General features: G+C 69.0%; 53 protein-coding genes and 1 riboswitch (1 of these 54 cut by a window edge). Of the genes, 22 read left to right on the top strand and 31 right to left on the bottom strand.

Annotated elements, in window-relative coordinates:
• Window positions 1-1,542: the 3' portion of a B12-binding domain-containing radical SAM protein gene (locus tag AC07PA_RS02030; RefSeq protein ID WP_494603564.1), read on the top strand. Its footprint begins 372 nt before the window's first position; 1,542 of the gene's 1,914 nt are visible here — the last part of the coding sequence; its start codon lies off the left edge, out of view; its stop codon occupies window positions 1,540-1,542.
• Between the two features lie 10 nt (window positions 1,543-1,552).
• Here the strand turns inward: AC07PA_RS02030 and AC07PA_RS02035 are convergent, their stop codons facing one another.
• Window positions 1,553-2,632: an ankyrin repeat domain-containing protein gene (locus AC07PA_RS02035; protein WP_494603563.1), complete on the bottom strand. Its 1,080-nt coding sequence runs from the start codon at window positions 2,630-2,632 to the stop codon at window positions 1,553-1,555.
• A gap of 40 nt (window positions 2,633-2,672) precedes the next feature.
• On the opposite strand from AC07PA_RS02035, the gene AC07PA_RS02040 reads away from it, so the two are divergent.
• A complete protein-coding gene (locus AC07PA_RS02040; RefSeq protein WP_494603562.1) occupies window positions 2,673-3,359 on the top strand; it encodes an HAD family hydrolase in 687 nt (228 codons plus the stop codon).
• A gap of 6 nt (window positions 3,360-3,365) precedes the next feature.
• On the opposite strand, the gene AC07PA_RS02045 is transcribed toward AC07PA_RS02040, so the two are convergent.
• From AC07PA_RS02045 to AC07PA_RS02065, 5 genes are all read right to left on the bottom strand, one after another.
• Window positions 3,366-3,728 carry a hypothetical protein gene (locus tag AC07PA_RS02045; protein WP_007861766.1) on the bottom strand — a complete coding sequence of 121 codons (363 nt, stop codon included), beginning with the start codon at window positions 3,726-3,728 and terminating at the stop codon, window positions 3,366-3,368.
• 55 nt (window positions 3,729-3,783) lie between these two features.
• Window positions 3,784-4,242 carry a roadblock/LC7 domain-containing protein gene (locus AC07PA_RS02050; protein WP_494603560.1) on the bottom strand — a complete coding sequence of 153 codons (459 nt, stop codon included), beginning with the start codon at window positions 4,240-4,242 and terminating at the stop codon, window positions 3,784-3,786.
• Complete coding sequence (locus tag AC07PA_RS02055) at window positions 4,235-4,822, bottom strand: GTP-binding protein (protein WP_007861768.1); 588 nt, start codon at window positions 4,820-4,822, stop codon at window positions 4,235-4,237. Before AC07PA_RS02055 ends, AC07PA_RS02050 begins: the two co-directional genes overlap by 8 nt.
• The gene (locus tag AC07PA_RS02060) at window positions 4,816-5,778 is read right to left on the bottom strand and encodes a hypothetical protein (RefSeq protein WP_494603558.1); all 963 of its coding nucleotides are present in this window, start codon (window positions 5,776-5,778) and stop codon (window positions 4,816-4,818) included. Before AC07PA_RS02060 ends, AC07PA_RS02055 begins: the two co-directional genes overlap by 7 nt.
• Before the next feature lie 189 nt (window positions 5,779-5,967).
• Window positions 5,968-6,068: riboswitch (cyclic di-GMP riboswitch) on the bottom strand.
• 133 nt (window positions 6,069-6,201) lie between these two features.
• Window positions 6,202-6,474 (bottom strand): hypothetical protein, encoded by a 273-nt coding sequence (locus AC07PA_RS02065; RefSeq protein ID WP_145694116.1) that lies wholly within the window; start codon window positions 6,472-6,474, stop codon window positions 6,202-6,204.
• 155 nt (window positions 6,475-6,629) lie between these two features.
• Between AC07PA_RS02065 and dinG the strand changes: the two genes are divergently transcribed.
• The 9 genes from dinG to AC07PA_RS02110 all read left to right on the top strand — a co-directional run bounded on the left by dinG (window position 6,630) and on the right by AC07PA_RS02110 (window position 14,106).
• The gene (gene dinG, locus AC07PA_RS02070) at window positions 6,630-8,792 is read left to right on the top strand and encodes an ATP-dependent DNA helicase DinG (protein WP_494603556.1); all 2,163 of its coding nucleotides are present in this window, start codon (window positions 6,630-6,632) and stop codon (window positions 8,790-8,792) included.
• A 110-nt stretch (window positions 8,793-8,902) separates the two neighbouring features.
• Window positions 8,903-9,406 carry a pyridoxamine 5'-phosphate oxidase family protein gene (locus AC07PA_RS02075; protein ID WP_494603554.1) on the top strand — a complete coding sequence of 168 codons (504 nt, stop codon included), beginning with the start codon at window positions 8,903-8,905 and terminating at the stop codon, window positions 9,404-9,406.
• Between the two features lie 65 nt (window positions 9,407-9,471).
• Window positions 9,472-9,705, top strand: a complete 234-nt coding sequence (locus AC07PA_RS02080) for a hypothetical protein (protein ID WP_494603552.1) — start codon at window positions 9,472-9,474, stop codon at window positions 9,703-9,705.
• Between the two features lie 132 nt (window positions 9,706-9,837).
• On the top strand, window positions 9,838-10,266 hold the full coding sequence (locus AC07PA_RS02085) for a CopG family transcriptional regulator (RefSeq protein ID WP_494603550.1): 429 nt from the start codon (window positions 9,838-9,840) through the stop codon (window positions 10,264-10,266).
• A gap of 181 nt (window positions 10,267-10,447) precedes the next feature.
• Window positions 10,448-11,680, top strand: coding sequence for an extracellular catalytic domain type 1 short-chain-length polyhydroxyalkanoate depolymerase (locus AC07PA_RS02090; RefSeq protein WP_494603548.1), 1,233 nt, complete (start codon window positions 10,448-10,450; stop codon window positions 11,678-11,680).
• A gap of 97 nt (window positions 11,681-11,777) precedes the next feature.
• A complete protein-coding gene (locus AC07PA_RS02095) occupies window positions 11,778-12,548 on the top strand; it encodes a hypothetical protein (RefSeq protein WP_494603546.1) in 771 nt (256 codons plus the stop codon).
• A gap of 71 nt (window positions 12,549-12,619) precedes the next feature.
• Entirely contained in the window at window positions 12,620-13,249 is a 630-nt protein-coding gene (locus AC07PA_RS02100) for a 3'-5' exonuclease (RefSeq protein ID WP_494603544.1), read from the top strand.
• A 100-nt stretch (window positions 13,250-13,349) separates the two neighbouring features.
• Window positions 13,350-13,607 (top strand): DUF3297 family protein, encoded by a 258-nt coding sequence (locus AC07PA_RS02105; RefSeq protein WP_007861785.1) that lies wholly within the window; start codon window positions 13,350-13,352, stop codon window positions 13,605-13,607.
• A 19-nt stretch (window positions 13,608-13,626) separates the two neighbouring features.
• Window positions 13,627-14,106 (top strand): ribonuclease HI family protein, encoded by a 480-nt coding sequence (locus AC07PA_RS02110; RefSeq protein ID WP_494603542.1) that lies wholly within the window; start codon window positions 13,627-13,629, stop codon window positions 14,104-14,106.
• 16 nt (window positions 14,107-14,122) lie between these two features.
• Here the strand turns inward: AC07PA_RS02110 and AC07PA_RS02115 are convergent, their stop codons facing one another.
• From AC07PA_RS02115 to AC07PA_RS02140, 6 genes are all read right to left on the bottom strand, one after another.
• Window positions 14,123-14,653 (bottom strand): GFA family protein, encoded by a 531-nt coding sequence (locus AC07PA_RS02115; RefSeq protein WP_494603540.1) that lies wholly within the window; start codon window positions 14,651-14,653, stop codon window positions 14,123-14,125.
• Window positions 14,654-14,716: 63 nt separating this feature from the next.
• Complete coding sequence (locus tag AC07PA_RS02120) at window positions 14,717-16,009, bottom strand: RNA polymerase sigma factor (RefSeq protein ID WP_494603538.1); 1,293 nt, start codon at window positions 16,007-16,009, stop codon at window positions 14,717-14,719.
• A gap of 5 nt (window positions 16,010-16,014) precedes the next feature.
• A complete protein-coding gene (locus AC07PA_RS02125; RefSeq protein WP_494603536.1) occupies window positions 16,015-16,425 on the bottom strand; it encodes a VOC family protein in 411 nt (136 codons plus the stop codon).
• A 77-nt stretch (window positions 16,426-16,502) separates the two neighbouring features.
• A complete protein-coding gene (locus AC07PA_RS02130) occupies window positions 16,503-17,030 on the bottom strand; it encodes an SRPBCC family protein (protein WP_494603534.1) in 528 nt (175 codons plus the stop codon).
• 33 nt (window positions 17,031-17,063) lie between these two features.
• Entirely contained in the window at window positions 17,064-17,480 is a 417-nt protein-coding gene (locus tag AC07PA_RS02135) for a YciI family protein (RefSeq protein ID WP_494603532.1), read from the bottom strand.
• Window positions 17,481-17,678: 198 nt separating this feature from the next.
• Entirely contained in the window at window positions 17,679-19,004 is a 1,326-nt protein-coding gene (locus AC07PA_RS02140; RefSeq protein WP_494603530.1) for a M20 metallopeptidase family protein, read from the bottom strand.
• Window positions 19,005-19,124: 120 nt separating this feature from the next.
• Here AC07PA_RS02140 and AC07PA_RS02145 point away from each other — a divergent pair, with 120 nt between their 5' ends.
• Window positions 19,125-20,009: a LysR family transcriptional regulator gene (locus AC07PA_RS02145; RefSeq protein WP_494603529.1), complete on the top strand. Its 885-nt coding sequence runs from the start codon at window positions 19,125-19,127 to the stop codon at window positions 20,007-20,009.
• Between the two features lie 168 nt (window positions 20,010-20,177).
• Window positions 20,178-24,107, top strand: a complete 3,930-nt coding sequence (locus AC07PA_RS02150) for a WG repeat-containing protein (RefSeq protein ID WP_494603527.1) — start codon at window positions 20,178-20,180, stop codon at window positions 24,105-24,107.
• Window positions 24,108-24,291: 184 nt separating this feature from the next.
• Here AC07PA_RS02150 and AC07PA_RS02155 read toward each other — a convergent pair whose 3' ends face one another.
• Window positions 24,292-24,657: a YciI family protein gene (locus tag AC07PA_RS02155; RefSeq protein WP_007859881.1), complete on the bottom strand. Its 366-nt coding sequence runs from the start codon at window positions 24,655-24,657 to the stop codon at window positions 24,292-24,294.
• Window positions 24,658-24,732: 75 nt separating this feature from the next.
• Window positions 24,733-26,043, bottom strand: a complete 1,311-nt coding sequence (locus tag AC07PA_RS02160; RefSeq protein ID WP_007859879.1) for an aminotransferase class I/II-fold pyridoxal phosphate-dependent enzyme — start codon at window positions 26,041-26,043, stop codon at window positions 24,733-24,735.
• 41 nt (window positions 26,044-26,084) lie between these two features.
• Here AC07PA_RS02160 and AC07PA_RS02165 point away from each other — a divergent pair, with 41 nt between their 5' ends.
• The 4 genes from AC07PA_RS02165 (at window position 26,085) to AC07PA_RS02180 (ending at window position 30,079) form a co-directional block, all read left to right on the top strand.
• On the top strand, window positions 26,085-26,795 hold the full coding sequence (locus tag AC07PA_RS02165) for a glutamine amidotransferase (protein WP_494603524.1): 711 nt from the start codon (window positions 26,085-26,087) through the stop codon (window positions 26,793-26,795).
• A complete protein-coding gene (locus AC07PA_RS02170) occupies window positions 26,792-27,490 on the top strand; it encodes an MOSC domain-containing protein (RefSeq protein ID WP_494603522.1) in 699 nt (232 codons plus the stop codon). Before AC07PA_RS02165 ends, AC07PA_RS02170 begins: the two co-directional genes overlap by 4 nt.
• Before the next feature lie 294 nt (window positions 27,491-27,784).
• On the top strand, window positions 27,785-29,467 hold the full coding sequence (gene leuA, locus AC07PA_RS02175) for a 2-isopropylmalate synthase (protein WP_494603520.1): 1,683 nt from the start codon (window positions 27,785-27,787) through the stop codon (window positions 29,465-29,467).
• 105 nt (window positions 29,468-29,572) lie between these two features.
• Complete coding sequence (locus AC07PA_RS02180; RefSeq protein ID WP_007862273.1) at window positions 29,573-30,079, top strand: C40 family peptidase; 507 nt, start codon at window positions 29,573-29,575, stop codon at window positions 30,077-30,079.
• On the opposite strand, the gene AC07PA_RS02185 is transcribed toward AC07PA_RS02180, so the two are convergent.
• A complete protein-coding gene (locus AC07PA_RS02185; RefSeq protein WP_494603518.1) occupies window positions 30,080-30,439 on the bottom strand; it encodes a VOC family protein in 360 nt (119 codons plus the stop codon).
• 376 nt (window positions 30,440-30,815) lie between these two features.
• Between AC07PA_RS02185 and AC07PA_RS02190 the strand changes: the two genes are divergently transcribed.
• Complete coding sequence (locus tag AC07PA_RS02190; RefSeq protein WP_007861552.1) at window positions 30,816-31,937, top strand: 3-deoxy-7-phosphoheptulonate synthase; 1,122 nt, start codon at window positions 30,816-30,818, stop codon at window positions 31,935-31,937.
• A 1-nt stretch (window position 31,938) separates the two neighbouring features.
• Here AC07PA_RS02190 and AC07PA_RS02195 read toward each other — a convergent pair whose 3' ends face one another.
• Complete coding sequence (locus AC07PA_RS02195; RefSeq protein ID WP_494603516.1) at window positions 31,939-32,394, bottom strand: PaaI family thioesterase; 456 nt, start codon at window positions 32,392-32,394, stop codon at window positions 31,939-31,941.
• Entirely contained in the window at window positions 32,391-32,846 is a 456-nt protein-coding gene (locus AC07PA_RS02200) for a MerR family DNA-binding transcriptional regulator (protein WP_494603514.1), read from the bottom strand. The genes AC07PA_RS02195 and AC07PA_RS02200 overlap by 4 nt, the downstream gene beginning before the upstream one ends.
• A gap of 337 nt (window positions 32,847-33,183) precedes the next feature.
• On the opposite strand from AC07PA_RS02200, the gene AC07PA_RS02205 reads away from it, so the two are divergent.
• On the top strand, window positions 33,184-38,058 hold the full coding sequence (locus tag AC07PA_RS02205) for an EAL domain-containing protein (RefSeq protein WP_494604124.1): 4,875 nt from the start codon (window positions 33,184-33,186) through the stop codon (window positions 38,056-38,058).
• 1,060 nt (window positions 38,059-39,118) lie between these two features.
• Here the strand turns inward: AC07PA_RS02205 and AC07PA_RS02210 are convergent.
• Together AC07PA_RS02210 and AC07PA_RS02215 are read right to left on the bottom strand one after the other, a co-directional pair.
• Entirely contained in the window at window positions 39,119-39,694 is a 576-nt protein-coding gene (locus AC07PA_RS02210) for an acyloxyacyl hydrolase (RefSeq protein WP_007861548.1), read from the bottom strand.
• A gap of 154 nt (window positions 39,695-39,848) precedes the next feature.
• Window positions 39,849-40,403 carry a Spy/CpxP family protein refolding chaperone gene (locus AC07PA_RS02215; RefSeq protein ID WP_007861547.1) on the bottom strand — a complete coding sequence of 185 codons (555 nt, stop codon included), beginning with the start codon at window positions 40,401-40,403 and terminating at the stop codon, window positions 39,849-39,851.
• A gap of 311 nt (window positions 40,404-40,714) precedes the next feature.
• On the opposite strand from AC07PA_RS02215, the gene AC07PA_RS02220 reads away from it, so the two are divergent.
• Together AC07PA_RS02220 and AC07PA_RS02225 are read left to right on the top strand one after the other, a co-directional pair.
• Complete coding sequence (locus tag AC07PA_RS02220) at window positions 40,715-41,773, top strand: recombination-associated protein RdgC (RefSeq protein ID WP_494603511.1); 1,059 nt, start codon at window positions 40,715-40,717, stop codon at window positions 41,771-41,773.
• A 46-nt stretch (window positions 41,774-41,819) separates the two neighbouring features.
• On the top strand, window positions 41,820-42,719 hold the full coding sequence (locus AC07PA_RS02225; RefSeq protein ID WP_494603509.1) for a LysR substrate-binding domain-containing protein: 900 nt from the start codon (window positions 41,820-41,822) through the stop codon (window positions 42,717-42,719).
• On the opposite strand, the gene AC07PA_RS02230 is transcribed toward AC07PA_RS02225, so the two are convergent.
• The 9 genes from AC07PA_RS02230 to AC07PA_RS02270 form a co-directional block, all read right to left on the bottom strand.
• Window positions 42,703-43,602, bottom strand: coding sequence for an EamA family transporter (locus AC07PA_RS02230; protein WP_494603507.1), 900 nt, complete (start codon window positions 43,600-43,602; stop codon window positions 42,703-42,705). The genes AC07PA_RS02225 and AC07PA_RS02230 overlap by 17 nt on opposite strands.
• 178 nt (window positions 43,603-43,780) lie before the next feature.
• The gene (locus AC07PA_RS02235) at window positions 43,781-44,968 is read right to left on the bottom strand and encodes an acetyl-CoA C-acyltransferase family protein (protein WP_494603505.1); all 1,188 of its coding nucleotides are present in this window, start codon (window positions 44,966-44,968) and stop codon (window positions 43,781-43,783) included.
• 30 nt (window positions 44,969-44,998) lie between these two features.
• Entirely contained in the window at window positions 44,999-45,796 is a 798-nt protein-coding gene (locus AC07PA_RS02240; RefSeq protein ID WP_494603503.1) for an enoyl-CoA hydratase/isomerase family protein, read from the bottom strand.
• Between the two features lie 12 nt (window positions 45,797-45,808).
• Window positions 45,809-47,608, bottom strand: a complete 1,800-nt coding sequence (locus AC07PA_RS02245; RefSeq protein ID WP_494603501.1) for an AMP-dependent synthetase/ligase — start codon at window positions 47,606-47,608, stop codon at window positions 45,809-45,811.
• The gene (locus AC07PA_RS02250) at window positions 47,605-48,420 is read right to left on the bottom strand and encodes an ABC transporter ATP-binding protein (RefSeq protein WP_494603500.1); all 816 of its coding nucleotides are present in this window, start codon (window positions 48,418-48,420) and stop codon (window positions 47,605-47,607) included. Before AC07PA_RS02250 ends, AC07PA_RS02245 begins: the two co-directional genes overlap by 4 nt.
• Window positions 48,421-48,586: 166 nt before the next feature.
• The gene (locus AC07PA_RS02255) at window positions 48,587-49,777 is read right to left on the bottom strand and encodes an ABC transporter substrate-binding protein (protein WP_494603499.1); all 1,191 of its coding nucleotides are present in this window, start codon (window positions 49,775-49,777) and stop codon (window positions 48,587-48,589) included.
• Between the two features lie 43 nt (window positions 49,778-49,820).
• A complete protein-coding gene (locus AC07PA_RS02260) occupies window positions 49,821-50,858 on the bottom strand; it encodes a branched-chain amino acid ABC transporter permease (protein WP_494603498.1) in 1,038 nt (345 codons plus the stop codon).
• On the bottom strand, window positions 50,858-51,739 hold the full coding sequence (locus tag AC07PA_RS02265) for a branched-chain amino acid ABC transporter permease (protein WP_494603497.1): 882 nt from the start codon (window positions 51,737-51,739) through the stop codon (window positions 50,858-50,860). Before AC07PA_RS02265 ends, AC07PA_RS02260 begins: the two co-directional genes overlap by 1 nt.
• Window positions 51,736-52,605 carry an ABC transporter ATP-binding protein gene (locus AC07PA_RS02270; RefSeq protein ID WP_494603496.1) on the bottom strand — a complete coding sequence of 290 codons (870 nt, stop codon included), beginning with the start codon at window positions 52,603-52,605 and terminating at the stop codon, window positions 51,736-51,738. Before AC07PA_RS02270 ends, AC07PA_RS02265 begins: the two co-directional genes overlap by 4 nt.
• 150 nt (window positions 52,606-52,755) lie before the next feature.
• Between AC07PA_RS02270 and AC07PA_RS02275 the strand changes: the two genes are divergently transcribed.
• Window positions 52,756-53,490 (top strand): TetR/AcrR family transcriptional regulator, encoded by a 735-nt coding sequence (locus tag AC07PA_RS02275; protein WP_007861535.1) that lies wholly within the window; start codon window positions 52,756-52,758, stop codon window positions 53,488-53,490.
• Here the strand turns inward: AC07PA_RS02275 and cueR are convergent.
• From cueR to AC07PA_RS02290, 3 genes are all read right to left on the bottom strand, one after another.
• Entirely contained in the window at window positions 53,487-53,915 is a 429-nt protein-coding gene (gene cueR, locus AC07PA_RS02280; RefSeq protein WP_494603495.1) for a Cu(I)-responsive transcriptional regulator, read from the bottom strand. The genes AC07PA_RS02275 and cueR overlap by 4 nt on opposite strands.
• Complete coding sequence (locus AC07PA_RS02285; RefSeq protein WP_494603494.1) at window positions 53,912-54,130, bottom strand: heavy-metal-associated domain-containing protein; 219 nt, start codon at window positions 54,128-54,130, stop codon at window positions 53,912-53,914. The genes cueR and AC07PA_RS02285 overlap by 4 nt, the downstream gene beginning before the upstream one ends.
• 109 nt (window positions 54,131-54,239) lie before the next feature.
• Window positions 54,240-55,328, bottom strand: a complete 1,089-nt coding sequence (locus tag AC07PA_RS02290; protein WP_494603493.1) for a flavodoxin family protein — start codon at window positions 55,326-55,328, stop codon at window positions 54,240-54,242.
• Window positions 55,329-55,331: the final 3 nt, after the last annotated feature.

The following is a 55,331-nucleotide window of genomic DNA, read 5'->3' on the forward strand; positions in this document are numbered from 1 at the left end:
GACGTCTACGTGGACGACGAGGGCGGCGACCCGCTGGGCTGGGCCTTCGGCGCCCTGGGCCTGCACGACCGCGCCAAGCACCTGGCCACGCTGTACCTCAACGACCTGGCCGACGTGCTGCGCGACGCGGTGGACAAGCGCTTCGAGTTCGTGCGCTACGCCGAGTCGCTGGCCGGCAGCCAACCCACCTTCGACCCGCTGGCCGCGGCGCTGGCCGAGCCCCTGAACCTGGTGGACGAGACCTTGCGCACGCTGGCCCTGGCCGCGGTGGAGCGCCATGCGCCCACGGTGGTGCTGCTGTCCGTGCCCTTCCCCGGGGCGGTGTACGCGGCCTTTCGCATCGCGCAGGCGATCAAGGCGGCGCACCCGCACATCGTCACCGTGCTGGGCGGCGGCTTCGTGAACACCGAGCTGCGCGACCTGACCGAGCCGCGCGTGTTCGACCATTTCGACTACGTGGCGCTGGACGCGGGCGAGCGCCCGCTGCTGGCGCTGCTGGAGCATGTGCAGGGCCAGCGCGGGCGCCAGCGCCTGGTGCGCACCTTCGTGCGCGATGCGGACACGCAGGCCGTGCGCTACGTCAACATGCAGGAGGCGGACATCGCCTTCGCCGAGGTGGGCACGCCCACCTGGGACGGGCTGCCGCTGGACAAGTATTTGTCGCTGCTGGACATGCTCAACCCCATGCACCGGCTGTGGAGCGACGGGCGCTGGAACAAGCTCACCGTGGCCCACGGCTGCTACTGGAAGAAGTGCAGCTTCTGCGACGTGAGCCTGGATTACATCAGCCGCTACGAGGGTGCCTCGGCTGCGGTGCTGGCCGACCGCATCGAGGCCATCGTGCGCGAGACGGGGCAGACGGGCTTCCACTTCGTGGACGAGGCGGCCCCGCCCAAAGCGCTCAAGACCCTGGCCACCGAGCTGATCGCGCGCAACACGGGCATCTCGTGGTGGGGCAACATCCGCTTCGAGAAGACCTTCACGCCCGAACTGGCCGAACTGCTGGCCGACAGCGGCTGCATTGCCGTCTCGGGCGGGCTCGAAGTCGCCTCGGACCGGCTGCTCGACCTCATGAAGAAGGGCGTTTCGGTGGACCAGGTGGCGCGCGTGACGCGGGCCTTCACCGACGCGGGCATCCTGGTGCATGCCTACCTGATGTACGGCTTTCCGACGCAGACCGTGCAGGACACGGTGGACGCGCTCGAGTACGTGCGCCAGCTGTTCGCCAACGGCTGCATCCAGAGCGGCTTTTTCCACCGCTTTGCCTGCACCGTGCACTCGCCCGTGGGCAAGGCGCCCGAGGAATACGGCGTGACGCTGGAGCCCCTGCCGCCCGTGAGCTTCGCCAAGAACGACATCGGCTTCAACGACCCCACGGGCGTGGACCACGACGCGCTGGGCGGGGCGCTCAAGAAGGCCATCTACAACTACATGCACGGCATCGGCCTCGAGGAGGACGTGCGCAGCTGGTTCCCCTTCAAGGTGCCCAAGACGACCGTGCAACGCAACCGCATCGAGCGGGCGCTGCAGCAACGCGGCTGACCTCGGGAGGTCAGGCCGCAGCCACGAACGCGAGGATGTCGTCGAAGTCCTTGCGGTCCTTGGGCGTCTGGTACTTGTAGGCGGCGAACGACTGCTCAAGCATGCCGGTCAGCCGGTCGCGGTTTTCCCGCAGCTCCGCCTTCCACGCCGGGTCGCGCACCAGCAGCTTGAAGATGGCGAGCTTGCCGTCCAGGTTCCCGTGCATGGCGTCGAACGAGGTGGCCGTGAACTTCAGCAGATTGGCCAGCTTGGGCAGGCCGCGGGTGCCGGCACCCTTGTCCAGCAGCGACTGCACGATCTTGGCCTGGTGATAATAGATGGCGATCTCGATGGGGTAGCTGGTTTCCGAAGATCCCTTCTCGCGCAGGTCAGGATCGGCGCCATGCTCCAGCAGCAGGTCCACGATCTTGGGCGCGGAGAACCGGCAGGCCTCGTAGAGGTTGGGAGACCCCTTGTGCGGCAGGTTGGGGTCGGCGCCATGCTCCAGCATCAGTTGCACGACCTTCACGCGCTTGTCGGTGATGGCCTTGTTCAGGCAGGAGTAGCCTGAGGAGAACTTGCTGTTGGGGTCCGCCCCTTTCTCCAGCAGGGCCTGCACGGTGGCCTGGTTCTTGGAGAACCCGATGGCGCGGATGAAGGCATAGGTCGGGTCGTTCTGCTCGCGCTCGGCGGCCTCGATGGCCCTGCCCACGCGGCCCAGCTGGGCGGTCGGGGCCAGGGTCTTCATCAGCGCCACCACGTCGGCGGGCGGCTTCTTCCTGCCGTCGATGAAACCGTATTCGAGCTTGCGCGCCACCTCGTCATCGACCAGTTCCGCATGCAGGGCGTGGCAGACCTTGGACAGGGGGGCGATGAAGTCCCCGACGTCGGTGGAGCCTGCGGTAAAGACCGCGTCGATCACCCGGCCCGAGCGCCCATAGTGGTCGAAGCCCAGGTGGTCCGTGGGGTGGATGGCGATCTTGCGGGCCGCGAAGAAAGCCTTGATGGCCGCTCCGAGCGGTGCGCCATCGGGGGTGCTGAAAACGGCATGCAAGGCATCGGCATCGGCGTCGTTCTTGCAGACCAGCGTGAATCGCGTGATGGCTTCCATGTTCCCTCAAGGCATTGGCTTTTACGGGCATCATATTTCGATGCAAGCACCTCGCCCGCCCTTCGCTGCCGCCATCTTCGACATGGACGGCCTGCTCATCGATTCCGAGCGCGCCACCCTGCGCGCCTGGACCGATGCGGCCCTGGCCCTGGGCGTGGTGCTGCGCGAGAGCGACTACCTGCAGGTGGTGGGCAAGGCCGCGCAGGACTCGCACGCCATCCTGCAGGCGCACCTGGGCGGGGTGGCGCCGTTCGAGCAGGCCATGGTGGCGGTGCGGTCGGCGCTGGAGGAAGGGGAGGGCAAGGAGCTGCTGTTCCCGCTCAAGCCTGGTGCGGCCGCGCTGCTCGCGCGATTGCAGGCCGCGGGCATTCCGTGTGCGGTGGCCTCGTCCTCGCGCACCGACGAGATCGCGCAGCGCCTGGCGCGCGTGGGCGTACTGCCGCACTTCAAGGCCGTGGCCGGGGGCAACGAGGTGCTGCGCGGCAAGCCCGACCCGGCGCTGTATGCGCTGGCGGCCGCACGCCTAGGCGTGGACCCGGCGCTGTGCCTGGCCTTCGAGGACAGCCACAACGGTGCCTGCGCGGCCCTGGCCGCTGGCATGGGCCTGGTGGTGGTGCCCGACCTGCTGCAGCCCGCATCCGAGGTGGCGCAGGCCTGCGTGGCGGTGCTCGGCTCGCTGCAAGAGGCCTTGCCCGAGCTGCCGCGCTGGTTCACGCGCGGCGCCTGACGGTACTCAGATGGCGGTCTGCGACTCGGCCTCGAGCACCTTGCGGCGTGCCATGGCCAGGTTGGCGCGGCTGCGGTCGAGCACGTAGTAGATGAACAGGCCGTCGTGCTTTTCCACCGGGCGGATGATGTGGTACTGGTGGGTCAGCGTGATCAGGATGTCCTCGATGCTCCCCTGCATGCCCAGCGACTTCATGGTCTTCATCTTGGCGCGCACGACCTCGGTGTTGCCCGCGGCAGCCAGCTCCAGGTCCATGCCGCTGCCCACGGATTCGAGCAACATGCCGCTGTTGTAGTCCACCAGCGCGGCGCACATCGCGCCCTCGGTCTGCATCAGCTGGTTCAGGAGTTCTTTGGGGGTCAATGCCATGGCGGGGTCTCCGGTGGTGGTGGAACAAGGGAACGGGAACGGCAATGGAAGGGGGTCAGCCCGGCTGCGGCACCGTGGCGCAGGCAGCAATCACCTGGTCGGCGGTGTTGCGGCAGCTCCAGAGCAGCTTTCCCAGCAGCGATGATTCGTTGGTGACCACGGTGAGCACCAGGTCGCCGGAAGGCACGGGCAGGTTCATCGAGACGATGTGGCCGCTGCCCGATTCGAGGATCAGCCGCTCGGGCGCGCTGTGGCCGGCCTCGCGCGTCATGGCGCCGGCCAGCGCGCTGAGCGAGCCGGACATGGCCGAGAGCTTGTCGGCGTCCTGGCTGTCCGAGAGCGTGGAGGCCACGGTGAAGCCGTCGGCACTGGCCAGCGTGGCGCTCAGGATGCCCGGGGTGCCGCGCTGCAGCTCACCGAGCAGCCCGGCCAGCTGCGCGATGGTGACCAGGCGCAGGGACGTGGCGACAGGCACCAGGCCAGAGGTGCCGCTGGGGTTGCTGCTGCTACTCATGTTCGATCTCCGCCATGCTCACCAGGACCGACAGCAGGAGGCGCACGTCGGCATCGCGCCGCACGTCCACCTCCAGCACCGGGGGGTTGTAACCCAGGGCACCCAGTTGCTCGCAGTAATCGGCAATGCCGGGCGAGGGGTGGGTGTCGAGACGGCCCACGCCGACCACCGTGCGCCGGGCCGGCACATGCGGCGCAAAGGCCTTGAGGTAGCGCGCCACCTCGCCCACGGGGTCGCGCTGGGAGTTGTCGGCCAGCACGATGAGGCCGAAGGCGCCCGCGCCCAGGATGTCCCACATGAAGCGAAAGCGCTCCTGGCCGGGCGTGCCGAAGAGCTTGAGCTTCCACTGGCCGCCATCCATCTGGCACTCGCCGTAGTCCAGGCCCACGGTGGTCATGGTCTTGCCGGGCATGGGCAGCTCGGCCCAGCCGGTGATGGGCACGTCCGTGGACAGGGCCTGGCCATCGCTGATGGCCTGGATCGCGGTGGTCTTGCCGGCGCCCATGGGGCCGGTGAAAACGATCTTGAGATCGCGGGAGCCGCCTGCAAACACCGCAGGCGCGGAGGAGGGCGTCACCATAGCTTGAGCCGTTCTCGAAGATTGCCGAGCCAGCCTGCGGGGGTGGCGGCAGGAACAGGGGTCTTGGCCGCCGGCGCAGGGGCCGCCACGGCGGTAGCGGCAGCCGCAGGCGCGGTCTCCTCCACCGCCAGGCCCAGGGCCAGGCTGGCTTCGAGGAACCAGCGCACCGTCGCTTCGGGCACGCCGCTCTTGGCGCACAGCTGCTCGTAGCTCAGGGCCCGGCTGGTGAGCAGCGCCGCCAGGCGCGGGTGGCCTGCAGACGACAGGCCGATGGCATCGGGCCAGCGCAGCAGCCGGTAGTGGCCCGTGCGCACCGGTGCGCTGGCACCCTTCTGCGCCAGTCGCATCGCCAGGCTCCACAGCAGCTGCCGCAGGCTGTGCGAGGGCACGGAGCGGATGAGCTCTTCCTCGACCGGGCTCACGCGATGCGGCTCGCCCAGTGTGTAGGCGCCCGAGAGCAGCACCTCCATGGGCATGGAGGTGTGCACCAATTGCTGCACGAAGTCGAACACGACCTGCTGGCCCGCGCTCATGGGCACCACGGCGCGGCGGCGCTCGGCCGTGCGGGTGTGCTCACCGAGCAGTTCGAACAGGGCGCGCTGGCCCTTGACCGGATCGAACTGCGACACGCCGTACACCCGCTGGGTGGCCGACTGCAGCACGGCGATGACGTTGCTCATGCGCAGCGGCGTGGCCACGGTGAGGTCAGCGGTCTGCTCCAGCGCCGCGCCGGTGTCGGCGGGGTCGAGCACGCGCACCGTGATGCAGGGCGCATGGAAACGGTAGGGCCAGTGGCCCGGAACGAAGACCACATTGCACTCGGCCAGCTGCTCGCTGAAGCGCGCGCGGATGTTCACGCCGCCGTCGAGCAGGCGCACCAGGGCGCGCAGCACCAGTTGGTCCTTCTGCGCAATGTCCTGGGTACCGATGACCAGCCCGTCGCCCATATCCGTCAAGCCCCCTGTGCAGCAGGATGGCGCCCGTGAAGGCGGCCATGGATGGCCCGGCCCGCGCTCGAAGCAGGAAGATCAGGAGCAGAAACGGCGAGTGCGGGACCTGGGCGGTGTTGCATCGCTGGGGCGGCCTCTCGGTTGGGTGTGGTGACCACTGAGACGGCGGCTTCCCTGAGCAACCCTGGATAACAACGTGGCAGTCCCGCTGTCGTGGGCACCGAGACAGGCTCTCGGTACCGGTAGACCGGTGACTTTGCGGGCCCGGCTTTCGCACGGGGGTGCCGTTTCAGTGCTTTTCAGTATAGGGGAATGGGTTGCGCTGGCAACCATTGATTGGCGCGCAGCAACGCCCGCACCCGGCGGGCGTTTTTAGGGTGTTGTTCTGGCGCATACACCGGCAGGGCGGCCTGCGCGGCGTGGGCCAGGCTACTTCTGCTTCTGGTAGGCCTTGTCGGCCGGGGGACCGCGGTCCGTGTCCTGCAGGCCGCGCTGCACGTCGCGGTAGGCCTGCTGTACCTGTGCGTCGGGCTTGCCATGGGTCATGTCGACCGACTGGTCGCGCTCGTGCGGCAGCTTGGGGTTTTCTTCCTGCGCGGCGTTGGCGGCATCGGCGTCACCGCGGGTGGGGGTGGCGGCGGTCTGGCGCCTGGTGGTGTCCACCGAGGCTTCGGTCGTGCGGGGATCGGCGGTCGTGGGCATGGGGTGTTCCTTGGCGTCACAGGGGCGCAGGTGGGTTGTTGACCATCGTAGGAGCACCGGGCGCGGGGCGGTGTAGGCCCATTCCCCATCTGCACGACAGGATGCCGAGGCTGCAAAACACTGTATGCCCAACCATATGCCACACTCTCGTCCTTATGTCTTCAACAGAGTGGGCCCAGGCGGCCCTGCAGTCGTTCGATGCGGTGGTGCAGGCCACGCCGGGGTTTCGCAGCCGCGGCGGGCAGCGGCGCATGGCCGAGCAGGTGGCGCAGACCTTCAGCCATGCCACGCTGGGCAAGGTGGACGAAGAGGCGGGCGAGGCCGCGCCCACCCGCTCGATTGCCGTGATCCAGGCCGGCACGGGCGTGGGCAAGTCGCTGGCCTACTGCGCACCCGCGATCGCCATGGCGCTGTCGCGCGGCACGCGGGTGCTCATATCCACCGCCACGGTGGCGCTGCAGGAGCAGCTGGTGAACAAGGACCTTCCGGCCCTGGCCAAGCTGTTGCCCCAGCCCTTCAAGTTCGCGCTGGCCAAGGGGCGCGGGCGCTATGTGTGCAAGCTCAAGCTCGACCGTCTGGCCGGCACCGGCGAGGCCGAGGACGAGCCCGAAGACGACCTGTTTGCCGAGGAAGAGGCCGCCGCACGCGCCAAGCGCCCGCGCCAGGAGACCGAGGCGCGCATCCAGTTCTACTCGGCCATGTCGCAGACCCTGGCCAAGGGCGCCTGGGACGGTGACCGTGACAGCCTGGACACGCCGCCCGAGCCCGAGGTCTGGAGCGCCGTGGCGGCCGAGGGCGCCTCCTGCACCGGCAAGCACTGCCCGGCCTTCAGCCAGTGCACCTACTACGACAAGCGCAAGGAGCTGGTCGGTGCCCAGGTGATCGTCGCCAACCACGACTTGCTGCTGTCGTCCCTGGGCGCGCGCGTGCTGCCCGAGCTGGACAATTGCCTGCTGGTGCTCGACGAGGCGCACCACCTGCCCGCGACCGCGCTGGACCAGTTCGCCTGCAGCATGGACCTGAGCCGCGTGACCTGGATCGAGCGCCTGGCCAGCCGCGGCCTGCGCATCGGCGCGCTGCTGGAGGTCGAAGAAATCGCCGACATCCCCAAGCACTCGGGCCAGCTGCGCCAGACGCTGCAGGACCTGGCGCGCATCGTGATGGACGTCTACGGCCCGGCCCTCAAGAGCCAGAAGGATGCCTGGGGCCCGGCGCGCGTGCGCGTGCCGCGCGGCGTGCTGCCCGAGCCCCTGATCGCCCCGCTCGGGCTGCTGGCCGCGAGCGCCGACGGTTTTCTCGAAGCGCTGCGCGCCATCTCCAAGGCCCTGCGCGCCGAGATGCGCGACAAGCCCGACGAGGCGCGCCGCCTGTCCACCCTGTACGCGCAGATCGGCATGCTGGCGCCCCGGCTGGAAGAGCTGCACGCCACGGCCCAGCTGCTGCTGCAGGACGCGCCCGAAGGCGCGGTGCCGGCCGCCAAGTGGTTCACGCTGGAGGTGGAGGGCGACTTCATCGTCGTCAAGGCGCATGCCAGCCCGATATTGCCCGGCACCACGCTGCGCAACCACCTGTGGAGCGCGGTGCGCGGCGCGGTGCTGACCTCGGCCACCCTTACCAGCTGCGGGCACTTCGAATTCTTCATGCGCGAGTCGGGCCTGCACGGCGACGCGGCCGCCACCACGCTGGAGGTGCCGAGCCCCTTCGACTACGCCGCCCAGGGCACACTGATCGCGGCCGAGACCCACGCCGACCCGAAGAACGCGGCCCAGTTCACGGCCGAGATGGTGGAGGCGCTGCTCTACGACATCGCCAACGTGGAGTACGGCGCGCTGGTGCTGTTCACCTCGCGCGAACAGATGCGCCAGGCGGTCGATGCCCTGCCCACAGCCATGCGCAGTGTGGTGCTGGTGCAAAACGCGCTACCGCGCACGCAGCTGCTCAAGCGCCACCGCGAGCGCGTGGCCGACGGGCAGCCCTCGGTGATCTTCGGCATGCAGTCCTTCGGCGAGGGGCTGGACCTGCCGGGGCGGCTGTGCGAGTCGGTGTTCATCACCAAGCTGCCCTTCGCCCCGCCCGACGATCCGGTGGGCGAAGCCCGTGCCGAATGGCTGCGCGCCGTGGGGCGCGACCCCTTCAGCGAGCTGGTGGTGCCGGCCACCGCGATCCGCCTGGCCCAATGGGTGGGCCGCGCCATCCGCACCGAGGAAGACCAGGCCCATGTGTACTGCTACGACAAGCGGCTCATGAACACCTCGTACGGGCAGCGTCTGCTCAAGGGCCTGCCCCCGTTTGCGCTGGAGCAGCGCAAACCGCGCTGAGCGCTGTCGGACAAACGCCCTACGCAAGCCGGGCCCGAGACCGACGCGTGCACACCTCCTGGCGGCCTAAAGTGAATTTTTACCCATTCACCATCTGCCGGAGGCACCCCATGCAACACGAAACCCCCGCCCGCGAGACGCTGTGGAAGCTGATCAAGGACATCAAATTCGGCATGCTCACCCACCGCCATGCCAATGGCATGCTGCACGCGCACCCGCTGACCACGCAGAACCGCAGCATCGACGAGCAGTCGCTGCTGTACTTCTTCATCCCGCGCAACGGCGAGCTCTACGGCCGCCTGCTGACCGATGGCCAGGTCAACGTGTCGTATGCCGACCCGGGCGATGACAGCTACGTGTCCCTGTCGGGCCAGGCCAGCTTTGTCGAGGACCTGGCGCAAAAGGAAGCCCTGTGGTCACCCATGGCCAAGGCCTGGTTCCCCGGGGGCCATGCCGACCCCAACCTGGCGCTGCTGGCCGTGCGCATTGGCCACGCTGAGTTCTGGGACGTCAAGGAAAGCAAGATGGTGCAGCTGTTCAAGATGGCCAAGGCGGCCATCACCGGCGAGCAGCCGCGCGACCTGGGCGAGCACCAGGAGCTGACGCTGTCCTGAGGCAGCACCGCGGTGCGCCCCGCCCCGCCGGCGCACCATCCATGACCGGACCTGAGGAGATTGCCATGAGCAGCAAGGAAAACCAGCCAGACGACGTGATTGCCAGTAGCGACGGCAGCGGCAAGGTGGCCAACGCCCACAACAGCGCAGGCGACAAGGCCACACAAATCAACCAGGGCCGCCGCACGCCCGAGAGCCGTGGCGACCGCGACACCCACCTGGGCAGCGGCAACCAGGGCCAGTCCCGCCAGGGCGGTGCTGGCAGCAGCAGCGGTGGTGGGAGCCGCGGCGCGGGTTAAGCCCGCGCACGGCCGCCACGCACCAGAAAGAGCCCTCGGGCTCTTTCTTTTTGATCGCCTGCCCTTGAAAACGCCGATACACCATCCAATTACCATCCATATGGATGGCACAAGACGGCCAGAAGGCAATTTATGACCCCCACTTCCACCACCTCCCTGGCCCTGCGCAGCAAGGTCCCCGATTCGGAAAAGATCACCATCAACCTCGGCTATGTGGACCTGGGACACATCGATCTGCTGGTATCGGAGGGCTTCTACGCCAACCGCACGGATTTCATCCGCACCGCGATCCGCAACCAGCTGAGCACCCAGAACGAGGCGGTGCGCCAGGTGGTGGCACGCAAGATGCTCGTGCTGGGACTGCAGCGCTTTGGCCGCACCGACCTGGAGACCGTGCAGGCCGCCGGCCAGACGCTGGAGATCCGCGTGCTGGGCCTTGCCAGCATCGAGGACGACGTACCGCCCGAGCTGGCAAAGGCGACCATCGCCTCGGTCACCGTGCTCGGGGCGTTCCACGCCAGCCCGGCGGTCAAGGCGGCCCTGGCGGGCCGCATCGGTTGAGACAAGCGCCCACCGTGGCGCGGTGCCCAGCGCACCACAACGGCGATTTCTTTCGTTGTCCATTCCAGACCGGCCCTTTCGAGCGGCGGCATTCCGAGACAAAACCGACGGCACCGGCCGCCCCCAGGGCAGCGGTGCCATGCACGGCGCACGCCCTACCAGCTCACCCAAGGACCTTCCCATGGACTGGAACCACAATCTCAAGCAACTCCTCGGCAACGCCACCGACCTGGTGCGCAAGGGCCAGCTGGCCGATGCCACCCGCGCCATCCAGCAGGCCCTGGGCGGTACGCCCGCCATGGCAGGCACGGCAGCACCCCATGCCGCTGCGACGGCCACCCAGCGCGAAGGCGCCAAGGCAGGGATGCCCGGGACCGCAGCATCCGGCCCAGGCTGGCGCACCGGCTTTGCACAGGCCGACATCGAAGATGCCGTGGTGATCGATCTGGCGGACGACAGGCCGCCCGGCACCCCGCCGTCCCCCGACTCCGCGCCTGCCAACGCCCGCGGCCATGCCGCCCGGCAAGCGCCCGGCAGCTTCACCCGGGTGGCCTTCGCGCTGGCTGGTGCTCCGCAGGACCATTACTACCTGTATGTGCCGCCCGGTGCCGACACCGGCGGCCCCATGCCCCTGGTGCTCATGCTGCACGGCTGCACCCAGGACCCGGAGGACTTCGCCACCGGCACGGGCATGAACGGCGCGGCGGCGCGGGCGAATGCCCTGGTGCTCTACCCCGCCCAGGCGGGCAGTGCCAACCCCAAGGCCTGCTGGAACTGGTTCCGGCCCCAGGACCAGCGGCGCGGCGGCGGCGAGCCGGCCACGCTGGTGGCCATGGTGCGCGAGGTGATGGCACGCCACCCGGTGGACGGCAACCGCGTCTACGTGGCGGGCCTCTCGGCCGGTGGTGCCATGGCGGCCCTGCTGGCACGCGAGTACCCCGAGCTGTTTGCCGCCGTGGGAGTGCACTCGGGCCTGTCGGCCGGTGCGGCGCAGAACGTGATGGCCGCGCTCTCGGCGATGAAGACCGGCGCCAAGCCCGCCAGCACCAGCCCGTTCGCGGCGACCACGCCCCCGGTTATCCAGCTGGGCACGGCGCTGCCGCTGATCGTCTTCCATGGCGATGCCGATGCCACCGTGCACGCGCGCAATGGCGAGCAACTGGTGGAGGCGGCGCTGGCCGCCGCCGAGGGCGAGGTACGCCCTGCCGTGACCACGGGCCGCTCGGCCCACGGCCAGGGCTATACGCGCACCCTCTACCAGAGCGGCAGCGCCACGCTGGCGGAGCACTGGGTGCTGCACGGTGGCGGCCACGCCTGGGCCGGTGGCGATGGCCGTGGCAGCCACACCGATCCCCGGGGCGTATCGGCCACCGAGGAGATGCTGCGCTTCTTCCTCGCACACCCCCGCTGTTGACCTCGGGCCGCGCGCCACCATAATTTGCCCCCGGGGCAACACGCACCGCCCCATCCATACCAACAGCAAGGTGCGGTAGCTGAGGGGGCAATTCACCGTGGAGAACGTCTACATCACCATCGCAGGACTGGTGGCCATCGGGCTGGTCGTCTACTTTGTCCGGCGCGCCATGCGCCAGGACAACACCCGCACCGACCTGAAGATCACCGGCGTGCACATCGACCCGCCGCCGGGCAGCGTGCTCGAGGCCAACACCCCCATCACCGTGACCCTGGACTACCGCTACAGCGCGCCCCGAGAGCCCCTGTATGTCTGGGTGAAGATCCTCGACACCACCTACGACTCGGTCTACGAGGGCTCGCGCGACTGCCTGGAGCCCGGCACGGGCCAGGTGACCCGCCGCGTGCACCTGACGCAGGCCGGCACTGTGCGCGAGCTGTTCATCGTGGCCAAGAACCAGGAATTCGTGGAGGTGTTCAACCAGGCGCTGGCGGTGGACTACACCTACGAACAGGCCGAGGTCGACGAGGAATGGCTGAACGACGGCAAGGGCTCGGAGATCACCGGCGTCAAGGTGTCCATTCCCTCGCCGGCCGTGGTCAAGGCCGGCACCCGCATCGACGTGGACGTCGCCTATGCGATCAACACCGAAGAAGGCCTCGATATCTGGGTCATCCCCGAGACGCAGGCCAACATGACCTACGAGGGCACCACCGGCAGGCAGGTGGGCACGGGCGTCGTGTCCAAGCATTTCACTGTCATCGACCCCGGCAAGCTCACCAGCGTCCGGCTGCTGATGAAGAACGCCGCCAGCCAGACGGTCTACGAGCGCATCGTGCCGGTGGACTACACCTATAAGGCGGCCTGAAGCCCGCCTGGCAGGGCCGCAAACCCTGGGCCCGGGCCGGGGCAAGGGCTTCGGTTTATCCTCCAGGCCCCATGTCCTGTATCGCCGTCATCGACTTTGAAACCACGGGCGTCTCGCCCGGCCAGGGCGCGCGTGCCACCGAGGTGGCCATCGTGCTCCTGGAGAACGGCCGCGTGGTGGAACGCTTCCAGAGCCTGATGAAGACCGGCGCCTGGATCCCGGCCTTCATCACCCAGCTCACGGGCATCACCAATGCCATGGTGAGTGCCGCGCCCGACGCGGCCGGGGTGATGCAGGACGCCGCCCGCTTCGTGGGCGATGCGCCCATGGTGGCGCACAACGCCGCGTTCGACAGCAAGTTCTGGCAGGCCGAGCTGGCCCTGGCCGGCGTGGCTGCGCCGCACCCGTTCGCCTGCACGGTGCTGCTCTCGCGCCGGCTGTACCCCGAGGCGCCGAGCCACAAGCTCGGCACGCTGGTGGACTACCACGGCCTGCCGCGCACGGGCCGGGCCCACCGGGCCCTGGCCGATGCCGAGATGGCCGCCGAGCTGCTGGCGCGCATGCAGCACGACCTGCGCCAGCGCTGGGGCGTGGCCGAGCCCGGCCATGCGCTCTTGATGGCGCTGCAGCGCTGCGCCAAGCCCGGTATCGGCAAGCTGCTGGCGCAGCATGGCAAGCCTGCGGTGCCGGTGCCCTGCTGACCGATCTCCCTGCCCGCAACCCTTGTTTGCCGGCGCGGGCATGCCGCGGATCGCCGAAAATACGCGGTTGCCTCCACGAACCGATCCACACACTTTTCCCATGACCGATACCACCCAAGCCCCACCGCTGCCCGACCACCTGTCCGTGGACCCGCGCAGCCCGCACCATGTCGCGGCCGTGTTCGAGCACGACATCGGCATCCGCTTCAATGGCAAGGACCGCACCGATGTGCAGGAGTACTGCGTCAGCGAAGGCTGGGTGAAAGTGCCCGCCGGCAAGACGCTGGACCGCAAGGGCCAGCCGCTGATGATCAAGCTCAAGGGCACGGTGGAAGCCTTCTACCGCCAGCCCGAGTAAGCCACCCTCCATCCCCTCCATGGACCTGTCGGCGCCCTGGGCCATCCACTGCGATGGCAGCGCCATCCCCAACCCGGGCCGCATGGGCCTGGGCGCCGTGCTGGTCGCGCCCGACGGCACGCGCCACGCCCTGTCGCAGGCCACGCACGCCACGGGCTGCAACAACGAGGCCGAGCTGCGTGCGCTGGTGATGGCGCTGAACGAAGCCCTCGCACGCGGCGCCAGCGCACTGCAGGTCTACAGCGACAGCAGCATCCTGGTGGAGCAGCTCGGCGAAGTGGCCACGCCCCCCATCGAGCGCCTGGAGCCCCTGTACGCCGCCGCACGCGCCCTGCTCAAAAGCTTCGATCAGGTGCAAATACAGTGGATTGCGCGCCACCGCAATGGCGAGGCCGATGCGCTGGCGCGCGCGGCCTTGGGCGCACCGCCCAAGCCCTCGGTGCACCCGTCCCTGCGCGGCCTGCCGCGAAAGAAGCGGCGCAAAAGCCCGCCGCCCTGACCGCTCACACTCACCCTCACAAGGGATCGAACCCCATCGATGCCCGGTAGGCCGCGATCTTGGGCAGCAGCACCTGGCGGCGCGCCAGGCTTTCGGGTGGCCAGTGCGCCTCGCGTTCGTAGTATTCGGGAACCACGGCCGCGCCTTGGGGCAGCACCACCCAGGGCTGCTTCGAGAGGGTGAAGATATGGATGTCGGGCGGCAAGTGGTCGGGCGCGTCGAGCGTGCCCACGCGCACGAAGGAGACCAGCGGGCCCGCGCCCGCGTAGTGGCTCCACACAGCCACATGGCAGTGCGGGCAGCGCGCGATCTTCTGGCCCAGGCCGCTTTCCGAAGGCGTGTCGACCAGCGCCGGCTTGCCGCCCAGCAGGCGGATCCGGTCGGCCTCGATCATGGCGTTGAGGGCGAAGGAGGCGCCCGTCTCGCGCTGGCACCAGCGGCAATGGCAGCAATGCACGAACAGCGGCGCGGTCAGCATGCGGTAGCGCACATGGTGGCAGTCGCACCCGCCTTCGAGCGGGAACGGGGGCGTGGACGGAAACTGCATGGCGATCACTCCGTGGAGGGCCGCACGTTACGGCAAAAGCCGCGCCCTGTCACTCCCGTCTTTTCACGCCCCGCAGTCGGCAGCGCGTGCCAGCAGCAGGGCCTGTTCCTGTGCATTGCGCGTGAGGGTGGCCGCATGCGCGAACTGCACACGCGCTTCACCATGGCGGCCCAGCCTGGCCAGCAGGTCGCCGCGCACGCTGGGCAGCCAGTGGTAATCGCGCAGGGCCGGGTCGGCGCCCAGGGCATCGACCAGGGCCAGCGCGGCGGCGGGGCCGTCGGCCATGCCCACGGCCACGGCCCGGTTCAGCGCCACGACGGGCGAGGGCGAGACCTGCAGCAGCGCGTCGTACAGCGCCACGATGTGCTGCCAGTCGGTGTCTTCGGCGCGGCGCGCACGCGCGTGGCAGGCCGCGATGGCGCCCTGCAGCGCATAGGGCCCCCAGGGGTGGCCGGCGCGGGCCAACTGTTCGGCCTTGTCGAGCGCAGCCAGGCCGCGGCGCACCAGCAGATGGTCCCAGCGCGAGCGGTCCTGGTCCATGAGCAGCACGGGGCGGCCGTCGGCGTCGGTGCGCGCGGGCAGGCGCGAGGCCTGGATCTCCAGCAGCGCCACCAGGCCCTGCACCTCGGGTTCGTCGGGCGCCAGGCCGGCGAGCACGCGCACCAGGCGCTGGGCCTCGCCGCACAGGGCGGGGCGCATCCAGTCGTCGCCCGCGGTGGCGGCATAGCCTTCGTTGAAGATGAGGTAGATGACCTCGAGCACCGAGGCCAGGCGCGGCGCGCGCTCGGCCGCGCCGGGCACCTCGAAAGGCACGTGCGCGGCGGTGAGGCTGCGCTTGGCGCGCACGATGCGCTGGGCCACCGTGGCTTCGGGCACGAGGAAGGCGCGCGCGATCTCCACCGTGGACAGGCCGCCCAGCAGCCGCAGCGTGAGGGCGACGCGCGCCTCGGTCGAGAGCACCGGGTGGCAGGCGGTGAAGATCAGGCGCAGCAGGTCGTCGCCGATGTCGTCCTGGCGCGCGGCGTCCAGGGCATCGACGAAGTCGGGCGCGTACTGGGCCTCCAGCGCCTCCATGTCATGGCCCAGAGCCTCGTGCTCGCGCGCCTGCATGGCCTGCTGGCGCAAATGGTCCAGGGCGCGGTTGCGGGCGGTGGTCATGAGCCAGGCAGCGGGGTTGTCAGGCAGGCCGGTGGCGGGCCAGTGCTCCAGGGCCGAGACCAGCGCGTCCTGCGCCAGCTCCTCGGCCCGGCCCACGTCGCGCGTCATGCGCGCCACGCGGGCGATGATGCGGGCCGCCTCGATGCGCCATACCGATGCGATGGTGCGGTGCAGGGCATCGGAGTCGGGCAGGCCCATGCTGCTCAGCCCAGCGCCTTGCTGGCGTCCACCATGTAGGCGAACTCCCAGGTGTGGCCATCGAGGTCGTCGAAGCCATGGCCGTACATGAAGCCATGGTCCTGCGGCGCGCGCGGCGAGGTGGCGCCAGCGGCCACGGCCTTGGCCACCAGGCTGTCGATCTCCTCGCGGCTCTGGGCCGACAGGCAGACCAGCACCTCGGAGGTCTTTCTCGCATCGGCCACGGCCTTGTCGGTGAAGGTCTTGTAGAACTCCTCGACCAGCAGCATCACGAACAGGTTCTCGCCCAGCACCAGGCAGGCACCCTGCTCGTTGGTGAACTGGGGATTGAAGTCGTAGCCCAGGGCGCGGAAAAAGGCTTGCGAGCGGCCCATGTCCTTGATGGGCAGGTTGACGAAGATCATCTGGTGTTGCATGGCGGTCTCCTGAAGTAGTGGAACGATAAGGGATAACAACGGACGGGGGAAACAGGGGACGAGGCGTCCGGGCAGGATCACTTGGTGGCCTCGGCCGCGAGGAAGGCGAGGCCGTCCTCGAAGTCCTTGCCAACCATGCGGTCCATGTTGAAGAACAGGTGCATGACCTTGGCCAGGTAGGGCACGGGGCCGTGCATGGCCCAGCTGACGCGGGTGGCGTTGCCGCCTTGCGGCTGCAGCGTGAAGTCCACGCGGTTGTGCGCCTCGAACGGGGCGACGAAGTCGAGCTTCATGCCCACATGGGAGGGCACGGTGGCCTCGGTGATCTCCATGCTGCCGGTGCCCACCTTGTCGCCCCGCCAGGCATAGCGCGCGCCGGGGCCGGCGGTGGCGGCGCTGTACTCGCCCTTGGCACCGGGGTCCTTGCGCTCGTAGGGGTTCCAGGTGTTGAACTGGCGCAGGTCCTGGATCAGGCCGAACACGCGTTCGGGCGGGGCCTCGATCACGCGGCTGCGCTCCACGCGGAAGCTGTCGGGGCGGGTGGCGGCATAGGCCAGCAGCAGGGCCAGGGCGGCCAGCACGACGAGGGCAATGGTCTTGATCATGGTGAATCCTGGGGTGGTCGTGGGAAATCGGGTTCAGCCGCGCGCGGCCTCGATGTCGCGAAAGCGCTGGACGCCTTCGCCCTGGGCGAAGTCGTCGAGCTCGAAGACCGGGCGCACCTCGATCTCGGCTTCCAACCCTTCGCCGCGCGGGTTGGGAAAGCGCCGGGCCCACTCCATGGCCTCGTCGCGCGAGCGCACCTGGATCAGCGTGTAGCCGGCGATCAGCTCCTTGGTCTCGGTGAAGGGGCCGTCGACCACCGTGCGCTGGCCACCGCTGCCATAGCGCACACGCCAGCCCTGGGCGCTGGACTTGAGGCCCACGCCATCGAGCAGCACGCCAGCGCGCGACAGCTCCTCGTGGTAGGCGCCCATCACGGCAAGCATGTCCTCGCCGGGCAAGGCGCCGGCTTCGCTCTCGGGGCTGGCCTTGACCAGAATCATGAATCGCATGGCACATCTCCTGTCGTTGGAAGTTGCTGTGCAGGGAGATCAAATTCCCTGCGCTCATCCTCCACGACGGACAGGCGCCGATGGAATCGACACGGATTCCGCAAAATCAGGGTTTGTACCTAGAAAATTGCCATCCCCCAATGAGAACAGCCCATGCCGGACACCGGCATGGGCTGTTTGCCAAGGGAGCCGCAGCGGTCAGCGCCTGGCTGGGGGGTTCTGCGCCATGTAGGCCAGGGTGGCGCTGGTCAGTGCGCGCACGCCGATGCGCAGGGCCTTCTCGTCGATCACGAATTCGGACGAGTGGTTGGGTGCACCCGACTTGTCGCCGAAGGGCGACGCATAGAGGTTCCAGAACACCACGGGCACGCCGCTGCCGCCGAAGGAGCCGAAGTCCTCCGAGCCCATGGAGGGCGGCACCTCGCGGGCCTTGTCGGCACCGCCGGCTGCGGCGGCGAAGGCCGGGGCCAGGGCGGCGGTGATCTTGGGGTCGCTGACCACGACCTCGTAGCCGGTGTCGATGGTGACCTCGGCGGTGAGGCCTGCGCTCTCGGCGATCTTCTGGGCCTTGAGGCGGATGCTCTCGTGAGCGACCTTCTGGTTGCGCGCCGAGAGCGAGCGCACGGTGCCGCCGATCTCGGCCGTGTCGGGCAGGATGTTCACGCGGTTGCCGCTTTGCAGCAGGCCCACGGTGACCACGGTGGGGCCGTCGAGCGGGTCGATCTGCTGGCTGATGATGCCCTGCAGCGCGAGCACGATCTCGGCCGCGGTCAGCGTGGGATCCTTGGCCGTCCAGGGCGAGGAGCCGTGGCCGCCCTTGCCCTGGAGCTTGATGTTGAAGACATCGCCGCTCGCCATGAAGCTGCCGGCCCGGTAGGCCAGGGTGTTGCCCGGCGCACGCGCGCTGATGTGCTGGCCCATCACGACGTCGACCTTGGGGTTGTCGAGCACCTTGGCCTCCATCATGGCCTTGGCACCGCTGGGCACGGGGCCGGGGCCTAGTTCCTCGGCCGGCTGGAACAAAAACACCACCGTGCCCGCAAGCTCGCTGCGCACGGCGGACAAGGCCTGCGCCGCGCCCAACAGCATGGCCACGTGGGTGTCGTGCCCGCAGGCGTGCGAGACCGGCGTCTCGTTGCCGCGCCACTGGGCACGGGCCGTGGACTTGAACGGCAGGTCGTTGCGCTCCTGCACGGGCAGGGCGTCCATGTCGGCACGCAGGGCCACCACGGGGCCCGGCTTGCCGCCGCGCAGCACGGCCTTGATGCCGGTCTTGGCGATGCCGGTCTGGATTTCGATGCCCGGCATCTTGGCCAGTGCCGCCGCCACATAGGCGGCGGTCTGGACCTCTTCGTAGGACAGCTCGGGGTGCTGGTGGATATGGCGGCGCCAGGCGATCACCTGGGGCTCGGCCGCATCGGACAGGGCGAGCACGCGCTGTGCCAGGGGCGAAGTGGTCTGGGCAGATGCGGAAATCGCCAGGCTGGCAAGCAGGGCGGCCAGCGGCAGGAGCCGGTGTTTCATGGAAAGGACCTTCGGGTTGGACGACGACGGGCAACTCTAGTACCAAGCCCATGCCGCGAACAGTCACAATTTCGTTGTCGTGAAAACCAGAATGCATCACCCTGCGCACCAGAGGCTTCCATGAAACCGCACCAGCTCAAGGCCTTTCTTGCCGTGGTGGAGCTGCACAGCATCCGCCAGGCGGCGAATGCGCTGCACATCACCCAGCCGGCGATCTCGCGCGCCATCCGCGAGCTGGAGGAGCACCTGGCGGTGCCGCTGTTCGTGCGCAGTGCCCACGGTGTCACCCCGACCGAATACGGGCGGGCCTTCGAGCGGCGCGCGCGCCTGCTGGAGCAGGAGGCCGAGCGCGCACGCGACGAGTTGCGCCAGATGCGCGATGGCCAGCTCGGTTGCGTGCGCGTGGCGGTGTCGTCCGTTCCCGCGATGGCGCTGCTGCCGCAGGCGCTGGCGCTGTTCCGCGCCCAGCTGCCGGCCACGGCTCTGGAGTTCAGCGAGGGCCTGGCGCCCCTGGTGCTGCCCGCGCTGCGCGAGGGCCTGCTGGACCTGGCGCTGGTGCAGCACCGCGTGGAGCGCACCGGCCCCGAGTTCGATTGCGAAGAGCTGCTCACGACACCGCTGGCCATCTGCGCGCGGGTGGGCCACCCGCGCGCGCGGGCGCGCAGCCTGGCGGCGCTGCAGCACGAGGAATGGGTGGGCTGGGACCGGCCCATGGTCGAGGACCTGTTCGCGGGCAGCGGCGTGCCCGCGCCCGAGCGCATCGTGGTGAGCCGCTCGATGGAGATCACGCGCGCACTGGTAGGCCGTGGCGACCTGATCAGCGTGTTCGCGCGCCCGGCGCTGGACCGGGAGCTGGCGCGCCATGGCATCCGCGCCATCCCAGTGCAGACCCGCCTGCCCGCGCTGACCATCAGCGCCATCACCCGCAAGGGTGCCCTGCCGACCCCGGCGGCGCAGAAGTTCATGGAGGCGGTGCGCAGGGCGGCTGCGGCCCTCAGAACCTGAACTTCGGTGCACCAGTCCACTGACAGATTGATACAGACGCGCAAGCTCCAGGCACGCGGCTGCCGGTGCAAAGCGTGACAAATGCCCGGCTTTTCCCCGACGCGGGGGATCGCTGGCAGGGAGGTCCATCGCCCGCCTTTACGATCCAGCGCGGAGGAACCGGAAACCATGAACAAGAACACCACTGCTGCCGCACCCTGGATTGCCAGCATCCCGCTGTCACCCGACGGCGAGACCTTCGCCCTGCTCATCATGCACCCGGGCCGGGCCATCGCCCCGCCCGGGGGATTGCGCGCCATCATGCGCTTCAACGCCGATGGCAACGGCGGCCACATCGCCGCCGCGATGGCGGGCGATGGCCGATGGGGCTACATCGACGCCGAGGGCCGATGGCGCGTGCCTCCCACCCTGGAAAACGCCCGCGACTTCTCGGAAGATGGCATGGCGCGCTTCTGCCAGAACGGGCGCTGGGGCTTCGTGAACCTGGCGGGGGAGGTGGTGATCGAGCCGGCCTTTGAAGACGCCCGGCCGTTTCGCCGCGGGCTGTGTGCGGTGATGGTGGGCGAGAACGCCTGGCGCATCATCGACCGCGAGGGCCAGTTCACCTGCGAGGAGAGTTTTCGCGAACTCAGCTCTTTCGGCGCGGGCGGCCTGTCGCGGGCGGCGCACAAGATCAAGGGAACGAACCAGCTCGGCCACGGCTTTGTCGATGGCAAGGGCCAGTGGGTGATCGAGCCCCGATTCAAGCGTGCACTGCCTTTTGGTGAGCAGCCCGCCACCGCCGCATCGCTGGACGGGGAAACCTACGGCCTGATCGATGCGCGCGGGCGGTGGGTGCTGGAGCCGCGCTACCCGAGCATCCAGGCGTTCAACCAGGCAGGGCTTGCCTACTTCGACGAACCCAACTCCTGGGACAACGGCCATGGCTACCTGGACGCCCAGGGCCGGGTAGTGATCAAGGGTGAAAGGCACCTGTCCAAGCACATGGTCGCAGGCATGGTGTGCAGCGACTACAACGGCGCCGGATTCTTGCGCGCGGACGGCAAAACCCTGGAGACGCCACCGCTGGTCTATGGCAGCCATTTCCGCTCGGAGGGCGGCTTTGCGGTGGTACGAACGTCCGGATCCCGTGCCAGAAAGGGTGGGGCAGAACAGCCCGCCGCCTGGGGCCTGCTGCACCCCGATGGCCGCGTGGTCACCCTGGCAGAGCCCCTGCTCGAGCCCCTGACCAACGGCGATGGTTGGCTGGAGGAGGAGATGTACGGTACCCCGCTGGTGCCGTTTCTCACCCGCGATGGCGGGATCGCCTACCTCGACAAGAGCGGTGCCGCCGTCTGGCGCGCCCAGTACGACGGCCAGCACGCCACGCTGCTCGATGCCCAGGGCCTGGCGCTGTGGCGCAGCGAGGCGCAGGACGGCAGCTGCCGCCCGCCGCATCCCTTCTTCCTGCCGCCCATCACCGACCACCTCGAGGGCATCGATACCCTGGACGGCATCCTTCCCCTCGCCGAAACCCTGCTGGCCGATGGCGAGGCCCGGCTGCACCGCCTGGCCGCGGGCGAAACGCTCGAGCGTGAATCCTCTGCCGAGGAAGACGACGACGACGATGAGGACGAGGAAGAAGACGAGGACACCGTGCAGGCGAACCGCGCGGTGGTGCTGCGGCGGGTGATGCGCACCTACATCAGCGAGGAGCACAACGGCCCCTACGAGTTCCTGTGTTCGGAGTTGAGCGACGCGGTGAACCAGGCCCGCGAGGCCATGCTGCAGGTGCTGGTGGCCCGCTACGGCCCTGCCGACCCCGACCCCGAGCATGCCGCGCCCTGGCACGGCGGTGAACGCACGCAGGCCTGGGCGGTGCCGATGGCGCAGGCCCTGCCCGGCGACACCGGGGCCGTGCACGAATCGCGCGAGCAGTGGCTCACGCTGTACAAGACTTCCGATTCCGGCGATGGCGATGCCTGGTGGGAACTGTGGCTGATGGTGGCTCCGAGCCTCGACGCTCTGGAGACAGCACAGCGTGCACGGCGCGTCCAGGCAGCCCAGGACGCGCAGGACAGCGATGGCGCCGATGAGGAGGGCGATGCGGATGGGGACGACAGCTCGCCCGTGAAGCGCCCCCAACCCCAGACGCATGAGGAATGGTTGCAGGCCGTGGCCAGCGACCGCTATGCCATTGCCCAAGTGCCCGCAGCGTGGCTCGACGATGCGATGGTGGACGCGGCACTGGCCAGCGATGTGGAGGCGCTGGCCTGGGTGCCCGGCCCGTTCCAGACGCCGGCGCGGCTGGAGGCCCTGATCCGCCGGGGCGTGGACCAGGCCGCAAGCATACCGCCCGAGTGCATGACCGCCGAGGGCCTGGCGCTGGCGCGCGCGCTCTATGCCGAACGCCACGAGTGGGATTGGCGCGACGAGCGCAACAGCCGCATCCCCACCAGTTGGGACCACAACAGCCTGTGCGATGTGTGGGGTTGCCTGCTCACGCCGGAGCTGGCACTCAAGGCCGTGCGCGCCAAGGCCCCCCTGCGCGACCTGGCGCACTGGCTGCGCACCGATGAGGTGGAGAAGGCGGCGCTCAAGGCCGACATCTACAACATCAGCTACATCGACAAAAGCAAGATCACGCCAGAGCTGGCCGCACGCGCCGTGCGGCACGACTACGGCACCCTGATCGAGGTGATTCCGCCGGAGATGGTCACGCCCGCGCTGTGCCTGGTGTCGGCGCGTGTCAACGGCCTGTCGCTCGAGAAGATGCCGGAGCCACTGCGCAGCGTGCCGGTGTGCGTGGCCGCGCTCAAGGACCGCTCGGACGTGTTCCCGCACGTGCCCGAGGCCCTGCGCCTGGCCGTCACCACGCAGCTGATCGAGGACGATCTGGCCGAGGCGCGCAGGGATGGCGAGCCGCGCGAGGGCAGCCACTGGCACGGCTACCGCGCCTGGGTGAAGCTCTGGGTCGAGGACTACGAGGGCGCCATCGCCGACGCGAAACTGGGCTTGCCGGAGATGCGCTACGAGCAGCACGCGAACTATGTGCTGGCCAGCGCCTACATGCAGCTCGGGCGTGAAGCGGAGGCAGCGCTGGAAGCATCGACCGTGCTGTCCCTGCAGTCACCGTACAGCGCGCAGTGGAACGACGACGAAGACACCCGTTGGCTGCAGGCGCTGGTGCAGGAGCATGCAGGCGCTGCCGATGACGGCACGCTGGTGGAGCAACTGTATTTGCACCCGCGCACGCTGGCGAAAATTCCACGCGAGCGCATCACCCATGACATGGTGTACGCAGCCCTGGAGTCCGACAAGGACACCGTGCGCTTCGTGCCACGCCGGCTGATGACGCCGTCGCTCTACGTCCTGGCGCTGCGCCAGAACGTCAAGCAGTTCGAGCAGATCCCGCCGGCCATGCTGAGCGAAGAGGCCTGCATCGAGTACGTGAAGGACGGTGGCTGGCGCCTGGAGTACCTGCCCGAGGCCTGGCGCACGCTCACCGTGTGCGCCTATGCCGTGCGGCGCAGCAGCAGCGCCATCGAGCATGTGCCCGAGGCGCTGCGCAAGCAGGTGCCGGATGCCATCAGGCAGCTGCCGCCCGACGAGGACGAAGACGGCTCGGGCAGCGGCTCGTCATCGGCCAGCGACTGGCTGACGCGCAAGCTCGTCGATTCGGTGGTCAGCAGCCAGCAGACCGCCGCGGGCCGGCTGCAGCAGAAGGGCCTCTTCACCGCCTTCATCGTGAAGACCATGCTGGGCGCCAAGTCCGACGACACGCCCACGCTCAAGGGCCTGGCGGGCTGGTTCGAGGTGCGGCCCTTCCTCGCCATGGTGAACAACCTGGTGCTGGGCCTGGCAGCACTGGTCGCCCATGCCTTCGTGTCCGTGGGTGCCTGGCGCGCCGAAGGCCCCTGGGTGGGCCTGGGCACCTTCGCGCTGATGGGCTTTTCGGAACTCTACTGGGCCTGGCGCTTCTTTTTCTCCACCCCGTTCCGGCCCGGCCTGGGCGTGGCCTGCCTGGTGGTGCTGCTCTACGTGTTCGCGTGGCGCTGGATGTACCGGCGCATTGGCCTGGTGTATGCCGCGCAGGCCAGGGAGAAGGGCGAGGACTGAGCACAAGTCCAAGCTGCCATGCTCAGAGGTGCGGCTGAGTCGTCCGCCATTCGTCGAGCACGTGCTGCCTCACACCAGGACCGCCGCGCAAGGGCCGCCCCGCCGCGCTGGCGGTGTCCCCCTTCCCGAATGGCGCAGCCATTCGAGAGAAGGGGTAAGGCGCGAAGCGACTCAGGGGGTTGTCCTAGCCTGTCGCGCCGTCGTAGCAGGGGGCGATGGCGCGCACCTCGATGGTGGCCCACTCGGCGGCCGGGCATTCGCGCGCGATGGCCAGGGCCTCCTCGCGCGTGGCGCAGTTGACGAGGAAGAAACCGCCGACCATTTCCTTGGTCTCGGCGAAGGGGCCGTCCACCAGGCGCGGCTGGCCTTCGCGCACCTGCAGGCGCACGCCCTCGGTGTCGTTGGCCAGCGATTCGCCGCCCAGCAGCAGGCCGCGGGCCTGCAGGCCGGCGCCGAAGCGCTGCATGCGCGCATAGACCTCCTGGCCGGCCGCAAGGCCACGCTCGGCGCGCTGGCCTGGGGGTTCCATGATGAGCAGCATGTAGGGCATGGGATGGTCTCCGGTGTGGGTTGTGAAGATGGGCGCGATTCTAGAAGCGCTGCCGCCGGACCGGATGACAGCGCTTCAGAACACCGCACGCCCCGGCGTGCGCAGCGCCTGCGCCAGGTCGGCCGCCAGCCGGGCCATGTCCGTGGGCTTGCAGCCGCCCAGGCTCACGCGCACGGCTGGCGCGCTGGCCAGGCGCAGCGGGCCGCCGGCCTGCACGGCCCAGCCGCGCGAGGCCATGGACTGCACGACCGCAGCCTCATCGGCCACGGGCAGCCACAGGTGCAGGCCCTCGCCGGGCGCCACGGTGATCTGCTGCGCGGCCAGTGCCTGCACCAGGCCCTGGCGCCGTGCGGCGTACGAGCCGCCGGCCTGCACCAGCGCGCTGCCGTCGCGCATCTGCCGCCACAGGCTGGCCGCCAGGCCCTGCAGGATGCGGCTGACCCAGCGCGGCCCCAGGGCCTGCTGCGCCTGCATGGATTGCAGCAGGGCAGGGCTGCCCGTGGCCAGCGCCACGCGCAGGTCGGGCCCGAGGAACTTGCTGACCGACACCACGTGCAGCCACAGCGGGGGGAGCGATGCGGCCACGGCCAGTGGCGCGGCGGACAGCGGGCCCCAGTGGTCATCGAGCACCACGAGCAGGTGGGGCAGCGCCTGCAGCTGGCCGTGCAGCGCCTTCCATCGCGCGGGGCTGAGCGCCGCGCCCGTGGGGTTGTGCGCGCGCGGCGTGAGCACCAGGGCCGTGCAGCCTGCGAGCACCCCGGCATCGGGAATGCACACGCCTTCGCCATCCACGGGCAGCGGCACGGGCTTCAGGCGCAGGCTGTGCAGCAGCGCCACCATGGGCGGCCAGCAGGGGTCTTCGACCGCCACGCGCTCGCCCGGGCGCGTGTGCGCACGCAGGGCCCGTTCCACCGCATCGAGCGTGCCGGAGAACACGGCGATCTCTTCGCACGGCAGGCCCTGGGCCGACAGCCATTGGCGCGCCTCGGCCTGCAATGCGGGCAGATCGGCCGGGGCGTCGTAGCCCGCTGAGGAGGTCAGTGCCGCCCAGGTTGCTGCGCCGCCCTGCAACTGGGGCAGCAGGGCCGCATCGACATTGCCGCTGGCCAGATCGCGCAGGCCGGGGGGCACGGCATAGGCGTGGGGCATGCGCGCGGGCGGCTCGACCACGCGCGTGCCGCGGCGCCCATCGGTCACCACGTGGCCGGCATCGCGCAGGCGCGCGTACGCGGCCGCCACGGTGTTGGGGTTGACGCCCAGTTGCTGCGCCGCCACGCGCACCGCAGGCAGGGGGTTGCCAGGCGGCAGGGTTCCGTCGCGCATCGCAGCCAGCAGGCCCTCGGCAATATCGGCAGCCGTTTTTCCGGGGACGTACAATGTACTCATACATTCATTTTAATGTATTAGTACAAAAAAGGGAAACCGCCATGAAGACTGCGCTCGTGCTGCGCCATGTGCCCTTCGAGGACCTGGGCCTGCTGGCCCCCCTGCTGCTGCAGCGCGGCTACGCCGTGCACACGCACGACGCGGGCGTGGGCCCGCTGCAGGATGGCCTTCACCCCGCGCCCGACCTGCTAGTGGTGCTGGGCGGGCCCATCGGCGCCTTCGACGACGCGGCCTATCCCTTCCTTGCCGACACGCTGGCGCTGCTGGGCGAGCGGCTGGCGCGGTGCCAGCCGGTGCTGGGCGTCTGCCTGGGGGCACAGCTCATGGCGCGCGCGCTGGGTGCCGGCGTGGCACCCATGGGGCACAAGGAGATCGGCTTTGCGCCGCTGGCGCTCACGGCGGAGGGCGAGCGTTCGGTGCTGGCCCCCCTGGCCGATGGCACACCGGTGCTGCACTGGCATGGCGACCAGTTCGAGATACCGCCGGGTGCCCAGGGCCTGGCCACCACGCCGCTGTGCCCGCACCAGGCCTTTGCCGTGGGCACGCATGCGCTGGGCCTGCAGTTCCACCTGGAGGCCGACCTGTCGCGCATCGAGCAGTGGCTGGTGGGCCACGCCTGCGAGCTGGCCGCGGCCGGCGTGGACCTGCATGCCCTGCGCAGCGGGGCCCGGGAACATGGCGCCGCGCTGGCCCGTGCGGCCGAGGCCGTATTCGGCACCTGGCTCGACGGCATCGAAGCCGACGCCGCATGACCCCGGTGCTGCTGGGCCAGGTGGCGGCCGTGCTGCGTGGGGCCGCCGTGCCGTTCGGCGACCGGCCGGACACACGCAGCGCCATCGCCAAGCAGGCCGTCGCCGGCCCGGTGCGCGTGGAGGCTGCCGGCCTGCTGGGCGACGAGCAAGGTGACACGCGCATCCATGGCGGGCTCGACAAGGCCGTGCACCAGTACCCGCTGGACCACTACGCGCTGTGGCGCAGCGAACTGGGACGCCTGCCCGTGCTGGAGCACCCCGGCGCCTTCGGCGAGAACATCGCCAGCACCGGCATGGCCGAGGCCGACCTGTGCTGGGGCGACCAGGTGCGCATGGGCGGTGTGCTGCTCGAAGTCGCGCAGACGCGCCAGCCGTGCTGGAAGCTCAACACCCGCTTCGGCCAGCGCGACATGGCGCTGCGCCTGCAGCGCACGGGTCGCACCGGCTGGTACTACCGCGTGCTGGAGCCCGGCACGCTGCAGGCGGGCGATGCCATCACGCTGGTGGCGCGCCCGCACGCAGCCTGGCCGCTGGCGCGTGTGATCGAGGTGCTCTACCACCGCACGCTCGATGCGGACCTGCTGCGCGAACTGGCGGCGCTGCCGCAACTGCCTTCCTCGTGGCAGAAGCTGGTGGCGCGGCGGCTGGAGCAGGGCGAGGTCGAGGACTGGAGCCGGCGCACGCAAGGGGTGTGAAGGCCGGGGCTTGGCAGCGCGGCAAAGCCCGTGTTAGCATTTGCCCCCTATGCAACGCAGCATGTCCCTACCCACCCTATCGCTAGGCCTAGTGCCTGGCCGGGGTCTGCCTGCGTTCGCCATTGTTGCCATTCCGCGCAACACCTGATTTCCCCCTGACCCCGGCCCGCGAACCAGCCTTTGCACATGTGCAAAGGGCTGCAGGGGACGTCATCCGTATTCATTTCGTTTGACCTGCATGCAGGTGGCGCCCACACCGTGGCGCACCGCACGCGACCGTTCGTGGAGCCTCTCATGATTGCCAAGCCCGCCACCAAGTACCAGCCGATCGCCCCCGTTGCGCTCACCGACCGCACCTGGCCTTCGCGTTCCATCACCCAGGCACCGATCTGGTTGTCCACCGACCTGCGCGACGGCAACCAGGCCCTGTTCGAGCCGATGAACGGCGAGCGCAAGATGCGCCTGTTCCAGGAGCTCGTGCGCATCGGCTTCAAGGAGATCGAGGTCGGCTTTCCGGCCGCCTCGCAGACCGATTTCGACTTCGTGCGCCGCCTGATCGACGAGGACCTGGTGCCCGCGGACGTGACCCTCATGGTCATGACGCAGTCGCGCGCCGACCTGATCGAGCGCACCGTGGAAGCCGTGCGCGGCGCCCCGCGCGCCATCGTGCACCTGTACAACGCCACGGCACCGGCCTGGCGGCGCATCGTCTTCGGCATGAACGTGACGCAGGTCATGGAGTTCATCGACCAGCATGTGTCGCACTTGAAGCGCCTGACCGATGCCGAGCCCGGCACGCAGTGGACGCTGCAGTACTCGCCCGAGACCTTCAGCGCGACCGAACTCGAAGTCTCGCTGCGCGCCTGCCAGACCGCGATCAAGGCCTGGGGCGTGGGTCCGGACCGGCGCATCATCATCAACCTGCCGACCACGGTGGAGAACGCCACGCCCAACGTGTTCGCCGACCAGATCGAGTGGATGCACCGGCGCCTGGCGCCGCGCGAGCACGTGGTGCTCTCGGTGCACCCGCACAACGACCGCGGCACCGGCGTGGCCGCGGCCGAGCTGGCGATGATGGCCGGTGCCGACCGCGTCGAAGGCTGCCTCTTCGGCAACGGCGAGCGCTGCGGCAACGTGGACATCGTGACCCTGGCGCTCAACATGTACACCCAGGGCGTGCACCCGGGGCTGGATTTCTCGGACATCACCGCCGTGGCGCGCGTGGCCGAGGAATGCACGGCCCTGCCCGTGCACCCGCGCCACCCCTATGCGGGCGACCTGGTGTTCACCGCGTTCTCGGGCTCGCACCAGGACGCGATCAAGAAGGGCTTTGCCGCGCAGGACCCGAACAGCCTGTGGGAAGTGCCCTACCTGCCCATCGACCCGGCCGACCTGGGCCGCACCTACGACAGCGTGATCCGCGTGAACAGCCAGTCGGGCAAGGGCGGCATCGCCTTCCTGCTCGAACGCGAGCACGGCGTGGTGATGCCACGGCGCATGCAGGTCGAGTTCAGCGCCGTGGTGCAGCGCCAGACCGACGCCAGCGAGGGCGAGATGACCGGCGATGCGCTGTGGAAGCTGTTCCAGTCCACCTACCTGGCCAGCGGCCCCGAGGCGGCCATCGTCTGCCACGGCCACAAGCTGGCCGATGACGGCCAGGGCATCGAGCTCGACGTGAGCATCGATGGCGTGCGCCAGACCCTGCAAGGGCAGGGCAACGGCCCGATTGCCGCCACGGTGGATGCCCTGGGCCTGCCGCTGCGCGTGGACCACTACGAGGAGCGTGCCACGGGCACGGGGGCCAACGCCCAGGCCCTGGCCATCGTGGAAGCCGCGCTCGAAGGCGTGGCCGGCTCCACCTTCGGTGCGGGCACCAGCCACAACATCGTGACCGCCTCGGTGCAGGCCATCGTGAGCGTGGCCAACCGCCTGGCCCAGCGCCGCGAGGCGACGCGCACGGCCGCAGCAACGGCATAGGACAGAAAAGCAGCACACGGGCCAGGGTGGCGCAGCCTTCACAAAAGGCAGGCGCCACGGCGGGGCATTCACCCCCGCCGGCAGGGTACGGTACGCTTGCGATCCATGCGTGTCCTTTCCTGCCTGGCCCTGGTGTCCGCAGCGCTGCTGATTGCAGGCTGCGGCAGCTCCCGGCCCACCCCGTCGTCGTCTTCCTCCTCCTTCCCGTCCGCCCCGGTCCGCACCACGCCGCCGCTGAGCCCGGACCAGGCGCATGGCATCGCCATCCATGCGCTGGGCCTGGTGGGCACGCCCTACCGCTACGGCGGCAATACGCCGGATTCGGGCTTCGACTGCAGCGGGCTGATCGGCTATGTCTACCGCAACCAGGTCGGCACGCCGCCGCCGCGCACCGTGGCCGCGCTCAACAGCTGGGGCTACCCGCTCGAAGGCGGCGAACTGCGCGCTGGCGACCTGGTGGTGTTCGGCACCGGGCGCCAGCCCAACCATGCGGGCATCTACGTGGGGGAGGGGCGCTTCGTGCATGCGCCGTCGACGGGTGGCACCGTGCGCCTCGATTACCTGAGTGCCAAGCACTGGGCCGGCCAGAAGCCCGCTTTCCGCCGGCCCTGATCAACTCGCCAGGCGCTTGCCCGCCATGGCCTGGGCAAAGGCCAGGTGGTTGCCGTCCGGATCCGTCACCAGGATCACGCGCACTTTCTTGCTGTTCGAGCGCTGGGCAGTGTCCACGCCCATGCGTTCCAGTTGCTCGCCCTGCTCGTCGATGTCGTCCACCGCCAGCGTGACCGAGCACCGACCGGCGCGCCTGGGCAGCTCATAGACTTGCAGCCAGCCGCCCTGCGGCAGCGTCCATTCCGCCAGCTCCGGCATGGGCTGCGAATCGGGGCCCCGCTCGAACAGGGCGCCATACCATTGCACCGCGTCGGGCAGGCTGCTGACAGCGACACTGGCAAGGGCGTTCTGGATGGCCATGGAAACTCCTGGGGACGGGCGGTGGGACTGGCTAGGGCCTGCTAACACTAATTTCTGGGTCGCGAAGGCCCTTGCCGGCGTGCCAATCTAGGCGCGTGACGCCGCGTGTGCATGTGCACACGCAAGGAGCGCAACGGCGAGTGGCGCGCCGGCAAGAGCCTTCCCTTCGGGTTGCCCGGCCTGGGGGCCGTCTGCGGCGTTGCCCGCGCTTGCAAGGTGCACACCTTGCTGCGCGCGGGCGTCTTGCACCCAGCCCCCAGGCCGGGCAACGCGATCCCTGAAATTAGTGTTAACAGGCCCTAGGTATATCTGCGGCGTGGGTGAAAGGCTGTAGGACAGCACCCTAGCGCAAAGCCCTCCCGCGACCAAGGCGAAAATGGCGGGCATGACCCTCCACGTACACACCACCCCCACGACCGCCGCGCTGTCCACCCACGACACGACCCGCATCGACGACACCCGCATCAAGGCCGTGCGCCCGCTGATCACCCCGGCCCTGCTGCAGGAATGGCAGCCAGCGCCCGAGGCCGCGCAGACGCTGGTGGAAAGCAGCCGTGCCGCGATCTCGCGCGTGCTGCACGGGCAGGACGACCGCCTCATCGTGGTGGTGGGGCCATGCTCCATCCACGACCACGGCCAGGCCATGGAGTACGCACGCGCGCTCAAGGCACAGGCCGATGCGCTGGCGGGCGACCTGCTGGTGGTGATGCGCGTGTACTTCGAGAAGCCGCGCACCACCGTGGGCTGGAAGGGCTACATCAACGACCCGCACCTCGACGGCAGCTTCGCCATCAACGAGGGGCTGGAGATGGCGCGTGCGCTGCTGCTCGACGTGCTGGCGCTGGGCCTGCCCGTGGGCACGGAGTTCCTGGACCTCCTGAGCCCGCAGTTCATCAGCGACCTGGTGAGCTGGGGTGCGATCGGCGCACGCACGACCGAAAGCCAGAGCCACCGCCAGCTGGCCAGCGGCCTGTCGTGCCCCGTGGGCTTCAAGAACGGCACCGACGGCGGCGTGAAGGTGGCCAGCGACGCCATCCAGGCCGCCCAAGCGGCGCACGCCTTCATGGGCATGACCAAGATGGGCCAGGCCGCGATCTTCGAGACGCGCGGCAACAACGACTGCCACGTGATCCTGCGCGGCGGCAAACAGCCCAACTACAGCGCGGCCGACGTGGAAGCCGCCTGCGCCATGCTGCAGTCGGCCGGCCTGCGCCCGCAGGTGATGATCGACGTCTCGCACGCCAACAGCAGCAAGCAGCACCAGCGCCAGATCACCGTGGCCGAGGACGTGGCGCGGCAGATCGCCGCGGGCGACGCGCGCATCACCGGCCTGATGGTCGAGAGCCACCTGCAGGAAGGCCGCCAGGACATCGTGCCCGGCCAGGCGCTGGCGCACGGCGTGTCGGTCACGGACGCCTGCATCAGCCTGGCACAGACGGTGCCCGTGCTGCAGGGTCTGGCCGACGCCGTGCGCGCACGGCGAGCGTTGAAGGGCTGATTCAGGACCGGGACGGCCGGGCCGCGCTGCCGTCCACATTGTGGGCGGTGGCCAGCAGCGTGGCGCACAGGGTTTCGTCGCCCGACTCCGCCACCGCATAGACGTCCGCCGCGCAGACCGTGAGCGTGCGCCCGGCATTGACCACGCGGCCCCGGGCGCGCAGGCAGCTGCCCCGCGCGGGGGCCAGCAGTTTCACATGGGCATCGACGGTGGAATTGACCCAGCCGGCCGGCAACGTGCTGCCGGCCGCCGCCACGGCCGCGAAGTCGGCCAGCGCGAAGACCGCCGTGGCCTGCATCTGGCCTGTGCGAAAACACAGGGACTCCTGCATGGGCATCTCCAGGTCCACCCGTCCGGGGGCCACCCGGGTGAAGCGCAGGCCCAGGGTCTGCGCAATGGGCATGGCCAGCACGTGGGCTTGCAACAGATCGGCGGGGGCGGTGGGACTGGGGGTCATGGTGAACTCCGGTGGGATGAAGAGGGGAGGCCGGCGGCACGCCTGCGCACGCGGGGCCAGGGCGCCGCAGGGGAGGAAGCGGAAGGCGGAGAAGAAGGGGAAGACGGCGCCCTGGCCTGAAGCCAGGCCATGTGCTCCAGCACCTTCTGGCGCTGTGCCTGCAGCACGGCCGCCTGGTCGGCCAGTTCCTGTGCGCGCTGCTGCAGGGCCTGCACCATGGCGGCGATGGTGAGCCGGCCGCTGCGAAAGTCCGCCAGGTGCTCGGCGATGCGCGGCAACGCAAAGCCGAGCTGGCGCGACATGGCGATGAAGACCACCTCACGCTCGGAGCCTTCGGCGTAGTCGCGGTAGCCGTTGGGCCGGCGCTCGGGCTGCAGCAGCCCCTGGCTTTCGTAGTGCCGCAGGGCATGCACCGAGACCGAGGTGCGGCGGGCGAGTTCGGAAATCTGCATGCGACGAAGGCTAGCAAGCCTCGTGCTGCACGAAGGTTGCCTGCGCGACTGCCCGGGAGGGCTTCCATGCGGGTTTTGCGGGACCTGTGCGCCCGGCATCCCGGTGTAGGATGGCCCTATTAAGGTTGCAGGGAACCTTTTTTGCGTCTAGAAACGGTGGTTGGGTGCGCCAACAGGCTTGGGCGCCCGGCCGCAGTCAGTCCCCTTTCCATTTTTTCTCTCCACCACCGACTCCGGTCCGGGTACTTCCCTCCATGCTGGCTACACCGCTCCCTGCAAGAACCTGTCTTCGACAGGTGGATACGCGCGGCCCGGGCAGCACCCGGAGCGCATGACGATGCAGCACCCAGAGCACGCCACCGCTGAGGCTGCGCGGCTCCATGCACTGCAGTCCTACGCCATCCTGGACACCCCGTCCGAGGATGCTTTCGACAAGCTGGCAGTGCTGGCCGCACGCATCTGCCAGACACCCATGGCGGTGGTCAATTTCGTGGACAGCGAGCGCCAGTGGTTCAAGGCGGCTGTAGGCATCCCGTTCCAGGAGACCGACCGCGCCGTCGCGTTCTGCTCCCACGCACTGCACGGCAGCAAGGAGCCGGTGGTGGTGGACGATGCCAGCGCGCACCCGGTGTTCGCGCACAACCCGCTGGTGACCGGCAGCCCGCACATCCGCTTCTACGCCTGTGTTCCGCTGGTCAATGGCGAAGGCTTTGCCCTGGGCACGCTGGCCGTGCTGGACACCCGCGTGCGCGGCCTGGAGGCCGAGCAGCTCGAAGGCCTCACGGTGCTGGCCGAGCAGGCCATGCTGCAGCTGGAGCTGCGGCGCCAGCAGCGCCTGCTGGCCCAATTGGTGGAGCAGCGCGACCGCATGCACGACGAGCTCGTGGAGCAGGGCGAGACGCTGCGCGTGGCCGGCCGCATCGCCCAGGTGGGCGGCTGGATCGTGGAGCTGCCCAGCATGCGCCTGAGCTGGTCGCAGGAGATTGCCGCCGCCTATGGGCTCACCCGACGGGTGAGTGCCGTGGGCCAGGTCCAGGGCCTGTACGCACCACCGTACCGCGCCGCCTTGCGCGCCGCCTTCAGGGCCTGCATGCGGCAAGGCACCCCCTTCGACCTGGAGGCCGAGGTCGTCATGCCGGGTGGCCGGCATTTCTGGGTGCGCACGGCCGGCCAGGCGGTGCGGGATGCGCAGGGCCGCATCGTCCGCATCCAGGGGGCCTTCCAGGACATCTCGGCACGCCATGAGGCCGATCTGGCACTGCAGCGCAGCGAAGAGCGCTTCCAGCTCGTCTCGCGCGCCACGGCCGATGCGATCTGGGACTGGAACCTGACCACCGACGCCATGTGGTGGAACGAGGGCATGCAAAGCCTGTTCGGGGTGCCGCTCGGCGAGCTGCCGCCGGACAGCACCTCCTGGACGCTGCGCCTGCACCCCGAGGACAGCGAAGCCGTGCTGCGCGGCATCCACGCGGCCATCGACGGGACCGACAGCCACTGGTCGGCCGAGTACCGCTTTCGCCGCCAGGACGGCAGCTATGCCTGGGTGCTGGACCGTGGCTTCCTGATCCGCGACGGCAGCGGGCGCGCGGTGCGCATGGTCGGCGGCATGGCCGACCACAGTGCGCAGAAGGCCGTCGAACTGGAAGCCCAGCGCGACACGCGCAACCATGCCGAGCTGCTGCACCTGCAGCAGCGCATCTCCTCGCTGGACATGCCGCTGGCCGACGTGCTGCACATGGTGGCCGAGGCGGTGCAGCGCCAGACCGGCGCGCGCGGCGCCATGGTCGAATTGCTCGAGGGCCGGCACCTGGCGGCCAAGGCCTCGGCCGGCGACATGGTGCGGCCCGAGGGCGACCTGCTGGCGGTGGATGAAAGCGTTCTCTGGCCCTCGCTCCAGCAGGGCCGCACGGTGCTTTGCAACGACACCGAGGGCGAAGGCTGGGACATGCAGTCCATGCTCCACCGCCGTGGCGTGCGCTCGGTGATGGCCGCGCCGCTGCGCGCAGGGGACGCGGTGGTGGGCTCGCTCACGGTCACCTCGGACCAGGCCAATGCCTTTTCGCGGCGCGACGTGGCGCACCTGGAGATCCTGGCCGAATCGCTCGGGGCCATGGTGCAGCTGCGCCACGTGGCCGGGCAGCTGCATGCCTCGGAGCTGCAGTACCGCATGCTGTTCGACGAGCATCCGCAGCCCATGTGGGTGTACGACCGCGCAAGCCTGCGCATGCTGGCCGTGAACCATGCCATGGTGCACCACTACGGCTACAGCGAAAAGGAGCTGCTGCGCATGCGCATGCAGGACCTGTGGCCGGCGCAGTTCCGCGAGGTCGCCGAACGCAAGCTGCGCGCCATCGACCCGCAGCAGCGCAGCCTCCCCAAGGTGCGCCGGCACGTGCGCAAGGACGGCAGCCTGATCGACATGGAACTCACGGCGGGCAACATCGATTTCAACGGCGTGGCGGCGCGCCAGGTGCTGGCCTCCGATGTGACCGAGCGCGTGCGCAACGAGGCCGAACTGGCGCGCATGGGCCGCGCCCAGCGCCTGCTGAGCGCCTGCAACGAAACCCTGGTGCGCGCCACCTCCGAGGCCACGCTGCTGCAGGCCATCTGCAAGATCGCGGTGGACATCGGCGGCTACCGCATGGGCTGGGTGGGCTTTGCGCGCGACGACGAGCGCAAGTCCATCGAACCGGTGGCCCATGCGGGCCACAACGACAACTACCTCGAGACCCTGAAGCTGAGCTGGTCGGAGGACGAGCCCTTTGGGCGCGGGCCCGCCGGCCGCGCCGTGCGCTCGGGCCGGGCCGAGATCGTGCGCGACATCCGCACGGAGCGCTACTTCATGGACTGGACCGCGCGCATGCTGGAGCACGGCTTCCATGCCGTGGTCTGCCTGCCGCTGCGCGACCGCGACAGCACCTTCGGCCTGCTCTACCTGTATGCGCCAGAGGTGCTGCAGATCAGCGCCGAGGAAACCGCGCTGCTGCAGGAGCTGGCCAACGACCTGGCCTTCGGCATCACCAGCCTGCGCACCCAGAAGGCGCAGCAGCGGCTGCAGGCCTCGGTGCTCAAGGTGGCGGCGGCCGTGTCGGCCAGCACCGGCACGGAGTTCTTCGAGCAGCTGGTGCGCAACATGGCCGATGCCCTCGACGCCCAGGGCGGCTGCGTGGTGCGCCTGCTGCCGCACTACCATGACCAGCCACCGCGGGTGAGCACGCTGGCGGCCGTGCTCGATGGCCAGCTGCTGGCCCCCACCGACTACACCCTGGAAGGCACGCCCAGCCTGCAGCTGCTGAACCAGCGCCAGTTCGTGGTGACCGACGGGGTGCAGCAGCTCTACCCCGAGGCGCCCGTGCTGCGCATGGTGCAGGCGCGCGGCTACGCCGGTCAGCAGCTGTGCAATGCCGATGGCGAGGTGGTGGGCCTGGTGTTCGTGCTGTTCCGCCAGGCCATCGCCGACCCGAACTTCATCATCTCCACCCTGCAGATCTTCGCGGCCCGCGCCTCGGCCGAGATCGAGCGCCAGGTGGCCGATGCGCGCATACGCCACCAGGCCTCGCTGCTGGACAAGGCGCAGGACGCGATCATCGTGCGCGACCTGGAGCACCGCATCATCTTCTGGAACCAGAGCGCCGAGCGCCTGTACGGCTGGTCGAAGCTGCAGGTGCTGGGCCAGTCGATCGAGACCCTGCTCTACGAGGACCCCACACAGTTCCGCCGCGCCACCGAGGCCACGCTGGAGCATGGGGAGTGGACCGGCGAGATCGTGCAGCAGCACCGCGATGGCAGTGCCATCGACGTGGAAGGCCGCTGGACCCTGGTGCGGGGCGACAACGGCCAACCCCATTCCATCCTGGCCATCAACACCGACATCCGCCAGCGCAAGGCCACCGAGCGCGAGATCCAGCGCCTGGCGTTCTACGATCCGCTGACCGGGCTGCCCAACCGCATGCTGCTGATGGACCGCATGCACCAGGCGCTGGCCAGCGCCCGGCGCCACCAGCGCGGCGGGGCACTGCTGTTCATCGACCTGGACAACTTCAAGACCCTGAACGACACCCTGGGCCATGACCAGGGCGACATGCTGCTGCAGCAGGTAGCCCAGCGCCTGAACACCTGCGTGCGCGCCGTGGACACGGTGGCGCGCCTGGGCGGCGACGAGTTCGTGGTGATGCTCGAGGAGCTGAGCTCCCTGCCCGATGAACTGGTGCTGCATGCGCGTTCGGTGGGCGAGAAGATCCTGGCCACGCTGGCGCTGCCCTATGCGCTGGCGGGCTACCAGTACCGCAGCACGCCGAGCATCGGCGTGGCCCCCTTCACGGGTGGGCAGGCCAGCGTGGGCGAGCTGCTCAAGCAGGCCGATCTGGCCATGTACCAGGCCAAGACGGCGGGCCGCAACACCCTGCGCTTCTTCAACCCGCAGATGCAGGCGGTGGTGACCGAACGCGCCTCGCTGGAGACCGACCTGCGCTCGGCCCTGGCGCAGGAAGAGTTCCTGCTGCACTTCCAGCCCCAGGTGCGCCAGTCGGGCCTGGTGGTGGGGGTCGAGGCGCTGCTGCGCTGGGCCCACCCGCAGCGCGGCATGGTCTCGCCGGCGCAGTTCATCCCGCTGGCCGAGGAAACCGGCCTGATCCTGCCGCTGGGCCGCTGGGTGCTGCACACCGCCTGCAAGCTCCTGGCCAGCTGGCAGGACGACCCGGCCCTGAGCCACCTGACCGTGGCCGTCAACGTGAGCTCGCGCCAGTTCCGCCATGCGAGCTTCGTCGACGACGTGGCCCGGGTGCTGGCCATCACCGGAGCGCCCTCGGGCCTGCTCAAGCTGGAACTGACCGAAAGCCTGCTGGTCGAAGACATGGAAACCACCATCGCCACCATGACCGCCCTGCGCTCCTACGGGGTGGGCTTTTCGCTGGACGACTTCGGCACCGGCTACTCGAGCCTGAGCTACCTGAAGCGCATGCCGCTGGACCAGCTCAAGATCGACCAGAGTTTCGTGCGCGACCTGCTGACCGACCCCAACGATGCCGCCATCGTGGACACCATCATCGGGCTGTCGCGCAGCCTGGGCCTGGAAGTCATCGCCGAGGGCGTGGAAACCGCCGAGCAGCGCGAGCTGCTGGCCCGCGCAGGCTGCCAGCTCTACCAGGGCTACCTTTTCAGCCGACCCCTCTCCGTGGACGTCCTGGAGGCCTTCCTGCGCAGTCCTGGGTAGGAAGCCCCCCTGAGTCGCTTCGCGCCTTCCCCCGGAGGGGGACGCCCCCAGCGCGGGGGCACCGGCTTCGGTAGCGCCGGTTTTTAAGGGCATGTCCCGAGTGGAGTGCAGAGAGTGCTGCCGCTTTTGCTTCTGAACCCCGTTTGGCTCACGACAAAGGACCGTGGAGGGACGACCGGATGTTGTTCTCTGTCTTCTTCTTAAAGTCTTTATAAATACATAGTCGTAGTAGTAGAGCCGGGGTACTTGTGTGGACAAGTGCCAATTTCCCAGTCCTGGCAAGCACTTGCGTCGCGCCAAACCCTGTGCGCAGCACGCGGTTCCCGCTGTAGCGCCAACGGGGACAACCCTCGGAAACGGCACTTTGCTGTGGACAACCGGGTGGTTGTGCCAGCAATTCCCCCAAAGTTATGCACAAGGACCTGCCCGGGCCGGGAGAAGTTGCCGCACCGAGGGACTTTTCCCCCCAGGGTTCGGCCTTGTGCAGTCCATCCCCTCCCTTTTCGGCCATCTGCGGACCTGGACGTGGCTGCCGGGCCACCGGATCCACCGGCAAGGCCCCTGGAAGCCCTCCAGGCCCCTGCGGTGCCCCCGACCTGCCACACGGGCTTGCCAGGTGCAAGCAAGGCTCCTCAGCGGGCTGCAAAGGACACGGCTGCCGCTCCCTGCCTGCAGGCAGGCACCAGGCGGCCGCAGCTGCCCTGGCATCAGCCGCCTGCGAGAGGTGCCAGGACGGTCGAACGGCCCTGCCTTGGGTTTTGCTTGTTATTCTTTGATAGCTCTATAAATCAATAGCAGTAGTAGTAGAGCATGGGCTGTTGTGTGGACAAGACCGTTTTTCCCAATGCTGGCGCGCACTTGCGTGGCTTCAAACCCTGTGGCGCGAAGGGGGTGAACTTTGCGCGTGGATGACAACAACTTTCGGCCACGGCAAGGTTCTGTGGATAACCAATGGGTTGTTCGGGAATAGTACCCATGGTTATCCACAGACGGGACCAGGAACCCGGCCACAAAAAACCCGCCGAGGTGGCGGGTGCGTTGGGCGCAGCGCCGGGCCGGCTCAGAAGTGGTAGCCGTAGCGCAGCTGTGCGAAGTTCTCGCCCGGATTGGGTTTCTTCAGGCCGGCGTTGGAGACATGCTGCACGCGCAGCACGATGTCGTGCTGGCGCTGCTCGCCCAGGCTCACGCCCAGGCCCAGGTGCGAGGCGAAGTTGGCACGGGTGCTGAAGGTGCGTTCGGGCGTGACATAGCGCTTGTCGGCCACCGTGAGGCCGATGCCGCCTTCCCAGAACCAGGCCGAGCGGCCCTCGTCCATGCGCAGGCGCAGGGTGGGGGTGACGCCGATCAGCGTGGTGTGCGCGCGCCCGCCCGCCACACCATCGAAGGTCCAGCGGCTGGCATAGACATCCCAGTAGCCCGTGAGCTGACCGCCCCACAGCGGGCGTTGCCAGTCCTTCCAGGGCAGGGTGCCGCCGAGGGTGATGGCGTCCGTGCCGCGCCGGGCCTCGGAGCCCTGCAGGTAAATGGAAGGGGAGGCCTGCGCGCCCTGTGCCAGGGCTGCCCGGGGCAGGGCCGCCAGGGTGCCCAGGGCCAGGAGCACAGAGAGTGAAGCCGCGTGGAAGAGTTTGTTGTTCATGGTTTTTGTTCCGTGGGAATGAACCCCACATCGGTATGTAAGTGAGTGTAGAAATGCCTCCTGTCGCACCTTTGTAGGCCGCCATCCCGCCTTGTTGGCAGAAAAAAAGAAAGGGGCCCGTTCGGGCCCCTTTAGGTGTGCGCCTGGCGCCTGCTTACTTCTGCGGTGCTGGCGCTGCTGTGGCACCAGCGGGCTTGTCGCCGTGACCGCGGTGGCCATGGGGGCCATGCTTGCCATGGCCAGGGCCGCCGTGCGGGCCCATGCGGTGGGCGCGGGCATCGAAGGTCTTTTGCTGCTCGGGCGTCAGCACGGCATAGAAGGCCTTGGTGGCTTCGCCGCGGCGGTCGGCCTCGGCGGCGTGCTGGGCGCGCAGGGCCCGCATGCGGTCGATGCGTTCGGGGGTGGTGAGCTTGTCCAGCTCCTTGCGGTCCAGGCGGGCATGGCCTTCGCCCTGTTGCAGGGAGGCGGTGAAGCTGTTCCAGGCCGGCTCCTGGTTGGGGGTCAGCTTGAGCTGCTCCTTGAGCGCGGCGGCGCGCTGGGCCTTGTGGGCCTGGTGGCGCTCGCGGTGTTCGCCCGGGCCCTTGCGGGCATCGGGGGCGGCAGCCGCACCCACGGCGGGTGGGTTGGTGGGGGTGGGCTGGGCCAGCACCGGCAGGGCCAGGGCGGCGAGGACGGCGGCGGCGAGGGTGTGGCGGGACAGGAAGGCCATGGCGAGAATCCTTTCAGAGGGAGGAAGGGCCCCGGAACGGTGGTTCCAGCGGTTGACTGCAGTGTCTGCCCGCCATGTATCGCCCGCATGCATGTTGTTTGTCCCAGTGTAAAGTTGTGACAAGAAGATCGTCTTTGCCTGCGGGGCGCTGCAGCTATCAAAAGCAGAGCAGAGGCCGGGATTTTCCCTGTCTTGCACCCCAGCCCGGTACGCAAGGGGCGCCGACCACCGACAATGGAGGGTTCCGTGCCAGCGCCGCAGGCGTGCATGGCACCGGTGGACAGCTTCGTCCGGTAACCAGAGGGTTTTTCGTGTTCAAGAACATGATCGTGTACCGCATTGCTCCGCAATGGCAGGTGGAATTGACGCAGGTGGAAGAGGCGCTGGCCAAGGCCCCCTTCATGGAGTGCGGCGCGACGCAGGAAAAGTCGCTGGGCTGGGTGCCACCGCGCGGTGACGAGCATGGCGCCATGGTCGAATCGGTGGGGGGGCAGTGGATCCTGCGCTTCATGGTCGAGTCCAAGGTGCTGCCCGGCTCGGTGCTCAACCGCCGCGTGAAGGAGAAGGCCGAGCGCATCGAGAAGGAAACCGGGCGCAAGCCGGGCAAGAAGGAAAGCAAGGAGCTCAAGGAAGAGGCCAAGCTCGACCTGCTGCCCATGGCCTTCACCAAGCAGGGCTCGATGTGGGTGTGGATCGACAGGGAGGCGCGCACCATCGTGTTCGACACCTCCAGCCAGGGCCGGGCCGACGAAGTGGTGTCGCTGCTGGTCGAATACCTGCCGGGCCTGTCGGTCTCGCTGCTGTACACCGAGACCAGCCCGCAGGCGGCCATGTCGCACTGGCTGAGCACGCAGGAGCCGCCCGTGGGCTTTACCGTGGACCGCGAATGCGAGCTCAAGAGCGCCGACGAGGCCAAGGCCGTGGTGCGCTATTCGCGCCACCCCCTGGACATCGAGGAGGTGCAGGCCCACATCGCCGCCGGCAAGCTGCCGACCAAGCTGGCGCTGACCTGGGACGACCGCGTCTCGCTGATGCTGACCGAGGGCCTGCAGATCAAGAAGGTGTCCTTCCTGGACACCGTGTTCGAAGGCACCAAGGCCGATGACGGCGGCTTCGACACCGACGTGGCGATCGCCACGGGCGAGCTGTCCAAGCTGATCCCCGACCTCATCGAGGCGCTGGGCGGCGAGTCCGACGGCATCGGGGCCAGCGCTGTTGCGCAGGCCATTCCTGCCAGCAGCGGCCCCTCGGGCCCGGGCCTGGCCGCCGCTGCGCCCGTGGCGCCGCGCGGCAAGGACGTGGCCGGGCGGGCCATCACCGGGCCGGCGACGGCACCGGTGGACACCGACCCGGATTCGGCGCCGTTCTGAGCGGGACGGGCGCGGCGCTGACGGGCATGGACATTCCCTGCGGTCGATGAAAGCCATTCCGCCCATCCACCTGGTGCTGGCCTTCGATGCGGTGGCGCGGCTGTGCAGCTTCAGCAAGGCGGCCGAGGAGCTGCACCTGTCGCACAGCACGGTGAGCCACCGCATCCGCGAGCTCGAGTGGCTGCTCTCGCGGCCGCTGTTCGTGCGCAGCACGCGCGCCGTGGCGCTCACGGCCGAAGGCGCGCACCTGCACCAGCAACTCAAGGAGCCGCTGCTGCGCTTGCAGCAGATCTTCGGCGCGGGCGATGCGGGCCAGTTGCCCGTGGTGCGCATCAGCGCCTTGCCCTCGTTCGCCCGCTGGCGCCTGGTGCCGGCCCTGTCACGCCTGGGCGCGCAGCCGCCGGCGTGGGGCGTGGAGATCCACCCCTCCATCGACACGGTGGACCTGGAGCGGGGCGATGCCGACATTGCCGTGCGCTTTGCGCGCACCCGCCCGGTGGCGCACCACTGCGAAAAGCTCATGGACGACGAGTGGTTCCCGGTGGCGGCGCCGGCCTACCTGGAGCGCCTGGGCGTGCCGGCGGGCACGGCCGCGTTCCGCAAGGCGGTGCTGCTCTCGCACACGCGCCAACCCTGGCAGCCCTGGCTGGACAAGGCCGGCATCCGGGTGGCCGCAGCGCGCCAGCAGGGCATGGCGTTCACGGACACGGGCTTCGTGCTCGATGCGGCGCTGGGCCTGCAGGGCATTGCGCTGGGCCGGCGCTCGCTGGTGCTGGATCTGCTGGCCAGCGGCGCGCTGGTGCGCCTGGGCGATGTGGCCCTGCCCGCGGAGCAGTCGTACTACCTGCTGGCGTCGGAGCGCATGGCCATCACGCCGCAGGGGCAGCAGGTGATGGCGTGGATCCGAAGCCTGGCGCCCCCGCAGCGCATCAGTTCCAGAGCGTGAGCACGATGCCGGCCAGCACGCCGGCGATGGCCAGCGACTTCTGGGCGATGAAGCGCTCGCGCAGGAACAGGGCCCCGAGCCCGAAGACCATGACCAGGTTGGTGCGGCGCAGCACGGAGATCACCGAAATCATCGCCCCCTCGGTCTGCACGGCTGCGAGGTAGAGGTACTCTGCCGCCACATAGGCCAGTGCGATCGCAGGCACGGCCCAATGCCGTGTGAACAGGCCGCGCAGCGAGAGGCGCGGCCACACCCAGGGCAGCAGGGCCAGCGCGATCAGGCTGCGCTGCAGCGCCGACCAGGCCTGGACGGCCGCCAGGTCCAGCCGCAGCCCGGCGAGGATGTGCTTGTCGTACAGCGCGTTGGCCGAGGACAGCAGCGTGGCGGCCAGCATGCACAGCACCCAGCCGTCGCGGTGGAAGCGGATCCCTTCCTTGCCGCCGATGCGCGAGAACAGGGCGTAGGACAGCATGGACACCGCCAGGCCCAGCCACTGCCACCAGGTGAGTTGCTCGCCCAGCAGCACGATGGCACCGGCCGCCGTCCACAGCGGGCCCGACGCGCGCACGCCGGCCGAGATCGACAGCGGCAGCGCCTTGACCGCGTAGTACGACAGCACCCAGGTGACGACCATCATCAGCGACTTGGGCAGCACCAGCGCCTGTTCGCGCCAGCCCAGGGGAGCGGGGTACAGGCCCCAGGGCTGCAGCGCGGGCGACGCCGCAGGCGGCACCAGCAGCAATGGCAGCCACAGCAGCGCACCCAGCACCGAGGTCAGCAGCACCACCTCGAGCACACCCCTGTCGCGCAGCGCGAGCTTGGTGAGAAAGTCGTAGCTGCCCAGTACCAGGCCGGCGAAGAGACCCAGGGCGACCCAGGTCATGGAGCACCCCACGGGGCGGGAGAAGACACGGCGGAGAAACGCAGCACGGAATGTTGTCCAGCAAGGAGGAGGAAGAAGTCCCCCAGCGTAGAAACATGGCGGCGCCGATTGATGGCCAATGGCCATGCATTGCTGCGCCGTGTTCAGCAATGCGCCCGGCAGCAGGCGCCTGCGCGGATCACACCCGTTCGAAGATCGCCGCAATCCCCTGGCCGCCGCCGATGCACATGGTCACCAGCGCATAGCGCCCGCCCGTACGGTGCAGCTCGGCGATGGCCTTGGTGGTGATGATGGCGCCGGTGGCACCCACGGGGTGGCCAAGCGAGATGCCCGAGCCGTTGGGGTTGACCCGGGCGGGGTCCAGGCCCAGCTCCTGGATCACCGCGCAGGCCTGGGCGGCGAAGGCCTCGTTGGCCTCGATCACGTCCATGTCCTGCACGCTGAGGCCGGTGCGCTGCATGACCTTCTGCGTCGCCGGTACCGGGCCGATGCCCATGTAGGCCGGCTCCACGCCTGCATGGGCGTAGCCGACCAGGCGGGCCAGGGGTGTGAGGCCCAGGGCCGAGGCGCGTGCACCCGAGGCCAGCACCACGGCGGCGGCGCCGTCGTTGATGCCCGAGGCATTGCCGGCGGTGACCAGGCCGTCCTTCTTGAACGCGGGCTTCATGCCGGCCAGCACCGCGAGCGTGGTGCTGCCGCGCACATGCTCGTCGGTGTCGAAGACCACCGTGCCCTTGCGCGTGGTGATCTCCACCGGCACGATCTGCTCGCGGAAGTAGCCCGCCGCGATGGCGTGGGCCGCGCGCTGCTGGCTCTGCACGGCGAGCTGGTCCTGCGCTTCGCGGCCGATGCGGTAGCGCTCGGCCACGTTCTCGGCGGTGATGCCCATGTGCATCTTCTGCCACGGGTCGTGCAGGATGCCGAGCATGTAATCAATGCTTTTCGCGTCGCCCATGCGCGCACCGTAGCGCGCGGCGGTGTCGAAGTACGGGCCGCGGCTCATGGATTCGCTGCCGCCGCCGATGGCGATGTCGCAATCCCCATAACCGATGGCCTGGGCCGCCGAGATGATGGCCTGCAGCCCCGAGCCGCACAGGCGGTTGACGTTGAAGGCCGGCGTCTCGATGGGGCAGCCGGCGTCGATGGCGGCCACGCGCGCGAGGTAGGCGTCCTTGGTGTCGGTGGGAATCACGTTGCCCATCACCACATGGCCGATGGCATCGGCCGGCAGGCCGCTGCGCGCGATGGCGGCCTTCACGGCGGTGGTGGCCAGCTCGGTGTTGGGCACGTCCTTGAGGCTGCCGCCGAAGGTGCCGATGGCGGTGCGCGCGGTGGAGATCACATAGACGTCTTGCAGGCTGCTCATGGGGAATTTTCTGGAGAAGGAAGGGAGGAATCAGCGCCCGCTGAACTGAGCGGGTCGGCGTGCGTAGAAGGCGGCTATGCCCTCGCGGAAGTCTTCGGTGGCGGCGCAGTGGGCGAAGGCCTGCTGCTCGGCAGCCAGCTGTTCGGGCAGGCTGCGCGTGAGCGATTGGCGCATGAGCCGCTTCATCGCGCCGTAGGCCACGGTGGGGCCGGCGGCCAGGCGCTGGGCCAGGGCCGCGGTGGCGGCATCGAGTTCGGCTGCGGGGACCACGCGGTTCACGAGGCCCAGGCGCAGTGCATCCTCGGCCGTGAAGGCCTCGCCGAGCAGCGCGATCTCCAGCGCGTTGCGCAGGCCCACCATGCGCGGCAGCGCCCAGGAGGCACCCACGTCGCAACTGGTGCCCAGGTTGATGTAGGCCAGGTTCAGGCGCGTACCCTCGGCCATGAGCACATAGTCGGCCTGCAGCAGCATGGACAGGCCGGCACCCGCGGCCGCGCCATGCACCTGGGCGATCACGGGCGCATCGATCTGCGCCAGCAGGGCCAGGCCGGCGTGCAGCGGTTCGAGCAGGTCGATCGCGCCCTGTACGGGGTTGGCACGCAGGGTGGCCAGGTCGCCACCGGCCATGAAGCCCTTGCCGGCGCCGCGCAGCACCACCACGCGCACGCCGGGGTCCTGCGCGATGGCCTGCACGGCCGCGAGGAAGGCCTGTGCCATGGGCACGTCGACGGCATTGAGCGCCGCAGGCCGGTTGAAGCACAGCGTGGCAATGGCGCCCTGGCGCTCGTGCAGCAGGGCAGGAGGCGCGGCCTCGGTGGCGTCGGTCATGGCAGGGGTTCCTCAGCGGTAGAGCGCTTCGATCTCGGCGGCGTAGGTCTTGTAGATGCTGGAGCGGCGCACCTTCATGGTGGCGGTGACTTCGCCGTCGTCGTGGTCCAGCTCCTTGGTGAGCAGGTGGAACTGGCGGATCTGCGAGACCTGGGCCAGGCGCTCGTTGCCGCGGCGGATCTCGGTGTCGATGAGCTCGCGCACCTCGGGTGCCTCCACCAGCGAACGGAAATGCGTGAACGCCAGGCGCCGGGCCTCGGCCCACTTGCCCACGGTCTCGTAGTCGATCATCACCAGCGCACCGACGAACTTGCGGCCCTCGGCGACGATGATGCATTCCTTGATGAAGGGGCTGCCCTTCATGGTGTTCTCGATCTCCGAGGGCGTGAGGTTCTTGCCGCCGGCGGTGATCATGATGTCCTTGAGCCGGTCCACGATCTTGATCTGGCCCTGCTCCTCGCGCACCACGTCGCCGGTGTGCAGCCAGCCGTCGACGATGCTGGTGGCGGTGGCCTCGGGGTTCTTGTAATAGCCCGCGAACACCATGTCGCCGCGCAGCTGCAGCTCGCCGTTGTCGGCAATGCGGTGCTCCACGCCCAGGATGGGAACACCCACGGTTCCGACCACCACCTGGTCCAGCCGGTGGCCCGTGACCATGCCGGTGGATTCGGTCAGGCCGTAGACTTCCACCAGCGGCAGGCCGAGCACGCGAAAGAAGCGCACCACGTCGGGCGGAATGGGGGCGGCCCCGGTGAGGGCCACGCGCGCCTCGCGCAGGCCGATGAAGTTCTGCAGCGCGCGGAACACCAGCCAGTAGCTGGCGGCGAAGGCCATGCGCTCGCCCAGGCTCCAGGCGCTGCGCGGCTTCTCGGCCAGGGGCTGGCAGGCGGCCATGGCGCGGTGGAACAGCCGGCGGCGCAGGCCCCCGGTCTCCTGCAGCTTGATGTGGATGGCGGCGTGCATCTTCTCCCAGATGCGTGGCACGCCGAGGAACATGGTGGGTGCCACCTCGCGCAGGTCTTCCTGCACGGTGCGGATCGACTCGCCGAAGTTCACCTGTGAACCGATGTACACCGGCACGAAGCTGGTGAGCATCTGCTCGGCCACGTGGCACAGCGGCAGGTAGGACAGGTGCGTGGTGGCCGCGTCGAGCTGCAGCCGATCGACGATGCCGGGCACCACGCCGCGGATGTTGCGGTAGCTGATCATCGCGCCCTTGGGCTTGCCGGTGGAGCCCGAGGTGTAGATCATCAGGCCCACGTCGTCGAGCGTCTGGCGCGCCAGCGCCTCGTCCACCAGCGCCTGCGACCCCGCGGCGGCGCCCAGCGCCTCGACCTCGGCGAAGGTGGCGATCAGCGCGCGCACCTCGGGCGCGAAACTGCGCAGGCCCTTGGTCTCGATGACGATGATCTTTTTCAGGCGCGGCAGCTCGGGCAGGGCGGCGAGCAGCTTGTCGGTCTGCTCCTGGTCTTCGCAGACCATGACCTCGATGTCGGCATGGCCGACCACGTAGGCCACCTCGTTGCTGGGGCTGGTGGGGTAGACGCCCACGGTGACTGCGCCGACCAGGCCCGCGCCCATCTGGGCGAGCACCCATTCCGTGCGGTTCTCCGAGATCACGCCCACATGGCCGCCGGCCGGCAGGCCGAGCGCGCGCAGGCCCAGGCCAAAGTGGCAGGCGCGCTCGTGGTAGCGGGCCCAGGTGAAGGGCTTCCAGATGCCGAAGTCCTTTTGCCGGATGGCCACGCGGCCCGGTTCGGCTCGCGCGCGCTCGCGCAGCATCTGGGGCAGGGTGAGTTCGGGGAGGTTCATGACAGCCATCTCTTGCGGCGCTTGTAGTGCTTGATGTCCTTGAAGCTCTTGGCTTCGCCACCACCCCCCATGCCCAGGTAGAACTCGCGCACGTCGGGGTCGTTGGCCAGGCGCTCGGCCGAGCCGTCGATCACGATCTTGCCGTTCTCCATGATGTAGCCCTGGTGGGCCACGGCCAGGGCCACGGTGGCGTTCTGCTCCACCAGCAGCATGGAGGTGCCGCGCTCGGCGTTGATGCGCGCGATGATGGTGAAGATGTCTTCCACCAGCTTGGGCGACAGGCCCAGCGAAGGCTCGTCGAGCAGGATCAGCTGGGGCTGGGCGATGAGCGCGCGGCCGATGGCCAGCATCTGCTGCTCGCCACCCGAGAGGTACCCGGCCAGACCCCTGCGGCGCTCGTGCAGGCGCGGAAAGTAGCTGTAGACGCTGTCGAAGTCGGGCTTCGCATCGGCGCGGCCCGTGAGCGCATAGGTCGCGGCCACCAGGTTCTCTTCGACCGTGAGGTCCTCGAACACGCGGCGGCCCTCCATCACGTGCGAGAGGCCGCTGCGCACCAGCTGCTGCGGTGCCAGGCCCGCGGTGGGCTGGCCGTTGAAGCGGATGCTGCCCGATTCGACCGTGCCGTCTTCGAGCGCCAGCAGGCCCGAGATGGCCTTGAGCGTGGTGGACTTGCCCGCGCCGTTGCTGCCCAGCAATGCCACGATCTGGCCGCGCGGCACGGCCAGCGACAGGCCGCGCAGGGCCTGCACGACCTTGTTGTAGATGACCTCGATGTTGTTGACTTCGAGGACGAACTCAGGAGCGTGCGGCATCACGGTCTCGGCGGCTGGGAAGGAGCACTGCGAACCGCGCCGCACCCGGCGCATGCCGTGGGCGCTGCTCTGCCAGCGCACCCGTGGAACCGGCTTTGCCGGGCCTCGGGGTGCGTCCCCCTGAAGGGGGAAGGCGCGAAGCGACTCAGGGGGGGTGTCAGGAACATCAGAGCTTGATCCAGTCGGAAGCCGCGACCATCTTCTGCGCCTTCATGTCCGCGCGGTACACGCGCCCCACGGGGATGGAGTTGCCGCTGATGGTGATCGGCACGCCGATCAGGCCACCGGTGTCGAAGTCCTTGATGCTGTTGAGCGCGGCCTTGAGGTTCTTGCCGTCGAGCGGCTTGCCCGCATCCAGGCAGCGCTTGGCCGATTCGGTGAACAGCATGGCGGCGAGAAAGCCCTGGATGTAGGCCGTGCTCTGGTACTCGGGGCGCAGCGCGCGGATCTTCTCCAGCATGGGCGCCTTCTCGGTGTCGTAGTAGTAGCGGTAGGGCATCACACCCATGAAGCCGTCGGCGGCCTCGCCCATCTTCATCACGGTGGAACTGTCCATGGTCCAGAAGGTGCCCATCCACTTGCTGGTCATGCCCTGCTGTTTGCCCTGGGTGATGAACTCGGGGATGGGCGCCAGGATGTAGCCGTGGAAGATGGTGTAGTCGGGCGCGGCACGGCGCAGCTTGATGACCTCGCCCGAGACGTCCACGCTGCCCGCAGGCGTCATGATCTTGACGGGCACCGACAGGCCGAGCGCTTTGGCCGCGGCCTCGCTCTTGTCGATGGGGTCGCGGCCGAACTCGGAGTCCGAGTACACGAAGGCCACCTTGGCGCCGGGCTTCTCCTTGGCGATGTGCTTGAGCAGGATGCCGAACATCTCGGTGTAGTCGGGTCCCACGAGGAACTGGTTCGGGTACTTGGCGGGGTCGTTGAGTTCGGACGCGAAGGAGGCGCCGGCCATCAGGGTGGTGCCGGCACGGTCGAGCTCGGGGTTGATGGTCTTGGAAAAGCCCGTGGAGTCGCCGTAGTAGAGGTTCACCTTGTTCTGGCTGGTGATCTTCTTGTACGCGGCGACCGAAACGTCGACCTTGTAGCCCGTGTCCTCGGGCACGTACTTGAGCTTGCGGCCCTTGATGCCGCCCGCATCGTTGACCATCTTCACGTAGTCGCCGATGCCGGCGTTGATGCCCACGCCCGCGAACGCGAACACGCCGGTGAGCGGGATGGAGCCGCCGATCACGATGTCTTCGCCGCTGGCCTGCGCGGTGGCGGTGAGCGGCGCGGCGAGCGTGGCGCCCGCGGCGAGCAGCAGGGAGCGGCGGCGCTGTGACGTGGGGGATGCGTTGGTGGTGGTGGGCATGGTGCTTGTCTCCTTCATGGTTTTATGGGCTGTGGCGGCTCTCTCAATTGCGGAACGGCCACAGATGGAAAAAGCGGCGAATGCGCCGCCACACTTCTGCGAGCCCCTGTGGCTCGAACACCAGAAATCCGATGATCAGCACGCCGAAAATGACGGTGCGCACGGGCGAAAGAAACACCGTGAGCTCGTTGCCGCCGGGCAGCAGGGCGACCACCAGCTTGAGCAGCTCGGGCACCATGGTCATGAACACCGCGCCCAGGATGCCGCCCAGGATGGAGCCCATGCCGCCGACGATGATGGCCGCCAGGAAGAAGATGGACATGAGCAGCGGAAAGCTCTCGGGCGTGACCACGCGAAAGAAGTACGCCCACAGGCCGCCGGCCACGCCCGCGTAGAACGAGGACAGGCCGAACGACAGCAGCTTGTAGCGCAGCAGGGGGATGCCCAGCACCTCGGCCGAGATGTCGCGGTCGCGGATGGCGATGAAGGCGCGGCCCACGCGCGTGCGAAACAGGTTGGCCGCGCCCAGCAGCATGAGCACGGTGACTGGCACGATCACCCAGTACAGGCGGAACGAGGTGTCGAGCGGCAGGCCGAAGAGTTTGGCCGGCGGCACGCTCAGGCCGCCGGTGCCGCCCGTGAACTTCCAGTTGGCGAAGATGAAGTGCGCGATGAACGATGCGGCGATGGTGGCGATGGCCAGGTACAGGCCCTTGACGCGCAGCGAGGGGATGCCCACGACGATGCCGCCCAGCATGGCCACGAAGCCGCCGGCCAGCAGGTTGAGCACGAAGGGCGTGCCCACGCGCGTTTCCAGCACGGCCACGGTGTAGGCCCCCAGGCCCATGAAGGCGGCCTGCCCCAGGCTCACGAGGCCGGTGTAGCCGGTGAGGATGTTGAGCCCCGTGGCACTGGCGACGTTGATGCTGACCAGGCAGGCCAGGTAGAGCCAGTAGTCGCTGGCCATGAAGGGGAACAGCAGCAGCAACGCCGCGGCCACGGCGAGCCAGACCTTCTGCGTGCGCGAGTCGAACAGCGCCGCGTCGGCGATGTAGCTTTCCTTGAGGGTTCCGATGCGCATCAGAGTCTTTCGATTTCGTGCGTGCCGAACAGGCCGTACGGCCGCACCAGCAGCACGGCCACGAGCACGATGAATGTGGCCAAGAGCTTGTACTCACCACCCAGGTAGGCACCCGCAAGCGCCTCGACCAGGCCGATGAGCAGGCCGCCCAGGAGCGCGCCGAGCACGCTGTCGAGCCCGCCCACGATGACCACCACCAGCACCGAGAGTCCGAACACGCCCATGCTCGACGAGATGCCGCCGATGGAGCCGACGATGATCCCGGAGACCGCGGCGATCATGGCCGAGGCCACCCAGGCCAGCGAGAACACGCGCGGCACGTTGATGCCCACCGAGTAGGCGGCGGCCTGGTCGCTGGCGGTGGCGCGCAGGGCCACGCCGCCGCGCCAGAAGCGGAACACCAGCAGCACGGCGGCGATGAAGGCCACGGCGATCACCGCGCCCCAGAACACCTTGGGCGCAAGGAAGGCTTCGCCGATCATGATGGGCTTGGTCGGCATGAACTCGGGCAGGCGGCGCTGGTCGGCGGTCCAGATCATCTCCACCAGGCCCACCAGCACCGAGGCCAGGCCCACGGTGACCATGAAGACGGAGATCGGCGGCTCGCCCAGCAGCGGGCGGATCATGGTGCGCTCGATCACCGCGCCCAGGAGGCCCGAGCCGAGCACCGCCGCGGGGATGGCCAGCCACAGCGGCAGCGCGAAGGTGGCGGCAAAGGTGAAGAACAGGTAGGCGCCGACCATGAGCAGCTCGCCGATGGCGATGTTCACCACGCGCGTGGCCTTGTAGACCATCACGAAGGCCAGCGCCGCCAGCGCGTACAGGCCGCCGCCAGCGATGCCGGTGAGGCTGATCTCGAACAGGTAGGCCCAGTCCATCATGCGCTGGCCCCCTGCCGCGGTGTGGCGGCTGCTGCCTGGAACCGGGCGCGCAGGTCGCCCACGTTGCCCGCGCCCAGGTAGGCGCGGACCACCTCGGGGTTGGCCTGCACCTCCCCCGGCGTGCCCTGGGCGATGACCTGGCCGAAGTTGAGCACCACCACGTGGTCCGACAGGTCCATCACCATGCCCATGTCGTGCTCGACCATGAGCACCGTCACGCCCCATTCGGCGCGCACGTCGAGGATGAAGCGCGCCATGTCCTCGGTCTCCTCGCGGTTCATGCCGGCCACGGGCTCGTCGAGCATCAGCACCTCGGGCTGCATGGCCAGGGCGCGGGCCATCTCCACGCGCTTTTGCAGGCCGTAGGGCAGGGCCGAGACGGGGGCGTGGCGGATGTGGTCGATCTCCAGGAAGTCGATGATGCGCTCCTCGATGTCGGCACGCAGGGCGGCCTCTTCGCGGCGCGCGCGGCCCACGTAGAACAGCGCATCGAGCACGTTGGTTTTCAGGTGCGCGTGGCGGCCGAGCTTGATGTTGTCGAGCACCGTCATGCCGCGGAACAGTGCGATGTTCTGGAAGCTGCGCCCCAGCCCCAGCCGGGCGCGCTGCGGTGCCGGCACGCGCGTGATGTCCTGGCCACGGAAGCGGATGGCGCCGCTGCCCGGGCGGTAGAAGCCCGAGATGGTGTTGAACAGCGAGGTCTTGCCCGCCCCGTTGGGCCCGATCACGGCAGTGATGGAGCCGGCCTGCACGCCGAATCCCACGCCGGTGAGTGCCTTGACCCCGCCGAAGGCCAGCGTGACGCCATCGACCTGCAGCAGGAGCGGTGCGCTGGCGGGGGGAATGCCGGGTGGGTGTGTCTCCATTGGCTTTCTAATGCGGGTTTGTGCTGACCAGAAAATGCCTGCGGACCTGCAGAAATTTCCTACTTGTGCGTAAACTGTTTACTCACGAGTAGATTCTGGAAGGCCCCGCGCCAAACCAGCATCCGTACTTTCCCGAGGAAACCGCCTGCCATGCCCAGCCCCACCGTGTCGCCCCCCCGCAGTGCCGAGCGCCCGCCTGCGTCGCCCTGGGCGCCCGCGTCCCACCGCGAACAGCAGCGCGAGGCCAAGCGCAATGCCGTGCTGCAGGCCGCCGCGCAGCTGTTCAATGAACGCGGCTTTCACGCCACCTCGCTCGACGACATCGCCGCGCGGCTGAACGTGACCAAGCCCACGCTGTACTACTATGTGAAGAACAAGGACGAGATCCTGCTGCAGTGCGTGACCAAGGGCCTGGAAATGATGCTCGAGGGCATCGCCGCCTCGCGCGCGGCCGGCGGCAAGGCCATCGACCAGCTCATGACCTGCATGCAGGTGTATGCGCGCATCGTCACCATGGATTTCGGCAAGTGCCTGATCCGCGTGGGTGACGAGCAGTTGCCGCCCGAGAGCCGTGCCGAGCTGCGCCGCCACAAGTCCGCCATCGACCGGGAGTTCCGCCGCCTGGTGGCCGAGGGCGTGGCGGAGGGCTCGCTGCAGCCCTGCGACCCGAAGATGACGGCCTTCGTGATCGCCGGGGCGCTCAGCTGGATCGGCCGCTGGTACCAGCCTGGCGGCGAGTACACGGCCGAGCAGGTGGCCGAACAGTGCATCGAGACCCTGTGCCAGGGGGTGCTGCGGCGCACCGATGGGGCCGTGGTGGCCAAGGCGCCTGCCAAGCGGGTGCGCAAGGCGGCTGCCGCACCCGCTGCGCGCAAGCGCGCCTAGTGCCTGGGGGGCGCAGGCTCCCCCGCCAGGTCATCGAGGATGGGGCAGTCCGGCCGGTCGTCCCCATGGCAGCACGAGACCAGCGTCTGCAGGCTGCGCTGCATGGCCTGCATGGCGGCGATGCGCTCGCCCAGGTCGGCGATGTGCTCCTGGGCGATGCGCTTGACCTGGCTGCTGGCGCGGCTGCGGTCCTGCCACAGGGCGAGCAGGCCGGCGATCTCGTCCATCGAAAAGCCCAGGTCGCGCGCGCGGCGGATGAAGCGCAGGCCGTGCACGTCGGACTCGGTGTACTGGCGGTAGCCGCTGTCGGTGCGCGCCACGCCGGCCACCAGGCCCAGGGATTCGTAGTGGCGCACCATGCGCGCCGAGACACCGGCGCGGCGCGCGGCCTCGCCGATGGGCACGGGCCAGGCGGTGGTGCTCATGTCGCGACGGTGTAGCCTTCTTCGGCGATCGCCGCGGCCAGGGCCTGGCGTGCGGCGCTGCTGTGCGCCACGTGCACGCTGCCGCTGGCACGGTCGATGCGCACGGTGGCATCGGGGTCCACGCCCTGCACGGCCTGGGTCACGGCGCGCTCGCAGTGGCCGCAGGTCATGCCCTGGACCTGGAAGTCGTGGGAGGTGGTGCTGGGTGCTGTCATGGAAGGCTCCTTGCTGAAAATCGATGGGATGGCAGGGAGCGTAAACCTTCACATGGTGGCAAGGTCAAGCGCCATGCCAAGACCTTGGTGCCAACCGCCTTTTTCAGACCTATTTGGGCCGGGCGCGCTTCACGTGCGCATCGGGGCGTGAGAGCCGGCCTGCGCGCAGCTCGCCCACGGCCACCGCCAGGGCCTGGGCGGCGCCACGGATCTCGGCCTGCATGGCCGTGTCCCGGTCCAGCACCTCGTGGCTTTCGGCATAGCTTTCGTAGTAGCCGATGTAGCGGTCCAGGCGGGCGGCCTGGCCGGCGTCGATGAAGCCCATCCAGTCGAGCCAGTCCGAGAGGCCGCGGCGCGACATCTCGATGCCGGCCACGTCGCCGTGCACGGCCAGGGCGTAGGTGCGGCCCTCCAGGTGCTTGGGGTAGCCCCAGCCGGCCAGCTCCAGCGCCTTGGCCTCGGCGGACTTCTTGCCGTGGGTGCTGGTGGGGTCGGGGTTGCCGCCGTCGGCGCAGACCAGGCGGTCGATCATGAGCTTGAGCGGGCTCGGCGCCTGGTACCAGTACACGGGGGTGATGATCATCACGCCGTGTGCGGCGGTCCAGCGTTCGTAGATCTCGTTCATCCAGTCGCCGGTCTGGCGCGTGGCGTGGTTGGGGTAGCAGCTGCACGGGAAGTGGCACAGCGGCATGGCGGTGGAGACGCAGCCCTTGCAGGGGTGGATGTGGCGCCCGTAGTCGGAGGTGACGCGGCTCAGGTCGAGCAGGTCGATTTCGATGTGTTCGGCGGCCAGCACGTCGCGCGCCATGTTCAGCATGCGCCAGCTCTTGGAGATCTCGCCGGGGCAGGTGCCGTCGTTGCGCGCCGAGCCGCAGACCAGCAGCACGCGCGAGGGGCTGGCCGGGTCGGCCCAGCGCTGGCGCGCCGCGTCGATGCGCTCCTTGGCCTCGAGCCAGTCGACCGACAGGTCGTAGTCCGGGTCGGCGTAGCCGGGCCCGGCCTTGCGCGTGCGCGGCGCCTTGCGGTTGTCGTCGTAGTTGCGCCAGGCGATGGCCTCGATGCGGTCCAGGGCGTCGCCGGCCTCGTCGGCAAAGCGCGGGTCCTGGAAGTCGAGCAGAAAGCGTTCGCGGAATTCGGCGCGGTCCAGGGGCTTGGGGGCTTGGCCGGTGCGCGCCCGTGGGGGTGTGGGGCTTGTCATGGA

Source organism: Acidovorax sp. GW821-FHT09B03, from assembly GCF_059418305.1.

Excerpts from the sequence above, each read along its gene's own strand:
- AC07PA_RS02035 (WP_494603563.1), bottom strand. The coding sequence starts at position 2,632 with ATGGAAGCCATCACGCGATTCACGCTGGTCTGCAAGAACGACGCCGAT.
- AC07PA_RS02040 (WP_494603562.1), top strand. The coding sequence starts at position 2,673 with ATGCAAGCACCTCGCCCGCCCTTCGCTGCCGCCATCTTCGACATGGAC.
- AC07PA_RS02045 (WP_007861766.1), bottom strand. The coding sequence starts at position 3,728 with ATGGCATTGACCCCCAAAGAACTCCTGAACCAGCTGATGCAGACCGAG.
- AC07PA_RS02050 (WP_494603560.1), bottom strand. The coding sequence starts at position 4,242 with ATGAGTAGCAGCAGCAACCCCAGCGGCACCTCTGGCCTGGTGCCTGTC.
- AC07PA_RS02055 (WP_007861768.1), bottom strand. The coding sequence starts at position 4,822 with ATGGTGACGCCCTCCTCCGCGCCTGCGGTGTTTGCAGGCGGCTCCCGC.
- AC07PA_RS02065 (WP_145694116.1), bottom strand. The coding sequence starts at position 6,474 with ATGCCCACGACCGCCGATCCCCGCACGACCGAAGCCTCGGTGGACACC.
- dinG (WP_494603556.1), top strand. The coding sequence starts at position 6,630 with ATGTCTTCAACAGAGTGGGCCCAGGCGGCCCTGCAGTCGTTCGATGCG.
- AC07PA_RS02075 (WP_494603554.1), top strand. The coding sequence starts at position 8,903 with ATGCAACACGAAACCCCCGCCCGCGAGACGCTGTGGAAGCTGATCAAG.
- AC07PA_RS02080 (WP_494603552.1), top strand. The coding sequence starts at position 9,472 with ATGAGCAGCAAGGAAAACCAGCCAGACGACGTGATTGCCAGTAGCGAC.
- AC07PA_RS02085 (WP_494603550.1), top strand. The coding sequence starts at position 9,838 with ATGACCCCCACTTCCACCACCTCCCTGGCCCTGCGCAGCAAGGTCCCC.
- AC07PA_RS02090 (WP_494603548.1), top strand. The coding sequence starts at position 10,448 with ATGGACTGGAACCACAATCTCAAGCAACTCCTCGGCAACGCCACCGAC.
- AC07PA_RS02100 (WP_494603544.1), top strand. The coding sequence starts at position 12,620 with ATGTCCTGTATCGCCGTCATCGACTTTGAAACCACGGGCGTCTCGCCC.
- AC07PA_RS02105 (WP_007861785.1), top strand. The coding sequence starts at position 13,350 with ATGACCGATACCACCCAAGCCCCACCGCTGCCCGACCACCTGTCCGTG.
- AC07PA_RS02110 (WP_494603542.1), top strand. The coding sequence starts at position 13,627 with ATGGACCTGTCGGCGCCCTGGGCCATCCACTGCGATGGCAGCGCCATC.
- AC07PA_RS02115 (WP_494603540.1), bottom strand. The coding sequence starts at position 14,653 with ATGCAGTTTCCGTCCACGCCCCCGTTCCCGCTCGAAGGCGGGTGCGAC.
- AC07PA_RS02120 (WP_494603538.1), bottom strand. The coding sequence starts at position 16,009 with ATGGGCCTGCCCGACTCCGATGCCCTGCACCGCACCATCGCATCGGTA.
- AC07PA_RS02125 (WP_494603536.1), bottom strand. The coding sequence starts at position 16,425 with ATGCAACACCAGATGATCTTCGTCAACCTGCCCATCAAGGACATGGGC.
- AC07PA_RS02130 (WP_494603534.1), bottom strand. The coding sequence starts at position 17,030 with ATGATCAAGACCATTGCCCTCGTCGTGCTGGCCGCCCTGGCCCTGCTG.
- AC07PA_RS02135 (WP_494603532.1), bottom strand. The coding sequence starts at position 17,480 with ATGCGATTCATGATTCTGGTCAAGGCCAGCCCCGAGAGCGAAGCCGGC.
- AC07PA_RS02140 (WP_494603530.1), bottom strand. The coding sequence starts at position 19,004 with ATGAAACACCGGCTCCTGCCGCTGGCCGCCCTGCTTGCCAGCCTGGCG.
- AC07PA_RS02145 (WP_494603529.1), top strand. The coding sequence starts at position 19,125 with ATGAAACCGCACCAGCTCAAGGCCTTTCTTGCCGTGGTGGAGCTGCAC.
- AC07PA_RS02150 (WP_494603527.1), top strand. The coding sequence starts at position 20,178 with ATGAACAAGAACACCACTGCTGCCGCACCCTGGATTGCCAGCATCCCG.
- AC07PA_RS02155 (WP_007859881.1), bottom strand. The coding sequence starts at position 24,657 with ATGCCCTACATGCTGCTCATCATGGAACCCCCAGGCCAGCGCGCCGAG.
- AC07PA_RS02160 (WP_007859879.1), bottom strand. The coding sequence starts at position 26,043 with ATGAGTACATTGTACGTCCCCGGAAAAACGGCTGCCGATATTGCCGAG.
- AC07PA_RS02165 (WP_494603524.1), top strand. The coding sequence starts at position 26,085 with ATGAAGACTGCGCTCGTGCTGCGCCATGTGCCCTTCGAGGACCTGGGC.
- AC07PA_RS02170 (WP_494603522.1), top strand. The coding sequence starts at position 26,792 with ATGACCCCGGTGCTGCTGGGCCAGGTGGCGGCCGTGCTGCGTGGGGCC.
- leuA (WP_494603520.1), top strand. The coding sequence starts at position 27,785 with ATGATTGCCAAGCCCGCCACCAAGTACCAGCCGATCGCCCCCGTTGCG.
- AC07PA_RS02180 (WP_007862273.1), top strand. The coding sequence starts at position 29,573 with ATGCGTGTCCTTTCCTGCCTGGCCCTGGTGTCCGCAGCGCTGCTGATT.
- AC07PA_RS02185 (WP_494603518.1), bottom strand. The coding sequence starts at position 30,439 with ATGGCCATCCAGAACGCCCTTGCCAGTGTCGCTGTCAGCAGCCTGCCC.
- AC07PA_RS02190 (WP_007861552.1), top strand. The coding sequence starts at position 30,816 with ATGGCGGGCATGACCCTCCACGTACACACCACCCCCACGACCGCCGCG.
- AC07PA_RS02195 (WP_494603516.1), bottom strand. The coding sequence starts at position 32,394 with ATGACCCCCAGTCCCACCGCCCCCGCCGATCTGTTGCAAGCCCACGTG.
- AC07PA_RS02200 (WP_494603514.1), bottom strand. The coding sequence starts at position 32,846 with ATGCAGATTTCCGAACTCGCCCGCCGCACCTCGGTCTCGGTGCATGCC.
- AC07PA_RS02205 (WP_494604124.1), top strand. The coding sequence starts at position 33,184 with ATGCAGCACCCAGAGCACGCCACCGCTGAGGCTGCGCGGCTCCATGCA.
- AC07PA_RS02210 (WP_007861548.1), bottom strand. The coding sequence starts at position 39,694 with ATGAACAACAAACTCTTCCACGCGGCTTCACTCTCTGTGCTCCTGGCC.
- AC07PA_RS02215 (WP_007861547.1), bottom strand. The coding sequence starts at position 40,403 with ATGGCCTTCCTGTCCCGCCACACCCTCGCCGCCGCCGTCCTCGCCGCC.
- AC07PA_RS02225 (WP_494603509.1), top strand. The coding sequence starts at position 41,820 with ATGAAAGCCATTCCGCCCATCCACCTGGTGCTGGCCTTCGATGCGGTG.
- AC07PA_RS02230 (WP_494603507.1), bottom strand. The coding sequence starts at position 43,602 with ATGACCTGGGTCGCCCTGGGTCTCTTCGCCGGCCTGGTACTGGGCAGC.
- AC07PA_RS02235 (WP_494603505.1), bottom strand. The coding sequence starts at position 44,968 with ATGAGCAGCCTGCAAGACGTCTATGTGATCTCCACCGCGCGCACCGCC.
- AC07PA_RS02240 (WP_494603503.1), bottom strand. The coding sequence starts at position 45,796 with ATGACCGACGCCACCGAGGCCGCGCCTCCTGCCCTGCTGCACGAGCGC.
- AC07PA_RS02245 (WP_494603501.1), bottom strand. The coding sequence starts at position 47,608 with ATGAACCTCCCCGAACTCACCCTGCCCCAGATGCTGCGCGAGCGCGCG.
- AC07PA_RS02250 (WP_494603500.1), bottom strand. The coding sequence starts at position 48,420 with ATGCCGCACGCTCCTGAGTTCGTCCTCGAAGTCAACAACATCGAGGTC.
- AC07PA_RS02255 (WP_494603499.1), bottom strand. The coding sequence starts at position 49,777 with ATGCCCACCACCACCAACGCATCCCCCACGTCACAGCGCCGCCGCTCC.
- AC07PA_RS02260 (WP_494603498.1), bottom strand. The coding sequence starts at position 50,858 with ATGCGCATCGGAACCCTCAAGGAAAGCTACATCGCCGACGCGGCGCTG.
- AC07PA_RS02265 (WP_494603497.1), bottom strand. The coding sequence starts at position 51,739 with ATGATGGACTGGGCCTACCTGTTCGAGATCAGCCTCACCGGCATCGCT.
- AC07PA_RS02270 (WP_494603496.1), bottom strand. The coding sequence starts at position 52,605 with ATGGAGACACACCCACCCGGCATTCCCCCCGCCAGCGCACCGCTCCTG.
- AC07PA_RS02275 (WP_007861535.1), top strand. The coding sequence starts at position 52,756 with ATGCCCAGCCCCACCGTGTCGCCCCCCCGCAGTGCCGAGCGCCCGCCT.
- cueR (WP_494603495.1), bottom strand. The coding sequence starts at position 53,915 with ATGAGCACCACCGCCTGGCCCGTGCCCATCGGCGAGGCCGCGCGCCGC.
- AC07PA_RS02285 (WP_494603494.1), bottom strand. The coding sequence starts at position 54,130 with ATGACAGCACCCAGCACCACCTCCCACGACTTCCAGGTCCAGGGCATG.
- AC07PA_RS02290 (WP_494603493.1), bottom strand. The coding sequence starts at position 55,328 with ATGACAAGCCCCACACCCCCACGGGCGCGCACCGGCCAAGCCCCCAAG.